Annotated in this window: 61 protein-coding genes and 2 tRNA genes (1 of these 63 running past the window's edge); 34 read left to right on the top strand and 29 right to left on the bottom strand. The window is 53.7% G+C overall.

Features of this window, described 5'->3' with window-relative positions:
* The 3 genes from IM282_RS04260 to fliB form a co-directional block, all read left to right on the top strand.
* On the top strand, positions 1-35 hold the end of the coding sequence (locus IM282_RS04260) for a fimbrial protein (protein ID WP_192970173.1). Its footprint begins 478 nt before the window's first position; 35 of the gene's 513 nt are visible here — the last part of the coding sequence; its start codon lies off the left edge, out of view; the stop codon is at positions 33-35.
* Positions 36-76: 41 nt separating this feature from the next.
* Positions 77-718 carry a LuxR C-terminal-related transcriptional regulator gene (locus IM282_RS04255; protein ID WP_058647194.1) on the top strand — a complete coding sequence of 214 codons (642 nt, stop codon included), beginning with the start codon at positions 77-79 and terminating at the stop codon, positions 716-718.
* A 104-nt stretch (positions 719-822) separates the two neighbouring features.
* Complete coding sequence (gene fliB / locus IM282_RS04250) at positions 823-2,040, top strand: flagellin lysine-N-methylase (protein ID WP_192970172.1); 1,218 nt, start codon at positions 823-825, stop codon at positions 2,038-2,040.
* A 67-nt stretch (positions 2,041-2,107) separates the two neighbouring features.
* Here the strand turns inward: fliB and IM282_RS04245 are convergent, their stop codons facing one another.
* The 3 genes from IM282_RS04245 to ycgZ are packed head-to-tail and all read right to left on the bottom strand — an operon-like array spanning position 2,108 to position 2,980.
* A complete protein-coding gene (locus tag IM282_RS04245) occupies positions 2,108-2,386 on the bottom strand; it encodes a biofilm/acid-resistance regulator YmgB/AriR (RefSeq protein ID WP_022647868.1) in 279 nt (92 codons plus the stop codon).
* Between the two features lie 29 nt (positions 2,387-2,415).
* The gene (locus IM282_RS04240; protein ID WP_045309075.1) at positions 2,416-2,736 is read right to left on the bottom strand and encodes a hypothetical protein; all 321 of its coding nucleotides are present in this window, start codon (positions 2,734-2,736) and stop codon (positions 2,416-2,418) included.
* A gap of 4 nt (positions 2,737-2,740) precedes the next feature.
* Positions 2,741-2,980, bottom strand: coding sequence for a regulatory protein YcgZ (gene ycgZ / locus IM282_RS04235; RefSeq protein ID WP_022647869.1), 240 nt, complete (start codon positions 2,978-2,980; stop codon positions 2,741-2,743).
* Between the two features lie 339 nt (positions 2,981-3,319).
* Here ycgZ and IM282_RS04230 point away from each other — a divergent pair, with 339 nt between their 5' ends.
* Positions 3,320-4,540, top strand: coding sequence for a diguanylate phosphodiesterase (locus tag IM282_RS04230; protein ID WP_180256699.1), 1,221 nt, complete (start codon positions 3,320-3,322; stop codon positions 4,538-4,540).
* Positions 4,541-4,729: 189 nt separating this feature from the next.
* On the top strand, positions 4,730-5,458 hold the full coding sequence (locus IM282_RS04225) for a MerR family transcriptional regulator (protein WP_023299929.1): 729 nt from the start codon (positions 4,730-4,732) through the stop codon (positions 5,456-5,458).
* A gap of 110 nt (positions 5,459-5,568) precedes the next feature.
* On the opposite strand, the gene IM282_RS04220 is transcribed toward IM282_RS04225, so the two are convergent.
* Positions 5,569-6,021 (bottom strand): DUF3828 domain-containing protein, encoded by a 453-nt coding sequence (locus tag IM282_RS04220; RefSeq protein WP_192970171.1) that lies wholly within the window; start codon positions 6,019-6,021, stop codon positions 5,569-5,571.
* Position 6,022: 1 nt separating this feature from the next.
* Entirely contained in the window at positions 6,023-6,382 is a 360-nt protein-coding gene (locus IM282_RS04215) for a hypothetical protein (protein ID WP_023305987.1), read from the bottom strand.
* Between the two features lie 496 nt (positions 6,383-6,878).
* Here IM282_RS04215 and sufA point away from each other — a divergent pair, with 496 nt between their 5' ends.
* From sufA to IM282_RS04180, 7 genes are all read left to right on the top strand, one after another.
* Positions 6,879-7,247, top strand: a complete 369-nt coding sequence (gene sufA / locus IM282_RS04210) for a Fe-S cluster assembly scaffold SufA (RefSeq protein ID WP_161177336.1) — start codon at positions 6,879-6,881, stop codon at positions 7,245-7,247.
* Positions 7,248-7,255: 8 nt separating this feature from the next.
* The gene (gene sufB, locus IM282_RS04205; protein ID WP_003857739.1) at positions 7,256-8,746 is read left to right on the top strand and encodes a Fe-S cluster assembly protein SufB; all 1,491 of its coding nucleotides are present in this window, start codon (positions 7,256-7,258) and stop codon (positions 8,744-8,746) included.
* Positions 8,747-8,755: 9 nt separating this feature from the next.
* Complete coding sequence (gene sufC, locus IM282_RS04200) at positions 8,756-9,502, top strand: Fe-S cluster assembly ATPase SufC (protein ID WP_022647874.1); 747 nt, start codon at positions 8,756-8,758, stop codon at positions 9,500-9,502.
* Positions 9,477-10,748: a Fe-S cluster assembly protein SufD gene (gene sufD, locus IM282_RS04195; RefSeq protein ID WP_058647191.1), complete on the top strand. Its 1,272-nt coding sequence runs from the start codon at positions 9,477-9,479 to the stop codon at positions 10,746-10,748. The genes sufC and sufD overlap by 26 nt, the downstream gene beginning before the upstream one ends.
* Positions 10,745-11,965 carry a cysteine desulfurase SufS gene (gene sufS, locus IM282_RS04190; protein WP_192970170.1) on the top strand — a complete coding sequence of 407 codons (1,221 nt, stop codon included), beginning with the start codon at positions 10,745-10,747 and terminating at the stop codon, positions 11,963-11,965. Before sufD ends, sufS begins: the two co-directional genes overlap by 4 nt.
* Before the next feature lie 14 nt (positions 11,966-11,979).
* Entirely contained in the window at positions 11,980-12,396 is a 417-nt protein-coding gene (gene sufE, locus IM282_RS04185; RefSeq protein WP_046620258.1) for a cysteine desulfuration protein SufE, read from the top strand.
* 97 nt (positions 12,397-12,493) lie between these two features.
* On the top strand, positions 12,494-13,507 hold the full coding sequence (locus IM282_RS04180; protein ID WP_038415919.1) for a L,D-transpeptidase family protein: 1,014 nt from the start codon (positions 12,494-12,496) through the stop codon (positions 13,505-13,507).
* A gap of 60 nt (positions 13,508-13,567) precedes the next feature.
* Here IM282_RS04180 and lpp read toward each other — a convergent pair whose 3' ends face one another.
* From lpp to IM282_RS04160, 4 genes are all read right to left on the bottom strand, one after another.
* A complete protein-coding gene (gene lpp, locus IM282_RS04175; protein WP_001082307.1) occupies positions 13,568-13,804 on the bottom strand; it encodes a murein lipoprotein Lpp in 237 nt (78 codons plus the stop codon).
* 312 nt (positions 13,805-14,116) lie between these two features.
* Entirely contained in the window at positions 14,117-15,538 is a 1,422-nt protein-coding gene (pykF, locus tag IM282_RS04170) for a pyruvate kinase PykF (RefSeq protein WP_015570703.1), read from the bottom strand.
* A 377-nt stretch (positions 15,539-15,915) separates the two neighbouring features.
* Complete coding sequence (locus tag IM282_RS04165; RefSeq protein WP_192970169.1) at positions 15,916-17,061, bottom strand: PLP-dependent aspartate aminotransferase family protein; 1,146 nt, start codon at positions 17,059-17,061, stop codon at positions 15,916-15,918.
* A gap of 12 nt (positions 17,062-17,073) precedes the next feature.
* Positions 17,074-18,444: a cystathionine beta-synthase gene (locus tag IM282_RS04160; RefSeq protein WP_063163273.1), complete on the bottom strand. Its 1,371-nt coding sequence runs from the start codon at positions 18,442-18,444 to the stop codon at positions 17,074-17,076.
* Positions 18,445-18,843: 399 nt separating this feature from the next.
* Between IM282_RS04160 and IM282_RS04155 the strand changes: the two genes are divergently transcribed.
* From IM282_RS04155 to IM282_RS04130, 6 genes are all read left to right on the top strand, one after another.
* The gene (locus tag IM282_RS04155; RefSeq protein WP_023299939.1) at positions 18,844-19,866 is read left to right on the top strand and encodes a methionine ABC transporter ATP-binding protein; all 1,023 of its coding nucleotides are present in this window, start codon (positions 18,844-18,846) and stop codon (positions 19,864-19,866) included.
* Positions 19,859-20,527 (top strand): methionine ABC transporter permease, encoded by a 669-nt coding sequence (locus IM282_RS04150; protein ID WP_017384621.1) that lies wholly within the window; start codon positions 19,859-19,861, stop codon positions 20,525-20,527. Before IM282_RS04155 ends, IM282_RS04150 begins: the two co-directional genes overlap by 8 nt.
* Positions 20,528-20,550: 23 nt before the next feature.
* On the top strand, positions 20,551-21,363 hold the full coding sequence (locus IM282_RS04145; RefSeq protein ID WP_003857677.1) for a MetQ/NlpA family ABC transporter substrate-binding protein: 813 nt from the start codon (positions 20,551-20,553) through the stop codon (positions 21,361-21,363).
* Positions 21,364-21,471: 108 nt separating this feature from the next.
* The gene (fumD, locus tag IM282_RS04140; RefSeq protein WP_003857676.1) at positions 21,472-21,681 is read left to right on the top strand and encodes a fumarate hydratase FumD; all 210 of its coding nucleotides are present in this window, start codon (positions 21,472-21,474) and stop codon (positions 21,679-21,681) included.
* Positions 21,682-21,798: 117 nt separating this feature from the next.
* The gene (locus tag IM282_RS04135) at positions 21,799-21,966 is read left to right on the top strand and encodes a hypothetical protein (protein WP_022647883.1); all 168 of its coding nucleotides are present in this window, start codon (positions 21,799-21,801) and stop codon (positions 21,964-21,966) included.
* A gap of 144 nt (positions 21,967-22,110) precedes the next feature.
* Entirely contained in the window at positions 22,111-23,517 is a 1,407-nt protein-coding gene (locus IM282_RS04130; protein WP_045309086.1) for a DUF1996 domain-containing protein, read from the top strand.
* 56 nt (positions 23,518-23,573) lie between these two features.
* On the opposite strand, the gene IM282_RS04125 is transcribed toward IM282_RS04130, so the two are convergent.
* On the bottom strand, positions 23,574-23,714 hold the full coding sequence (locus IM282_RS04125) for a hypothetical protein (RefSeq protein WP_003857665.1): 141 nt from the start codon (positions 23,712-23,714) through the stop codon (positions 23,574-23,576).
* A 125-nt stretch (positions 23,715-23,839) separates the two neighbouring features.
* Here IM282_RS04125 and IM282_RS04120 point away from each other — a divergent pair, with 125 nt between their 5' ends.
* Both IM282_RS04120 and IM282_RS04115 read left to right on the top strand, forming a co-directional pair.
* Positions 23,840-24,622, top strand: a complete 783-nt coding sequence (locus tag IM282_RS04120) for an MBL fold metallo-hydrolase (RefSeq protein ID WP_192970168.1) — start codon at positions 23,840-23,842, stop codon at positions 24,620-24,622.
* A gap of 72 nt (positions 24,623-24,694) precedes the next feature.
* Entirely contained in the window at positions 24,695-25,330 is a 636-nt protein-coding gene (locus IM282_RS04115; RefSeq protein WP_022647889.1) for a carbonic anhydrase, read from the top strand.
* A gap of 28 nt (positions 25,331-25,358) precedes the next feature.
* Here IM282_RS04115 and IM282_RS04110 read toward each other — a convergent pair whose 3' ends face one another.
* From IM282_RS04110 to mdtK, 4 genes are all read right to left on the bottom strand, one after another.
* A complete protein-coding gene (locus IM282_RS04110; protein WP_192970167.1) occupies positions 25,359-26,954 on the bottom strand; it encodes an FAD-NAD(P)-binding protein in 1,596 nt (531 codons plus the stop codon).
* 122 nt (positions 26,955-27,076) lie between these two features.
* Positions 27,077-27,153: transfer RNA gene (locus IM282_RS04105), tRNA-Val, on the bottom strand.
* A 4-nt stretch (positions 27,154-27,157) separates the two neighbouring features.
* Positions 27,158-27,234 (bottom strand) — tRNA-Val (locus IM282_RS04100).
* A gap of 153 nt (positions 27,235-27,387) precedes the next feature.
* Positions 27,388-28,761: an MdtK family multidrug efflux MATE transporter gene (gene mdtK, locus IM282_RS04095; RefSeq protein ID WP_032622176.1), complete on the bottom strand. Its 1,374-nt coding sequence runs from the start codon at positions 28,759-28,761 to the stop codon at positions 27,388-27,390.
* Between the two features lie 225 nt (positions 28,762-28,986).
* On the opposite strand from mdtK, the gene IM282_RS04090 reads away from it, so the two are divergent.
* Entirely contained in the window at positions 28,987-29,628 is a 642-nt protein-coding gene (locus tag IM282_RS04090) for a riboflavin synthase (protein ID WP_038415940.1), read from the top strand.
* 30 nt (positions 29,629-29,658) lie between these two features.
* On the opposite strand, the gene cfa is transcribed toward IM282_RS04090, so the two are convergent.
* Together cfa and punC are read right to left on the bottom strand one after the other, a co-directional pair.
* The gene (gene cfa, locus IM282_RS04085; protein ID WP_038415941.1) at positions 29,659-30,807 is read right to left on the bottom strand and encodes a cyclopropane fatty acyl phospholipid synthase; all 1,149 of its coding nucleotides are present in this window, start codon (positions 30,805-30,807) and stop codon (positions 29,659-29,661) included.
* Between the two features lie 298 nt (positions 30,808-31,105).
* Complete coding sequence (gene punC, locus IM282_RS04080) at positions 31,106-32,305, bottom strand: purine nucleoside transporter PunC (RefSeq protein WP_038415942.1); 1,200 nt, start codon at positions 32,303-32,305, stop codon at positions 31,106-31,108.
* A 112-nt stretch (positions 32,306-32,417) separates the two neighbouring features.
* Here punC and punR point away from each other — a divergent pair, with 112 nt between their 5' ends.
* On the top strand, positions 32,418-33,329 hold the full coding sequence (punR, locus tag IM282_RS04075; RefSeq protein WP_022647895.1) for a DNA-binding transcriptional activator PunR: 912 nt from the start codon (positions 32,418-32,420) through the stop codon (positions 33,327-33,329).
* A gap of 17 nt (positions 33,330-33,346) precedes the next feature.
* On the opposite strand, the gene purR is transcribed toward punR, so the two are convergent.
* A complete protein-coding gene (purR, locus tag IM282_RS04070; protein ID WP_006809011.1) occupies positions 33,347-34,372 on the bottom strand; it encodes an HTH-type transcriptional repressor PurR in 1,026 nt (341 codons plus the stop codon).
* A 297-nt stretch (positions 34,373-34,669) separates the two neighbouring features.
* On the opposite strand from purR, the gene IM282_RS04065 reads away from it, so the two are divergent.
* Positions 34,670-34,759: a YnhF family membrane protein gene (locus IM282_RS04065; RefSeq protein ID WP_003857632.1), complete on the top strand. Its 90-nt coding sequence runs from the start codon at positions 34,670-34,672 to the stop codon at positions 34,757-34,759.
* 161 nt (positions 34,760-34,920) lie between these two features.
* The gene (locus IM282_RS04060) at positions 34,921-36,087 is read left to right on the top strand and encodes an MFS transporter (protein ID WP_155018837.1); all 1,167 of its coding nucleotides are present in this window, start codon (positions 34,921-34,923) and stop codon (positions 36,085-36,087) included.
* A gap of 37 nt (positions 36,088-36,124) precedes the next feature.
* Here the strand turns inward: IM282_RS04060 and sodB are convergent, their stop codons facing one another.
* Positions 36,125-36,706: a superoxide dismutase [Fe] gene (gene sodB, locus IM282_RS04055; protein ID WP_017693553.1), complete on the bottom strand. Its 582-nt coding sequence runs from the start codon at positions 36,704-36,706 to the stop codon at positions 36,125-36,127.
* 122 nt (positions 36,707-36,828) lie between these two features.
* Positions 36,829-37,587, bottom strand: a complete 759-nt coding sequence (locus IM282_RS04050; RefSeq protein WP_192970166.1) for a C40 family peptidase — start codon at positions 37,585-37,587, stop codon at positions 36,829-36,831.
* 338 nt (positions 37,588-37,925) lie between these two features.
* On the opposite strand from IM282_RS04050, the gene grxD reads away from it, so the two are divergent.
* Complete coding sequence (grxD, locus tag IM282_RS04045; RefSeq protein ID WP_003832760.1) at positions 37,926-38,273, top strand: monothiol glutaredoxin 4; 348 nt, start codon at positions 37,926-37,928, stop codon at positions 38,271-38,273.
* A 78-nt stretch (positions 38,274-38,351) separates the two neighbouring features.
* On the opposite strand, the gene rnt is transcribed toward grxD, so the two are convergent.
* From rnt to eptA, 5 genes are all read right to left on the bottom strand, one after another.
* Positions 38,352-39,011: a ribonuclease T gene (rnt, locus tag IM282_RS04040; RefSeq protein ID WP_003857625.1), complete on the bottom strand. Its 660-nt coding sequence runs from the start codon at positions 39,009-39,011 to the stop codon at positions 38,352-38,354.
* 96 nt (positions 39,012-39,107) lie between these two features.
* Entirely contained in the window at positions 39,108-39,515 is a 408-nt protein-coding gene (gene gloA, locus IM282_RS04035) for a lactoylglutathione lyase (protein WP_022647898.1), read from the bottom strand.
* Positions 39,516-39,614: 99 nt separating this feature from the next.
* On the bottom strand, positions 39,615-40,712 hold the full coding sequence (locus tag IM282_RS04030) for an alkene reductase (RefSeq protein ID WP_023299948.1): 1,098 nt from the start codon (positions 40,710-40,712) through the stop codon (positions 39,615-39,617).
* Positions 40,713-40,765: 53 nt separating this feature from the next.
* Entirely contained in the window at positions 40,766-41,365 is a 600-nt protein-coding gene (locus tag IM282_RS04025; protein WP_022647900.1) for a TetR/AcrR family transcriptional regulator, read from the bottom strand.
* 41 nt (positions 41,366-41,406) lie between these two features.
* Positions 41,407-43,032, bottom strand: a complete 1,626-nt coding sequence (gene eptA, locus IM282_RS04020) for a phosphoethanolamine transferase EptA (RefSeq protein WP_192970165.1) — start codon at positions 43,030-43,032, stop codon at positions 41,407-41,409.
* A gap of 148 nt (positions 43,033-43,180) precedes the next feature.
* Between eptA and IM282_RS04015 the strand changes: the two genes are divergently transcribed.
* The 3 genes from IM282_RS04015 to sodC all read left to right on the top strand — a co-directional run bounded on the left by IM282_RS04015 (position 43,181) and on the right by sodC (position 44,965).
* Complete coding sequence (locus tag IM282_RS04015; protein WP_023299951.1) at positions 43,181-43,420, top strand: DUF1289 domain-containing protein; 240 nt, start codon at positions 43,181-43,183, stop codon at positions 43,418-43,420.
* Between the two features lie 48 nt (positions 43,421-43,468).
* The gene (locus tag IM282_RS04010; protein ID WP_192970164.1) at positions 43,469-44,365 is read left to right on the top strand and encodes an aldo/keto reductase family oxidoreductase; all 897 of its coding nucleotides are present in this window, start codon (positions 43,469-43,471) and stop codon (positions 44,363-44,365) included.
* Positions 44,366-44,446: 81 nt separating this feature from the next.
* Positions 44,447-44,965 (top strand): superoxide dismutase [Cu-Zn] SodC, encoded by a 519-nt coding sequence (gene sodC, locus IM282_RS04005; protein ID WP_022647904.1) that lies wholly within the window; start codon positions 44,447-44,449, stop codon positions 44,963-44,965.
* On the opposite strand, the gene IM282_RS04000 is transcribed toward sodC, so the two are convergent.
* Genes IM282_RS04000 through IM282_RS03990 form a run of 3 tightly spaced genes read right to left on the bottom strand, consistent with a single transcriptional unit; the run spans position 44,944 to position 48,076 of the window.
* Positions 44,944-46,977, bottom strand: a complete 2,034-nt coding sequence (locus IM282_RS04000) for an FUSC family protein (RefSeq protein ID WP_032622268.1) — start codon at positions 46,975-46,977, stop codon at positions 44,944-44,946. The two genes, sodC and IM282_RS04000, sit on opposite strands and share 22 nt — an antisense overlap.
* Entirely contained in the window at positions 46,977-47,837 is an 861-nt protein-coding gene (locus IM282_RS03995; RefSeq protein ID WP_038417029.1) for an HlyD family secretion protein, read from the bottom strand. The genes IM282_RS04000 and IM282_RS03995 overlap by 1 nt, the downstream gene beginning before the upstream one ends.
* A 2-nt stretch (positions 47,838-47,839) precedes the next feature.
* Positions 47,840-48,076, bottom strand: a complete 237-nt coding sequence (locus IM282_RS03990; RefSeq protein WP_022647907.1) for a DUF1656 domain-containing protein — start codon at positions 48,074-48,076, stop codon at positions 47,840-47,842.
* A gap of 187 nt (positions 48,077-48,263) precedes the next feature.
* Between IM282_RS03990 and slyA the strand changes: the two genes are divergently transcribed.
* Positions 48,264-48,704 carry a transcriptional regulator SlyA gene (gene slyA, locus IM282_RS03985; RefSeq protein WP_032623345.1) on the top strand — a complete coding sequence of 147 codons (441 nt, stop codon included), beginning with the start codon at positions 48,264-48,266 and terminating at the stop codon, positions 48,702-48,704.
* A gap of 38 nt (positions 48,705-48,742) precedes the next feature.
* On the opposite strand, the gene IM282_RS03980 is transcribed toward slyA, so the two are convergent.
* Positions 48,743-50,104 carry a GGDEF domain-containing protein gene (locus tag IM282_RS03980; protein ID WP_063929030.1) on the bottom strand — a complete coding sequence of 454 codons (1,362 nt, stop codon included), beginning with the start codon at positions 50,102-50,104 and terminating at the stop codon, positions 48,743-48,745.
* Between the two features lie 196 nt (positions 50,105-50,300).
* Positions 50,301-50,768, bottom strand: a complete 468-nt coding sequence (slyB, locus tag IM282_RS03975; RefSeq protein ID WP_022647910.1) for an outer membrane lipoprotein SlyB — start codon at positions 50,766-50,768, stop codon at positions 50,301-50,303.
* Between the two features lie 255 nt (positions 50,769-51,023).
* Between slyB and anmK the strand changes: the two genes are divergently transcribed.
* The 5 genes from anmK (at position 51,024) to pdxY (ending at position 55,606) form a co-directional block, all read left to right on the top strand.
* Positions 51,024-52,148, top strand: a complete 1,125-nt coding sequence (gene anmK / locus IM282_RS03970; RefSeq protein ID WP_192970163.1) for an anhydro-N-acetylmuramic acid kinase — start codon at positions 51,024-51,026, stop codon at positions 52,146-52,148.
* 93 nt (positions 52,149-52,241) lie between these two features.
* Positions 52,242-52,565, top strand: a complete 324-nt coding sequence (gene mliC / locus IM282_RS03965; protein WP_022647912.1) for a C-type lysozyme inhibitor — start codon at positions 52,242-52,244, stop codon at positions 52,563-52,565.
* Between the two features lie 57 nt (positions 52,566-52,622).
* Positions 52,623-53,279 (top strand): pyridoxamine 5'-phosphate oxidase, encoded by a 657-nt coding sequence (pdxH, locus tag IM282_RS03960; protein WP_003857601.1) that lies wholly within the window; start codon positions 52,623-52,625, stop codon positions 53,277-53,279.
* 125 nt (positions 53,280-53,404) lie between these two features.
* On the top strand, positions 53,405-54,679 hold the full coding sequence (tyrS, locus tag IM282_RS03955) for a tyrosine--tRNA ligase (RefSeq protein WP_022647913.1): 1,275 nt from the start codon (positions 53,405-53,407) through the stop codon (positions 54,677-54,679).
* A 66-nt stretch (positions 54,680-54,745) separates the two neighbouring features.
* Positions 54,746-55,606 carry a pyridoxal kinase PdxY gene (gene pdxY / locus IM282_RS03950; protein ID WP_192970162.1) on the top strand — a complete coding sequence of 287 codons (861 nt, stop codon included), beginning with the start codon at positions 54,746-54,748 and terminating at the stop codon, positions 55,604-55,606.
* The last annotated feature ends 109 nt before the right edge of the window (positions 55,607-55,715 follow it).

The following is a 55,715-nucleotide window of genomic DNA, read 5'->3' as shown; positions in this document are numbered from 1 at the left end:
GTGCAGTTGTGGTGATGACGATGCAGTACAACTGAGCGCCGGTGATATGCCTTTTTTAAAGACGTTGGTATGAGCTATGTTAAATATTCTGATTCAGGAAACCGATCTATTTTTTCAGGCTGGGCTACATGAATTTTTCGAGGATTTTTTTAAACATAACTTTCATCGTGCCATCACATTTAACCTGGCGCTGACCCATGAAAACGTCAGTCAGGCCGATATTATTGTCCTGTCATTATGCCAGGGTGAAACACTGACCTGTTTTCCCGAGTTACTCGCCCGGCAAAAAGGGATTGTGCTAGGGTTTGTCGACGATGAACTGCGCTTTTCGGCGTTGCCCTCCTGCTTTCAGGACATTATTTTTCTCCCTCGCCGTGCATCGCTTGATCGTATCAGTGGCGTACTGTTTATCGCGTGGTTCAGGACGCAATTACCGGGTTACACATGGACTAAACATAACTGCTTCGACTGCCAGCATAAAGGGTTATCCCGGCAACAAATTCGTATTCTGGTCAATTTTTACCGAGGGCTGTCGGTAGTACAGACCGCTCAGGCGCTGGAGATGAGCCAGAAAACGGTCTTTACCCATAAATATATGCTGATGCAAAAATTTAATCTGCGAAGCGATTACGAGCTGATCGTACTGTTGAGAAGGCTGATGGAGAAAAAGAGCCGTCCGAACCTGCTTCGCGATTACCTTGAAAATAACCAGGCCTGATGGGGTAATTTCCGAATAGCCTACGCTTTTGCTGAGTTATGTGGCTATCGAATGTGGGCAGAACAATGGTATTTTCATTTGCTTTAGATGAAGATTAATTCGCTATGCAAGTTCATAAAACCATCAAGCCGATTTTCGTGAGAAATTTTCAGTGTGTTGGGCCGGAGTGCTTAATGTCCTGTTGTCGTGGATGGACTATTTCCATCGATAAGAAAACACATGGGAAGTATATTTCCTCAACGAATACGGAAATCTCTCGTCTTGCAAAAGAGAACCTTATTCCACTGCAGAAGGGGAAAAACAGTTACTCAAGAGTGAAGTTAAATGAGGAAGGCAATTGTCCATTTATCGACGAAGATAAACTTTGCCTGATACATCGCGAGTTAGGTGAAAGCGCGCTGTCCCATATCTGTAGCACCTATCCGCGCGGTTCAACGCGTTACGAAGAAGAAACCCGGCATACAATGACGCTTTCATGCCTGGAGGTGGCCAGGTTAGTGCTTTTCGACCCTGATGCCATGCTCCTCCAGGAGGAGGAATCGTTACGGGCAGTATACAAAACCAACCTTATAGGTCGTCGTCAGTCTATGTCTGAAGTCGATCGGGTTATCCACCTGTTTGCCTGGAATATCATTCGGTCTCCGTCACGTAACGTTGAAGAAAACTTGATGGCGTTGGCTCATTTTATTGTATGCCTGCAACATGTTGATTTTGATCTGCATAATAAGCTTAACCAGGTAGAAAACTATTATGAAATGCTGATGGCCGATCTGAGAAATGGTCATTCTCTGTTAAAGACAACTAATATAGGTCGTTCAAACGCCATGAAGTATCTGGCGTTATCTGTCATGGGGTCTACTGTTGCTCGCTTTTCTGCGAGGGAAGAAATCATTCTAAGTGGACATAGAGCTATTGCGGACTATCTGGATTTCAATCAGCATCATGACCCTTTGGAACTGGATAAAAAATTTGACGCCCTCACTCAGCAATGGCATTCGCTTTGTGAAGATAGCTGTTTATCCGAACCGCATGTTTTACGGAACTACCTTTTATACAAATTATATAGCAGTTACTTCCCTGGCAATACGCGTGCCACCATCCTGCGTCAGTTTTATCGCATTGTTCTGGATTTTTTCTATCTGAAAATATTCCTGAGCGTGAAGGCGAGTCAGGAAGAGATTCATCCGCATACCCTAATGAAAACTATCGCAGGTTTCTCAGAAAAGACGATGCATAACTCAAGCATTGATGCGCGACTGGATAACGCGATTGATAAAATCAACGGCGGCGACGATTTGTCTTGTCTGCTGCTTATTGGCTAGAGCATTACGGATAAGAGGCTCGCTCTGCGAGCCTTCAGGATATGGAATCAGGGACAAAGAGAGAAAATTAAAGATCGTCCATAGTATAACCGACAACAATTTCCAGCGTCTTGCGGATCACATCCGCCTTAACGACATCGTCGGTGGTTTCCAGCGTCTGGATCAGCCAGAGAATGATCGCTTTGTTGGTCAGATGACCTTCAGAAGCGAGAACACAACGAACCGCAGTCGAAAAAATAGCAGACTCTTCAGCAAAGCGATCGCCTGCGTGACGGAAATACTCCGACAACGCGCTATCTAAAAAGGCGGAGTGGTATTCGGGTTGAAGCTGAATATTTTGTCTCATTTGTTCTCACCGTTGCTGTAAAGTTGTAGTCAATGCATCTTTTTGGGATCGGACGGTTTTCCATTTCCAAATAACGGCACTACATTGTCTCGATTATTTTTGAGAGATCCCTCTCTCTGTATTCGTCCTTGTGCGGTTCTGCGACCTTTAAAAGCGACCGTGCCTGAGCTGATTTCAGCTATCACCCTCGCTAATGTCTCCCGCCGCTGGGGATCCGTCTCACAGGCTTGCATGTTACGCAGACGCTGAACCAATCCCTCGGTCGTCACGGGACCGCGCTCCTTCAAAAGTGAAAGAGCGGCTTCTCCAATGAGCTGGTCGATCAGTCTGTCCGCATCACTGCTGTTCATAACATTAACGTTCGAAGAGCAGACCAAGAAGCAGGTGATAATGATGTTCCTCTTCCGGACCATTGGCCCTTTCAAGGCGACTCAACAGTTTTGTGCAGAGCGATTTGCGATTCAGATTCCGCCCATCGCTAAGGATTTCAACAACAACCTGACCCAGGGTTTCCTGTTGGGTTGGAAGCGCGGCTTTTTCGAAGTACTGCGCAATCGCTGTTGCTGAGTCTGCGACGTATCCGTTCTGCTGCATGTTTCGCTCCTGTAAAATTCTGTAATCAGTAACGTTACATTTAAGGTATACATAATTTTCAAATCTGTACATTTAAAATGTACAATTTTTTAAATATTTTATAATATATTTTATAAAGTGTTTATTTATCATTGTGTTATGTGTACACACTTTACTGCGTGATTCACTAAATATATTGTACAATCCAAAGCGGCGTCGCAGAGTTGTACAAGCTTGGGAAAGGCGCAAAGAAGCCGTGTAAATTGTTGAGATGTAAATTATTTGTTGGGAAATTAATGTGCTATAACAGAGTTCTCCCCACGTGTTTTCGTGGTCACCCCCTCAATCTTCAGGATTAGCATGCTCACAACCATCATTTACCGCAGTCATATCTGCGAGGACGTTCCAGTGAAAGCGCTGGAAGACATGGTCGCTGCTGCAAATTGTAGAAATCGCCAGTTCGATGTGACGGGGATTTTGCTGTTTAACGGCACACACTTTTTTCAGTTACTTGAAGGGCCCGCTGATAACGTTAAGGAGATCTATGAGCTCATTTGCCGTGACCTACGGCATCACAACGTGGTCGAATTGTTGAGCGATCACGGGCCTTCAAGACGTTTTGGCAATGTGGGTATGGAGCTCTTCGACCTTCGTCAGTACGACACCAACGAAGTGCTGCAACAGGTTCTTGATAAAGGCACAAGCCGCTATCAGCTAACCTATAACGATCGCGCCCTGCAATTTTTCCGCACCTTCGTTGAGGCCACTGAAAAAGCCAACTACTTTGAGCTGCCTCCTGCTGACGCCTGGGAGTTTGTCATCGAAAACACGCCGTTATCCTCCCAGCCGACGGTAGTGGCAATGGGGGCGGACTGTAGTTTCGCGTTTCAACCTATCGTCGATCCGTTTATGCAGCAGGTTGTTTCCTGGGAAGCCCTGATCCGCACGCCGTCCGGTGAGTCCCCGGAAAGCTATTTTGCCAACCTGTCGCGTGAGGCGCTGTACGAATCGGATCTGAAGAGTAAACAGGTGGCTTTGTCGATGGCCAGCGCGCTGGGCCTACAGACTCAAACGTTGTCCATTAATCTGCTGCCGATGACGCTGGTCAATGTTCCTGGCGCCGTCGATTTTTTACTGACGGCAATTGAGGCGAACGGTTTTGTGCCGGAGCAAATTGTAGTCGAGTTCACCGAGAGCGAGGCCATCTCGCGCTTTGAAGAGTTCACCAGCGCGGTCAGACAGCTTAAAAGCGCCGGGATCAGCGTGGCCATCGATCACTTTGGCGCGGGATTCGCCGGTCTGCAACTGCTGGCTCAGTTCCAGCCGGACAGAATCAAGATCAACCGTGATTTGATTGCTAACGTGCACAAGAGCGGCCCGCGTCAGGCGATCATTCAGTCGATCATTAAATGCTGTGCGTCCCTGGAAATTCTGTTCTGTGCGGTTGGCGTAGAGCTGGCTGAAGAGTGGATGTGGCTGGAATCCGCCGGGATTTCTCAGTTCCAGGGCCACCTTTTTGCCAGCCCGCGTCTGGGGGGCATTCCGGCGATTGCCTGGCCCGAGAAAAAGTACGATTTATAAAAAACCTGTACGTAACTGTTAAAAGTGACCTGTACGTACGGCTAAATTTATACAACAATATATTAACGAGTGAGGGGTTCTTTGAGCCATTCACTTGTCTCATAACGAGGAGTTAGTTATACAAATGATTTGTACAATCTGATAAGGTTGGTTTGGTTAGGTATGGAAGTATTGTGCGTGAGGGAGTTAATGGCCTATTACAGTATCGGCGAAGTGGCCGAACGATGCGGTATCAACCCCGTTACGCTGCGTGCCTGGCAGCGCCGTTATGGATTGTTGAAGCCGCAGCGAAGTGAAGGGGGTCATCGTCAGTTTGACGATGAAGATATCCTGCGTATCGAAGAGATCAAACGCCTGATGAAAACGGGTGTTTCGGTCGGTAAAGTAAAAGCGCTTCTTGAAAATACAGAAGTGATGACGCATGGGAACTGGGCATCGTTTCAGGAAGAGATGTTAACCGTTCTGCGCTATGCCAATCCGGCAAAACTGCGCGCCAAAATCAGTGAGTTCCGCCGCGACCATGCGATGGATGTTCTTATAGATAACATCATCACCCCTGTGCGTCAGCGAATGAATCAGGATCAGAATACGGTGCGTCATATGGCGAGCCTGCTCGACGGTGTCCTGATTGAGTTTGCCGTTACTAGCCTGGTTGAATCACGAAAAAAAGCAGGTAAAGATGCGCTACTGGTTGGATGGGAGTGCGACGACCGTACGCATTTGTGGCTGGAAGCGGCCCGTCTTGCCTACAAGGGCTGGCATATCGACGTGCTGGCTGAACCGATTGATTCTCCACGTCCGGAACTTTTCCCTGGACAAAAAATTTTCGTCTGGACCGGTAAAGCACCTACGCCTCGTCAACAGGAGCAGCTCGACCACTGGCGTGAACAGGGTTTCGCCGTCTCGTTCCATCACTGATGTTAAGGGGGCCAACGGTAAACCGCCAGCGCGGGATTTTTGCTTTCTGGCGATACGACAGGGGTATCCGCGAAGATGCATAGCATCAGTACCCCTGTCATATCGTCGGTTTATTCCATCATCAGGTTGTCTGAAATATTCATACTGGCCACGGATTCAACTTTCCACACGCCATCTTCCTTGAGCATGCAGTCAATCACGGTGTGATCCCGCTTTTTGCCGAATGAGATATAAACCTGCATACAGGCGGCATCGTAATCCAGCGCCCGCGCACTGACGATGTCCCAGTCATCTTCATATCCCTGAGCCTTGATGAACATATCGACGTCAGGCACGTCATATTCATCTGGATCCAGCTTATCCATGGCTTTGAGTTTGCTGATGGTTTCGCGGGTCACATATGGCCTCAGCGCTTCATAGTTTTTCAGGGGCTCTTTCCCGGAAATAATTTGCGAGATGTACCACTTATTAAACTGAAGGGCAGCGGATACCTCAGGGGGTAACTTCGGTGCAGCTGATGCGAGAGTGGGCAGAAGCAGGATCGCCAGAATTATTTTTTTCATGTCAGTCATGCCTGTAAATTGCATATGCTGGCTTTACTTCCCGGTATTCTTTTCCCGGATACATTGTTCGCTGAACAAAATCAGAGTACCAGACGCCGTTCCCACCATAGATGCAAGCGTGGCCATAGGGGTGGTGCGCTGTGGGCTGGATCACCGCCACATCGCCCTCAACAGGCTCACCGTAAACCTGGTGGAAGCCCGCCAGAATTAAATTGCTTTTCATATCCTTAGCATAATGTGTGTTCTGTAGATTAGCACCGCCGGCGCGAATGGATTTTGAAACAAATTCTGCACATCTTTTCTGGCTATACTGACCTGCATGCTGGCGAGCATGAACTGCGGCTTTATGGGCACTCCACATAATTTAATCCCTTACTGAATAAATGGTTAACAAGGGAAACATTACGCCGAAAAGGGACGAGTTTATGTAATTAATCATGATCGGAATTTAACCACTATCAGACTGATAAATAATGGTTAACTTATCCATCAAACGTCTTTATGCGCGCCCAGGTAAAGCAAAAAAGAATTAAAAAGAACCTGGCTTAAGGGGGAGGCATACGTAAAAAATGTATATGATGCCTGGGCGTACTTTAGCTATCTCAAAAATAGGTATTTTCAATACAATTTTTATTATTGCCCGCCACCTTACCGCCTTTCTTATGAAATGCATTATTTATCAATGCATTGAACAAAACTAACCCACCCATCCGCATCCCGTCACAGGGTCTATGCTTAATGAAAGTAGCCAAAAAGGGCGGTTTAGCCCAAAGCCCCTGCTCGCAGGGGGTTGAAGTGATAATCGTTATCACTAACATGGTGTTATGCCCTGGTGGCTTATCAGATGAGGTGGACCTATGGAACTGCATTCAGAAACCTTCAATCCGGCCGATTTTGCCTGGCGTGGCTTAACGCTGACGCCCGCGGCGGCGGAGCATATTCATGAGCTGGTGGCAAAAAATCCCGACATCCTCGGCGTACGCTTAGGCGTTAAGCAGACGGGCTGCGCAGGATTCGGCTACGTGCTGGATACCGTAACCGAACCCAAAAAGGACGATCTGGTCTTTGAAACCGACGGTGCAAAGTTATACGTCGCGCTACAGGCTATGCCGTTTATCGATGGAACCGAAGTCGACTACGTTCGGGAAGGTTTAAACCAGTTATTCAAATTTCATAACCCGAAAGCCCAGAACGAATGCGGCTGCGGCGAAAGCTTTGGGGTATAGGCGGTACTATGTCTCGTAATACTGAAGCAACGAGTGATGTAAACACCTGGAGCGGCGGACACCTCAACTATAAAGAGGGTTTCTTCACGCAGCTGCAAACCGATGAGCTGGCGAAAGGCATCAACGAAGAGGTCGTACGCGCCATTTCGGCCAAACGTAACGAGCCGGAGTGGATGCTGGAGTTTCGTCTGAGCGCATTCCGCGCGTGGCTGGAGATGGAAGAACCCCACTGGCTGAAAGCGCATTACGATAAGCTGAACTATCAGGATTACAGCTACTACTCCGCGCCCTCCTGCGGCAGCTGTGATGATACCTGTGCCTCGCAACCCGGCGCGGTACAGCAAACCGGTGCCGAGAACAGCTTCCTGAGTAAAGAGGTGGAAGAGGCGTTCAATCAGCTCGGCGTGCCCGTGCGCGAAGGCAAAGAGGTGGCGGTAGACGCCATTTTTGACTCCGTCTCGGTGGCAACCACCTACCGTGAAAAACTGGCGGAGCAGGGGATTATTTTCTGCTCCTTCGGGGAAGCCATTCACGATCACCCGGAGCTGGTGAAAAAGTACATTGGCACCGTGGTACCCAGTAACGATAACTTCTTCGCGGCACTGAATGCGGCGGTAGCGTCAGACGGCACCTTTATCTACGTGCCTAAAGGTGTGCGCTGCCCGATGGAGCTCTCAACCTATTTCCGCATCAACGCGGAAAAAACCGGCCAGTTTGAACGCACCATCCTGGTGGCCGATGAAGGCAGCTACGTCAGCTATATCGAAGGCTGTTCGGCGCCGGTGCGCGACAGCTACCAGCTGCACGCGGCGGTGGTAGAGGTGATCATCCATAAAGACGCGGAAGTGAAATACTCTACGGTACAGAACTGGTTCCCGGGCGATGGCAACACCGGTGGTATTCTGAACTTCGTCACCAAGCGTGCGCTGTGCGAAGGTGAAAACAGTAAGATGTCCTGGACGCAGTCAGAAACCGGCTCCGCCATTACCTGGAAATACCCGAGCTGTATTCTGCGCGGCGACAACTCCATCGGTGAGTTTTACTCCGTGGCACTGACCAGCGGTCATCAGCAGGCCGATACCGGCACCAAGATGATCCACATCGGTAAAAACACCAAATCGACCATCATCTCCAAAGGGATCTCTGCCGGTCACAGCCAGAACAGCTATCGCGGGCTGGTGAAAATCATGCCGACAGCCACCAACGCACGTAACTTTACCCAGTGCGACTCCATGCTGATTGGTGCGGACTGCGGGGCGCATACCTTCCCCTATGTCGAATGCCGCAATAACAGCGCCCAGCTCGAGCATGAGGCGACTACGTCACGTATCGGTGAAGATCAGCTGTTCTACTGCCTGCAACGCGGGATCAGTGAAGAAGATGCGATTTCAATGATTGTTAACGGCTTCTGTAAGGACGTGTTCTCTGAACTGCCGCTGGAATTTGCCGTTGAAGCCCAGAAACTCCTCGCCATTAGTCTTGAACACAGCGTCGGTTAAGGAAAGCACATGTTAAGCATTAAAGATTTACAGGTTAGCGTGGAAGAGAAAGAGATCCTGCGTGGGCTCAATTTTGACGTCAAACCGGGTGAAGTTCACGCCATCATGGGGCCAAACGGCTCCGGGAAAAGTACGCTTTCAGCGACGCTGGCAGGACGCGAAGATTATGAGGTCACCAGCGGCTCCGTTGAGTTTAACGGCAAGGATCTGCTGGAGATGTCGCCTGAAGAGCGTGCCGGTGAGGGCATCTTTATGGCCTTCCAGTATCCGGTGGAAATCCCGGGCGTCAGCAACCAGTTCTTCCTGCAAACCGCGCTGAACGCGGTGCGCAAGTATCGCGGGCTTGAGGCGCTGGATCGCTTTGACTTCCAGGATCTGATGGAAGAGAAAATCAAGCTGCTGAAAATGCCCGAAGATCTGCTCACCCGCTCGGTGAACGTGGGTTTCTCCGGCGGTGAGAAAAAACGTAACGATATTCTGCAAATGGCGGTTCTTGAGCCGGAGTTGTGCATTCTCGATGAAACCGATTCAGGGCTGGATATTGATGCCCTGAAGATCGTTGCCGACGGCGTAAACTCTCTGCGTGACGGTAACCGCTCATTTATTATCGTGACTCACTACCAGCGTATTCTGGACTACATCAAACCGGACTATGTCCACGTGCTTTATCAGGGGCGCATTGTGAAATCCGGTGACTTTACGCTGGTTAAACAACTGGAGGAGCAGGGTTATGGCTGGCTTACCGAACAGCAGTAATGCACTCCAGCAGTGGCACCGGCTGTTTGAAGCGCAGGGTGGAGCGCGCTCTGAACAGGCTCAGCACCATCTCCAGCAGATGCTGCGTCTCGGTTTACCGACGCGTAAGCATGAGAACTGGAAATATACCCCGCTGGACGGCCTGCTGAACGGCGAGTTTGTCACCCGTCTGGCGCAGGTTAGCCCCGGTCAGCGCGATGTGCTGGCGCTGAGCGTGGATGCCGTGCGTCTGGTGTTTGTAGACGGGCAGTTTCGTGAGGAACTCAGCGACAGCGTACAGGAGAGCGGGTTCGATATCGCCATTAACGACGAGCGCCAGTCGTTGAGTGCTCCGGTCCAGCCTGACGTCTTTCTGCACCTCACAGAGAGCCTGTCTCAGTCTGTCACCCATATTCACGTTAAGCGTAACCAGCGCCCGGCGAAACCGCTGCTGCTGATGCATATCACCCAGGGTGTTGAGGGCGACGAGATCAACACCGCCCACTATCGCCACCATCTCGAGCTGGCAGAAGGGGCAGAAGCGACGGTAATTGAGCATTACGTTAGTCTGAACGACACCCGCCATTTTACCGGCTCGCGTCTGACGATGAACGTGGCGGCCAACGCCCAGCTGCACCATATCAAGCTGGCGTTTGAGAATCCGCTCAGTCACCACTTCGCCCACAACGATATTCTGCTGGGCCAGGATGCCGCGGCGTACAGCCACAGCTTCCTGCTTGGCGGCGCGGTGCTGCGCCACAATACTAGCACCCAGCTGAACGGTGAGAACACTACGCTGCGCATTAACAGCCTGGCGATGCCGGTGAAGTCAGAAGTATGCGACACGCGCACCTGGCTTGAGCATAACAAAGGCTACTGCAACAGCCGTCAGCTGCACAAAACCATCGTCAGCGACAAAGGACGTGCGGTGTTTAACGGCCTGATCAATGTGGCGCAGCACGCCATCAAAACTGACGGGCAGATGACCAACAACAACCTTTTGCTGGGACGTCTGGCAGAGGTGGACACCAAACCACAGCTGGAAATCTATGCGGACGACGTGAAATGCAGCCACGGCGCAACGGTCGGGCGTATTGACGATGAGCAGATGTTCTACCTGCGCTCTCGCGGGATAGACCAGCAGGCCGCGCAAAAGATGATTATTTACGCCTTTGCGGCTGAGCTGACGGAAGCGCTGCCCGATGGCGGACTTAAACAGCAGGTGCTGGCCCGTATCGGTCAGCGGCTGCCTGGAGGCGAAGCATGACATTTCCCATAGAGAAAGTCCGGGCAGATTTTCCGGTACTGACCCGTGAAGTGAACGGTCTGCCGCTGGCCTATCTCGACAGTGCGGCCAGCGCGCAAAAACCGAATCAGGTGGTGGATGCGGAAGCCGAGTTTTACCGCCACGGTTATGCGGCGGTCCATCGCGGGATCCACACCCTGAGCGCCGAGGCGACCCAGCGCATGGAAAACGTGCGCACGCAGGTTGCGGCGTTTCTCAACGCGCGTTCGCCGGAGGAGCTGGTGTTCGTGCGTGGCACCACCGAAGGGATCAACCTGGTGGCTAACAGCTGGGGCAATGCGCAGGTGCACGCGGGGGATAACATCATCATCACCCAGATGGAGCACCACGCTAACATCGTGCCCTGGCAGATGCTCTGTGAGCGTATGGGGGCGCAACTGCGGGTGATCCCGCTAAACGAAGACGGTACGCTTCAGCTTGAACAGCTGGACGCCCTGCTTGACGACAGAACGCGGCTGGTAGCGGTGACCCACGTTTCAAACGTGCTGGGGACGGAAAATCCGGTGGCGCTGATCGTCGACAAAGCCCATCAGGCCGGTGCGAAAGTGTTGATTGATGGCGCCCAGGCGGTGATGCACCATGCGGTTGACGTTCAGGCCCTGGACTGCGAATTCTACGTCTTCTCCGGGCACAAGCTGTATGGTCCGACGGGCATCGGCGTGTTGTATGTGAAGGAGGATATTCTCCAGGCCATGCCGCCGTGGGAAGGGGGCGGGTCAATGATTGCCACCGTCAGCCTGACGGAAGGCACAACCTACGCCCGGGCGCCCTGGCGCTTCGAGGCGGGCACGCCAAACACGGGCGGGATCATCGGGCTGGGCGCGGCCATTAGCTACGTCTCTGAAACGGGGCTGGCGGCGATTCAGGAGTACGAACAGCTGCTGATGCAATATGCCTTGCAGGAGCTTGCCGGCGTCCCGGATCTGACCTTATATGGCCCTGCTGACCGTCTGGGTGTGATAGCCTTCAACCTCGGCAAGCATCACGCTTATGATGTGGGCAGTTTCCTGGATAATTACGGCGTCGCCGTACGTACCGGGCATCACTGCGCGATGCCACTGATGGCGTATTATCAGGTACCGGCCATGTGCCGCGCATCGCTGGTGATGTACAACACAACGGAAGAGGTCGACAGACTGGTGGCGGGACTAAAACGTATTCACCAGCTGCTTGGCTAACGGAGAGGCGAGAGATGGCAGATTTGCCGGACAGAGATAAATTGCTGCGTAACTTTGGGCGTTGCGCAAACTGGGAAGAGAAATACCTTTATATTATCGAGCTAGGTCAGCGCCTGCCGCCGCTCAGCGAAGAGGCGCATAACCGGGACAACATCATTCAGGGCTGCCAGAGCCAGGTCTGGATCCAGATGCAGCAGACGGAGGATGGCGTAATCGATTTACAGGGTGACAGCGATGCCGCCATTGTGAAGGGGCTTATTGCCGTCGTATTTATTCTTTATCACCAGATGTCGGCGCAGGATATTGTCGCCTTTGACGTTCGCTCGTGGTTTGAAAAAATGGCCTTAACCCAACACCTCACCCCGTCCCGCTCCCAGGGACTGGAAGCGATGATCCGCGCCATACGCGCCAAAGCCACAATCCTTAGCTAAACTGACAGAACAGCATTCATTCTGTTTCGCGGGGTGGTTTCCACCTCGCTGGTTTTTCAGCTTTCTGACGTTTGGTCAGTGAATAAGGAATCTCAGCATGAAGCGCGCGTCTCTAATAACTCTATTACTCCTTGGTTCGCTCAGTGCTGTTAATTCAGCCAGGGCGGTTGATTATCCTTTACCGCCCGCAGGCAGCCGCCTGATTGGGCAAAATCAGACATACACCATTCAGGAAGGCGACAATAAGCTCCAGGCTATCGCTCGTCGGTTTAATACCGCCGCACAGCTTATCCTTGAAACCAATAATACCATTGCACCGGTTAACCCTGCGCCAGGAACGGTTATTACCATTCCTTCCCAGATGCTGCTCCCGGACACCGAGCGTGAGGGCATTGTGGTGAATCTGGCGGAGCTGCGTCTTTACTTCTATCCGCCTGGCGAAAATATCGTGCAGGTCTATCCGCTGGGTATTGGTCAGCTTGGGCTGGAAACACCGGTCAGCACCACCCGTGTGAGTCAGAAAATCCCTAACCCTACCTGGACCCCCACAGCGGGCATCAGAGCGCGCTCACTGGCGCAGGGCATTAAACTGCCGCCTGTGGTACCCGCAGGGCCAAATAACCCGCTGGGGCGCTTTGCGCTGCGTCTGGGCATCGGGAATGGGGAATATCTTATTCATGGCACCAGCGCGCCGGACAGCGTAGGGCTGCGGGTCAGCTCGGGCTGTATGCGAATGAACGCGCCGGATATCAAAGCGTTGTTTGAACAAGTGCGCGTCGGCACGCGGGTGCAGATTATCAATGAGCCGGTTAAGTTCTCCGTCGAGCCGGACGGCAAACGTTATATCGAGGTGCACAGGCCGCTGGCGCAGGCTGAGGGCGAAAACCCACAGACGGTGCCGTTCACGCACTCAGCGGCATTTACCGCCTTCGCAGCGGAATCTGGTAGCGATAAAACGCTAATCGACAAAGCTCTGGCGCGCAGAGCCGGGATCCCGGTTGCCGTTTCAGCAGGCAATGGTTCGTCAGCCAGCAATTCTGTCCTGTCGGTTCAGAACAGTCGTGTCTCAGCGGCGGTGACGGAAGGCGAGGGAGAGAAAGCGCTTCAGTAGAGGTTTGACGAAGGCAAAAAAAATGGCGCACAATGTGCGCCATTTTATTAACAGGTACTATTACTTACGGTATTTAGTAGCCTGGTTGTCCAGACGCTGGTTAGCGCGAGCTGCGTCGTCTTTAGCAGCCTGAACGTCGGAACGCATTGCGTTCACGTCGTTGCTCAGCTGGTCAACTTTAGCGTTCAGAGTCTGAACGTCAGAAGACAGCTGATCGATTTTAGCGTTGCTGGAGCAACCTGCCAGCAGAGTAGAACCCAGGATTACCGCGCCCAGTACCAGTTTAGTACGATTCATTATTAATACCCTCTAGATTGAGTTAATCTCCATGTAGCGTTACAAGTATTACACAAAGTTTTTTGGGTTGAGAATATTTTTTTGATGGGATTACGCCTATTTTTGATCGTTCGCTCAAAGAAGCAACGAAATCGGCAATTTTGACGAAAAAGCTATGTTAAAAAAGGCATTTTTCATCGGATTCATCTTAGATAAATCGCGATTAAATAGAAAAACCCGATTTGCTTTTTGAATAGTTCTGGTTAATGGCGGGAATAAAAAAAGCGCCCCGAAGGACGCTTTTTAACAAAACAATAATTTGTTCGTGAAATATTACAGTACGTGGACAGATGCAGTGTTGGTTGTACCGCTTGGTACCAGTGCACCAGAAACCATAACCACCACGTCGCCTTTCTGAGCCAGGCCACAATCAACCAGTTCCAGAGCCACTTCTTTACCCAGACGATAGAAATCATCGGTAGAGGCAATCTCTTTCACCAGGTGTGGGATCACGCCTTTGCTCAGCACCAGCTGACGCGCGGTGGTTTCGTTGGTGGTCAGCGCCAGAATGGTCGCATCCGGGAAGTATTTACGCACGGCACGCGCAGATTTACCGCCCTGGGTCGCCACGACAATCAGTGGGGCTTCCAGTTTCTCGGCGGTTTCTACCGCACCACGGCACACGGCTTCGGTGATGCGCAGTTTACGGCTGTCGTTGTTGTAATCCAGACGGCTTTTCATCACGCGGTCGGTACGCTCACAGATGGTCGCCATGATGCCGACCGCTTCCAGAGGGTATTTCCCTTTTGCAGATTCGCCAGACAGCATAACGGCATCGGTACCGTCGAGGATGGCGTTCGCCACGTCGCCGGCTTCAGCGCGGGTAGGGCGTGGGTTTTTGATCATGGAGTCCAGCATCTGCGTTGCGGTGATAACCACTTTACGCGCGCGAACGCATTTCTCGATCATCATCTTCTGCGCGAAGATCACTTCTTCAACCGGGATTTCAACGCCCAGGTCACCACGCGCAACCATGATACCGTCAGACGCTTCAAGGATTTCGTCGAAGTTGTTCAGGCCTTCCTGGTTTTCGATCTTGGAGATGATCTGAATGTTCTCACCGCCGTGCGCTTTCAGGTGCTCACGGATCTCAACCACGTCAGAACGTTTACGGATGAAGGACGCCGCAACGAAGTCCACACCTTGTTCGCAGCCGAAGATCAGGTCTTGTTTGTCTTTTTCAGCCAGCGCTGGCAGAGCAATGGACACACCCGGCAGGTTAACGCCTTTGTTTTCGCCCAGATCGCCGTTGTTCAGCACTTTACAGATAACCTTGTTACCTTCAATCGCGGTCACTTCCATGCCGATCAGGCCGTCATCTACCAGCACGGTGTTGCCAACGGACAGATCGCTGGTGAAGCCTTCGTAGGTCACGGCAACGATTTCGTTATTACCTACAACGGATTTGTCGGTGGTGAAGGTGAAGGTCTGGCCCGCTTTCAGGGAAACGTCGTTACCGCCTTCCAGTTTGATGGTGCGAATTTCAGGACCTTTGGTGTCGAGCAGGATTGCCGCTTTTTTCCCGGTCTTGCTCATCACGTTGCGCAAGTTCTGAATACGCTGACCGTGTTCAGCATAGTCGCCGTGGGAGAAGTTCAAACGCATCACGTTCATGCCGGCATCCAGCATTTTGCTCAGCATCTCTTCGGATTCGGTTTTCGGGCCGATAGTACAAACAATTTTCGTCTTTTTCATGACAGTCTTAGTCTTTAAGTTGGGAAGGATATGGAAATCTCGCTCCGGGGGCGCACCGCCGCGGAGTCAAACCTGTGTTGCGAAAGAGTATATGACACGCACTAAGAATAGGTGACATCAAATGAGCGTGCAGAAGAAAGTGTGCCTGAGTGCCAGCCCAACGAAGGAGAGGAGAAGTTGTACGTTGTTTTTTGTATTCCAAGCGCTGAAACCATTCACCAGGGATTTGGCGCGCATTATACGCTGATTCACAGTAAAAAGGAAAATGGAAACAGCGTTTCAAAAACAATCTGTGCGGATTCACATAAGTTTGTTATCAAGGCGTTAAGGCCTAATGTCATCTTATGACGGCAGGCGCAACGCCCGCCGTTTTTTGCTCACTTTTCCAGCGCCTGTTGAAGGTCGGCGATCAGATCCTTCGCATCCTCAATCCCCACCGACAGGCGTATCAGCTGCGGCACAATGCCGTTTGCAAGACGCTGCGCCAGTGGAATGGAGGTGTGGGTCATGCTGTAGGGCTGGCTCACCAGACTCTCCACCCCGCCCAGGCTTTCCGCCAGGGTAAAGAGCGTAAGATGACGAATCACCTCTGTCGCGCGTTGCGCATCGCCTTTAATCACAACGGAGATTATGCCGCCCGGCAGCGCCATTTGTCTGCGGGCAAGCGCATACTGGGGGTGTGACTCCAGCCCGGGATAGAGCACGCTCTCTACCTGCGGATGCTGCTCCAGCCATTGCGCAATCGCCAGCGCGTTGGCGCTGTGCTTCTCAACGCGCAGGGCGAGGGTGCGAATCCCCCGTAGCGTCAGGAAGCTGCTGAACGGATCCAGAACGCCGCCAACCGCGTTTTGCAGATAGCCCAGACGCTCCGCGAGATCCTTATTTGCCCCGACAACAGCCAGCCCGGCAACCACGTCTGAATGACCGTTGAGATATTTGGTGGCGGAGTGAACCACAATGTCGAACCCCGCCTCCAGCGGCCGGTGAATGACCGGGGAGGCGAAGGTATTATCCGCCACGCTGATCGCATTATGGCGCCGGGCAATGTCTGCGATCGCCTCCAGGTCGGCCAGTTTCAGCAGCGGGTTCGTCGGCGTTTCCACCCAGATCATGCGGGTGTTCGGGCGAATGGCGGCCTCAAGTCCGGCTATATCGTCCGGCTTAACCCAGCTCACCTGTAACCCGGTGCTGCGCTTGCGCACGTTTTCGATCAGGCGATACGTACCGCCATACACGTCGTCAATGGCAACGATATGGCTGTCTTTATCCAGCAGTTCGAGCACGGTGGAAATGGCCGCCAGCCCTGACGCGAAGGCGTACCCGCGCGTGCCGCCTTCCAGTTCGGCGATGGCGGTCTCCAGCGCATGGCGGGTTGGGTTGCCGCTCCGGGAGTATTCGTAGCCGGTATGTTCACCCGGTGCCGGTTGCGCAAACGTCGACGTGGCGTAAATTGGCGGCATCACGGCGCCGTGCGTGTCGTGATACTCACCGCTGTGAACGCTGAGGGTGGCCAGGTTTTTCATCTTTTGCTCCTTTTATTTCGTCAGGCGGTTACGCCAGGTGGTGAGTACGTCACTGCGTGTGATCAGACCCAGAAAGCGGTCTTCGTCATAAATAATCGCCACCAGGCCACGGTCAAAGATGGTGTACAGGGCGCTCTCCGGGGCCAGCTTATCCAGATATTCGACCTGACGCGTCATGGCCGCCGTCACGGGGAGAGAGAAGCGATCGGCATTTCCCTCAATGTGTCGCAGCAGGTCCCACTCGTCGATGATGCCGACGACCTTGTTGTTATCGAGCACCGGCAGCTGGGAGATGTCGTATAGGCGCATGCGGGCCAGCACGGTGGAAAGCGTGTCGTCCGGGGCGGCAGTCACCGTCGCGCCTTCATCGTGGCGCAGGGCAATATAGTCCGAGAGATCGCCTGCCTGCGGACGCGAAATCAACCCCTGCTGGCGCATCCAGTCGTCGTTGAACATCTTCGAGAGGTATTTATTTCCGCTGTCGCAGGCGAAGGTGACCACACGTTTTGGCGTAGTCTGCGCCTGGCAATATTTCAGCGCCGCCGCCAGCAGCGTGCCGGTGGAGGAGCCTGCCAGGATCCCTTCCGTTTTTAGCAGATCGCGGGCGGTGGTGAACGCCTCACGATCGGTAATGCGCCAGGCGCGGTTAACCCCTTCGATGTGCGCCAGCGGAGGGATAAAGTCTTCGCCAATCCCTTCAACCAGCCACGATCCGGCATCGTGATGGCGTCCGGTCTCAACCTGGTCCGCCAGCACCGACCCGGCCGGATCGGCAAGCACAAATTCCGTCTGCGGCGAATGTTCTTCAAACCACGCCTGTAAGCCACCCAGCGTACCGCCGGACCCCACGCCGACGACGATGGCATCGATCTGGCCGTCAAGCTGTTCAAACAGTTCCGGTGCGGTAGTGGTGCGGTGCGCCAGCGGATTGGCCGCGTTATTGAATTGGTCGATATAAAACGCGCCTGGCAGTTCGTTCGCCAGCCGCCGGGCATAATCCTGGTAGTAGGCCGGATGCCCTTTATTCACATCTGAACGGGTCAGCACGACCTGCGCTCCTAACGCGCGCAGGTGGAAAATCTTCTCGCGGCTCATTTTGTCCGGCACCACCAGGATCAGCGAGTATCCCTTTTGCGCCGCAATCAACGCCAGCCCCAGGCCGGTGTTCCCCGCCGTGGCTTCAATAATGGTGCCGCCGGGCCGTAGCTGCCCCATACGCTCGGCTTCGTTAATCATCGACAGCGCGACGCGGTCTTTAATCGAGCCGCCTGGATTCTGATTTTCCAGCTTCAGAAACAGCGAGCAGGGGCCGGTATCCAGCTTGTGCAGCTGGATGAGTGGCGTATGGCCAATTAGTTCGGTGACGGAGTGGTAAAGCGTCATGGTCATGTCCTGTGAAGAGGTGATGACCGGATGATAGGACCATGAAATTTTCTCAATAAAGAACGTTTCACTGGGTTTTAGAACAGAAAGGAATAATCCTTATGTTTTTGGATTGAAAGACAGCAAGACGTAAAGGTGCCCGGATGTGAGGATGGCTATATCAGTACATAGTGCTGAAAAATTAACCAATTTCGTCGGATGAATGAGACCTGATATGCAAAAGGCAGATAATTATTGCAGATATTCATCTAAATGCTTTTCACCCGCCAGTTCGCTGCTTATTCCTCCGCATTATAAGAAATTCTTTTTTGGTCATTTAAAAGCTGATAACGGCTGTTTACTATCTTTTGGACATCCATACTGCTAAACCGCTATATGCGTAACGGATAACGAATAAGAATGATCGTACTCAGTAATATTTCGAAGGTTTTTGACAACGGGAAGCTGGCGCTGACAGCCGTTGATAACGTCAATTTGACGATAGAGCAGGGACAGATTTACGGGATCATTGGTTACAGCGGGGCCGGGAAAAGTACGCTTATCCGTCTGCTGAACGGTCTGGAAAAGCCCAGCGCCGGCAGCGTCACCATTAACGGTCAGGATATATCCGCCGCGAAGGGAGAAGCGCTGCGTCAGGCACGCCTGAAAATCAGCATGGTGTTCCAGCACTTTAATCTGCTCTGGTCGCGCACGGTGAAGGAAAACATCGCCTTTTCAATGCAAATTGCCGGTGTGCCAAAAGCGCAAATTCAGGCTCGCGTTGCCGAGCTGGTGGAGCTGGTCGGCCTGAAGGGGCGCGAGAATGCCTACCCGTCCCAGCTGAGCGGCGGGCAAAAACAGCGTGTGGGCATTGCCCGCGCGCTGGCCAATCATCCGGACGTACTGCTGTGTGACGAAGCCACCTCGGCGCTGGATCCGCAAACCACCGATCAGATCCTCGATCTGCTCCTGGACATTAACCGTCGTTTTAACCTGACCATCGTACTCATTACGCATGAGATGCATGTGGTGCGCAAAATCTGCGACCGCGTGGCGGTAATGGAGAACGGCAAGGTGGTGGAAGAGGGGGAGGTGCTGAGCGTGTTTACGCATCCTCAGCAGCCGATCACCCGGCAGTTTGTCCGCCAGGTGAGCCAGTACGCGGAGGAAGAGACCTTCAATACCGAACTGGCAAATGAGCTGGAGGGCGCGGTCATCAAGCTCACCTTCACCGGGCACAGCACGCACAGGCCGATCGTCGGTGAACTGACCCTGCGCTACGGCCTGCCGTTTAACATCCTGCACGGCAAAATGACGCAAACCGCCCACGGTGTTTTCGGGCAGCTCTGGGTGCACGTGGTGGCATCGGATGAACAACTGAACAATATCCTCGCCGACCTGAAGCAAAGCGATATTGAAGGCGAGGTAATCAAGCATGGCTGAAGAACTCTTTCCGCACCTGAAGTGGGATCAGCTTTGGGCTGCAACCCAGGAGACGCTCTACATGACCGCGCTTTCCGGCGTGGCGACGTTTGTTCTGGGGATCGCGCTCGGTCTGGCGCTGTTTTTAACCGCCCGCGGCGGGTTATTCCACAACCGCACGGTCTACAGCGTGATGTCGATTGTGGTGAACGTGTTCCGCTCGATTCCGTTCATCATTCTCATTGTTCTGCTGATCCCGTTCACCAAGACCGTTGTGGGGACCATTCTCGGCGCTAACGCTGCGCTGCCCGCCCTGATTGTGGGCGCCGCGCCGTTCTACGCCCGTCTGGTCGAGATTGCCCTGCGGGAAGTGGATAAAGGGGTAATTGAAGCCACGCGTTCGATGGGCGCGCGGCTGAGCACGTTAGTGTTTCGGGTTTTACTGCCGGAATCTTCACCCGCACTGGTTTCAGGTATGACGGTGACGCTGATTGCGCTGGTGAGCTACAGCGCAATGGCGGGGGTGATAGGTGCCGGCGGTTTGGGAAATCTGGCTTATCTGGAGGGTTTCCAGCGCAACCATGGTGACGTCACGCTGGTGGCAACGGTGACCATTCTGATCATCGTGTTCATTATCCAGTTCTGCGGCGATGCCATTACTTCACTGTTAGATAAACGCTAATAAATACACACAGGAACCACATCATGAAAAAGACACTGACACTGATCGCCGCAGCCACCCTGAGCGCCCTGAGCTTTGCCTCCTGGGCGGACACGCTCACCGTGGGGGCGTCCAACACCCCGCACGCGGAAATTCTGGAGCAGGCTAAGCCGATTCTGGCAAAGCAGGGGATCGATCTGGAGATTAAACCGTTCCAGGACTACATTCTGCCAAACACGGCGCTGGCAGGGCATGACATTGATGCCAACTATTTCCAGCACATCCCTTACCTGAACAGCGTGCTTAAAGACCATGCGGGCGATAAGGATTATGATTTTGTCAGTGCAGGCGCAATCCACATTGAGCCGATCGGTATCTATTCAAAAAAATACAAATCGCTGAAGGATCTGCCGGAAGGCGGCAAAATCATCATGCGTGATGCGGTTTCCGAGGAAGGGCGTATTCTCTCCATCTTCGAAAAAGAGGGCGTGATCAAACTGAAGCCAGGCATCGATAAAGTGACCGCGCGCATCAGCGATATTGTGGAGAACCCGAAAAAGCTGCAATTCACCCCTAACGTCGAGGCATCTCTGCTGCCGCAGATGTACAACAACGACGAAGGTGCTGCGGTGGTGATCAACGCCAACTACGCAATTGATGCTGGTCTGGATCCGGTCCACGATCCAATTGCGGTTGAAAGCGGTGAGAATAACCCGTACGCCAACATCATTACCGTTCATCGCGGTGATGAGAAGAAGAAGGATATCGTCGCGCTGGTGAACGTGCTGCACTCCAAAGAGATTCAGGACTGGATCCGCACCAAATACAAAGGCGCGGTCATCCCGGTAAACAACTAATCGCCTGATTTTCCAGACGAAGCCCGGCGAACAACACGCCGGGCTTCTTTTTTGTATCCAGCCGACGAATGATTTAAGCTGACGGTTTAGGGCAACGGAGTGATGGCAATGGGCAATGTGACCAAAGACGAAGCGCTGTACCAGGAGATGTGTCGGGTGGTAGGCAAGGTCGTTCTGGAGATGCGTGACTTAGGGCAGGAGCCCAAGCATATCGTGATTGCCGGGGTACTACGTACCGCGCTGGCGAACCAGCGCGTTAAGCGCAGTGAGTTGACCACCAAAGCGATGGAAACGGTGGTTAAAGCGCTGGCCGGTTAGGACGAAGCGTCTCGCGAGTTTTTCAGATCCCGCATATCAACAGTCATTATTGTTATTTCCTCTTCATGATGAAGGCGTGTTTAACTGAGTCCAGGTTAAGCGAGAAGGGTAATGACGATGAAAAAATGGATAAGCACGTTACGGCGGTTTTTTGCGCCCCGACCAGCGAATGCGGAGAACAGCGCGCAACGTGTTCTTGAGTCAATACTGCCTGTCGCCAGCCTCTATGGTGTGGACGTAGCCAACATCGACCCGGAGTGGTTCTATGTTAAAACGTCACGCTGAACTTCGCCGGACGCGCGAAATGTACTGGAATGAGCTGTGCGTGATGCGTGTAAAGTGAGAATGAAGGGAAAAATGCCCTGGCTAATCCTCGGTAAACGATAGCCGTTTTGTTACCACTATCTCCTTTCTCAGATGGAGATGATAATGAAACGGACAGTATTAACCCCCGCGCTTTCTGCCACCGTGCTATTGCTTGCCATGCAGGCGGCACACGCTGGTCCACAGGCGCATGTTGTATGCAGTTATTCCCATACCCTCGGCGATGATGCCATTATGATGTACGGCATGCCCAACGAGGCCATGCTGCACGATTTTTTTGGTAACGTGCAAACGGATGCTTACTCCAGCCGTGAATCGCTGCGTACCCAGGAAAAGACCACCTGCGATAACAAAGCAGACAGCTCGGCCTACTGGGCTCCGTCGCTAAAATTACCGGACGGAACGGTGGTCAAACCCGCCTATCAAAAAACCTATTATCAGGCATCGAACGTTGACGCCTGGCCGCTGCACCCGTTCCCGGCGGGGCTGTCGCTGCTGGCAGGCGATCATCACGGCACTGCGCCAAATCCACATATCACCTTTTTATGCGCCAACGGCAAGGGCTACACCACCAGAACGGGTGAAGTCTGCGGCTTACGCAAGGCGAAGGATGCCGTGCAGTTTAATATCGGCGTTCAGTTCCCGAACTGCTGGGACGGGGTCAACCTGAAGCCCGCCCACGGCCTGGCTAACGCCATCTACGATACGAAAGGACAGTGTCCGTCCGCCTTCCCGGTGAAGATCCCGACGGTGAACATGAATATTGCGTACGTGCTTCCGACAATTAGCTCTCTGGATACCAGCAAAGTCCAGCTTTCCCTCGACCCCACCATGCATGGCAGTGAACGTGAAGAGCGATGGGGGAGCCTGTATACGGCGCATGCTGACTTCATGAACGGCTGGACGGAAGATGCCGCGCGCTTTATGACCGATCTGTGCATGAACCGCGGAATGGATTGCGGCACCACCGTGCCGTATGGTTATTCAAAAGCGAAGGCCAACGTCTGGCTCAGCAGCATGGAACCCGCACTTTCACAACCCGATCCCCAGGTCTTACTGGTGCAGGATAACTGGAAGAACGGTGGACGCACGAAAAACAGCGAAACATTGTCGCTGGTGAAGTTCAACATCCCTCCGCTGCCTGCCGGACAGGATCCTGCCCAGTTTAAATACCGCGTGAGAATTTATGGCGGGAAAGTGGAAACCAACGGCGCTGATCAAATCTTCTTCTATCCGGCGAGCAACGACTGGGATCCGGCCACCGTGAGCTGGCATTCACGGCCGCGCTGCAACTATCGCTCGGATGCGGTGCTTTACCTGAACCACTCCCGCGAATACCGGATGGTGGACGTGGATAAAGCGGTGCGCAAGGCGCTGGCAGAAGGGAAAACCGAAATTTCGTGGTATATCGGTGGCGATCGTCAGGGAAATCACTATCAGTTTGAGACGGGGTCATCTCAACAAAGCCTGATCCTGATGCTGACCGGGTTTAGCAAAACGCCGGAGATCTGATAGCGGGTAGCAAATGTATTCATAAAAAAAGCACCGGCATGGCCGGTGCTCTGTATTCAGATCTTGCAGGCATCGCCGCAGTCGTCATCGGCGACAATCGCCTGGGCTTTTTTATCCGCATCGTCGAGACGTTCCGCGTTGCGCTCTTCTGCTTCATCCAGCCCGTTAAAGACTAAGTTATCGAGATCAATTTCCATGTGCCACCTGCGTTATTCAGTTTTTGATACTGGCACAGTATAAGTCAAAAAAAGCGGGCCAGGCACCCCTCAGCACATATGGATAATCCCTGCCATACTCAGTGCTTTATTGCTGAGGAAAGCCGATGATTACACTCTGTAAAACCTGCGGTACCGCTTACGATGAACAGCCCAAAAACTGCCCGATTTGCGACGATGAGCGCCAGTATGTCCCGGTGACGGGCCAGGCATGGACGGACTTCGACAGCCTTACGACCACGCACACCAACAAATGGCAACAGCTGGAGCCGCAGCTGTTCAGCATCAAAACCGTTCCCGCTTTTGCCATCAACCAGCGGGCGCTTCTGCTGAGTACGCCGCAGGGCAATGTTCTGTGGGACTGCATCGCCAACCTCGATCCGGCGACCAGAGCGTTAGTTGACGCGCTCGGGGGCATCAGCGCGATCGCGATTTCGCACCCACATTACTACACCACCATGCAGGAGTGGGCCGCCGCGTTTAACGCGCCGATCTATCTGCACGCCAGCGATCGGCAGTGGGTGATGCGTGACAGTCCGGCGATACGCTTCTGGGAGGAGGACGCCCTGGAGATTATGCCGTCGGTGACGCTGCTGCGTCTGGGCGGGCATTTTGCAGGCGGCACGGTGCTGCACTGGCAGGCAGGCGACGGCGTGCTGCTGGCCGGTGATATTTTGCAGGTTACGCCTGGTAAGGACGCCGTGTCGTTTATGTGGAGTTATCCGAATATGCTGCCGCTGCCTGCCCGCACCGTTGAATCGGTGATCGGTCGACTGACCGGGAAAACGTACCAGCGACTGTACGGGGCCTTTGAAGGGCAAAACATCCCGGCGAACGCAGATGAGATTGTGCAGCGGTCGGGCCAGAAATATATTGCTTGTCTCCGCTAAGGCACGGTGGTTAAATTTTACGAGTGTGATCGCGATCATACCTAAACTAAAACAGATAAAAGAGAAATGGCTATGCAACATATCATTGAAGGTTTTCTCAGCTTTCAAAAAGAGATTTTCCCGCAACGTAAAGAGCTTTTTCGTAGTTTAGCGTCCAGTCAGAATCCCAAAGCGCTGTTTATCTCCTGCTCCGACAGCCGTCTGGTTCCGGAACTGGTCACGCAGCAGGAGCCAGGACAGCTCTTTGTCATTCGAAACGCGGGCAACATTGTGCCACCGTTCGGGCCGGAGCCTGGCGGTGTCTCTGCAACCATCGAATACGCGGTAGTGGCCCTTGGCGTGACCGATATTGTTATTTGCGGCCACTCCAACTGCGGCGCGATGAAGGCGATTGCTGACAACGCCGATCTGGAGCCGATGCCAGCCGTTTCCCACTGGCTGCGCTATTCTGATGCGGCAAAAGCGGTGGTTGAGAAGAAAACCTGGGATCAGCCAATCGATAAAGTGAATGCGATGGTGCAGGAGAACGTCTTTGCTCAGCTGAGCAACATCAAGACCCATCCGTCGGTGGCGGTAGGCCTGCGCAACAACGCCATTCGCCTGCACGGCTGGGTATATGACATCGAAAGCGGCAAAATCCTTGCCCTGGACAAGAACACTAAATCCTTCGTGTCGTTGTCGGAAAACCCGGAAGTCTTCTTCGAGTAATCCGACACCGCAGGGCAGGGAAGCCCTGTTAAAACTCCATGTAAGGTAACTTCCGTCGCACGCCAGATGCAGGATTCCCCGCCGCTTTCGCCATCGCTTTACCAATTTCAGCGCACTCAGACAAACCCTGAACAAACGGATGATCGTGCATCAGCCAGGGGATCGCCCCAAAAGCGATACGTCCGCGCAGAGACGCAGGTGACAGCAACGTGTAGTCTTCCCCCACGTCCGGTATTTCATCCCCCGTTTCCTCAAGCTGTTTGCGCAGCGTCGGGAAGGGAATATCCTTATTTCTGAGCGGTTTCTGCCCGCGGGCATCGATAAAGACGTCGAAGCGATAACGCTTTTCTTTCGTGGTGATGACGGTCTGATCGCTGCCGATATCCAGGTCGTAATCATCACCGAGTGCGACTACGCTAATGATCCCTGCCTCGCGCAGTGCCAGTAACCGGCGGATAGACTGCGGTGGAATGGCGGCATAGTTATCAATAAACACACGCTCCAGCCCGGATTTAAACCGTTCTCTGTCACGTTCATTGAGTGAAGGGACAATGGCCTGAACTACTTCATGCAGACGAAGCACGGTATAGCGCCAGGCAACGGTGCGTTTCTCGCACTTGTTGCGCTCCACTTCTTTCAGATTCGCTTCGGCCCAGGTGAAAGGACCATGCTTTTTACGATCCTCAAACCAGACATCACGAAGCGTGTCAGCATTCAGTGTGCCGATCGTTATCGCCTGGCACCAGCGCGGATCGGCCAGCTCAAGCTCTTTCACCATCAGCGCAAAGATGCGGTCAAGCAGCCCGTCAGGGCCTTTGGCAATTTCGCTTTCTGCCACAGACTCCGTTAACACCGACAGCGGTTCATAAGGGATAGGGCAGTAAAAGTCGGCCTCCGGAAGAACGCCCGAGCGGGACATCAGCGTGATGTTTAGCCCCTCACTGCCTTTATTGACAACGAACTGCTCCCCGCTAAACCGACCATGCTGCATTACTACCGCCATAGCAGCGTCCAGTCCGCTGAGGGAGGTACCCATAATCCCCACCTCACAGGCTCGGATATCCGCGTCCATCAGCCCCGACCATGGGCTTGGGAAATAGTCGCGGGTGGATTCATCTTCATCAGGCCAGACGTGACCGGTGGCGACCACTGCAAGATCAAACCGCCTTGAGAAAGGGGCATCGTTCACTGACAGGGCCACGCCGTCTGCATCTGCTTTGATATCCGTTACTTCTGCGTTGGGATGAACCTCGACCTGAAATCCTGCCTTTTTCGCCTCGGCAACGACGGCGAGAAAACGGTCGTGGAAATATTCACCCAGCAGAATACGGGGCAAAAACTGCCGGTCGTGCAGTTTGTCTTTGTCGACGCTATAGCGGGCAAGGTGGGCTGCATTTTGCTGTTTAAGCCAGTCGAGGTAGGTGATAAAAATGGGCGGGATTTCGATACTGGCGATATTCGCCAGCATCAGCCGGGAGTTATCCTCGTCGCTGTAGGGCATCCCTACGCCGGGTTGGTCTGCTTTTTCGAACACGGTGATCGACAGCGGTGCTGCGTTGTTAAGAAGTGAGTAAAAGGTGTAAATCCCTGTTGGGCCTGAGCCGATAATGGCAATTTTTTTCATCGAAAGCGTTCCTGCGTTTCTGAACCATAGAATAAGCGTAGCAGGAGAAAGGTTAAGTCATTCAATGAAGGGAAAAATTAAGACGTTCAGAAGAGGATTTTTGCACCATTTCAGGACTGAAATGGTGCGTCCGAGTGGACTCGAACCACCGACCCCCACCATGTCAAGGTGGTGCTCTAACCAACTGAGCTACGGACGCAGAATGGTGCGTTCAATTGGACTCGAACCAACGACCCCCACCATGTCAAGGTGGTGCTCTAACCAACTGAGCTATGAACGCATTGTGTTGTCGGTGACAACGGGGACGAATATTAGCGGCACAGCCCCAAGGTGGCAAGAGGGAAAATGCATTTTTCTCTCTGATTTCACGCGATTGCTTCATTACCGCGCAAAGTGAAGAGAAAGTAGCCGCCAGCCGGCGGCTACTGTGTCATTAACGCGCAGCGCGTTGCAAAATTACCGCAGACGACTGACGTTGCAGGAAGCGCATGCGCAGCATCATCATAATGGCTGCAGACGTTAAGCCGATGATAAAGCCCATCCAGAATCCGGCTGGCCCCATGCGATCCACCACCAGATCCGTGAGCGCCAGAATATACCCACTCGGCAGGCCCAGAACCCAGTAAGCGATAAAGGTGATAAAGAAGATGGAACGCGTATCTTTATACCCACGCAGCACGCCGCTGCCAATTACCTGGATGGAGTCAGAGATCTGGTAAATGGCCGCAAGCAGCATCAAATGCGAGGCCAGGGTCACTACTTCCGGGTTGTCGTTATAGAGCAGGGCAATTTGCTCACGCAACAGCACGGTAAAGAGCGCGGTACAGACTGCCATGCAGACGCCGACGCCCAGCCCGGTGCGGGCTGCCGTTTGCGCATCCAGCGTCGAACCTTGCCCCAGACGGAAGCCCACGCGAATCGTCACCGCAGCAGCCAGGGACATCGGCAGGACGAACATCAAAGAGCTGAAGTTCAGGGCGATCTGGTGGCCTGCCACGTCAATAATCCCTAACGGCGAGACCAGCAGGGCGACAACGGCAAACAGCGTCACTTCAAAGAACAGCGCCAGCGCAATGGGCAGACCCAGTTGGGTAAGGCGGCTCATCATCGACCAGTCAGGCGTGCTAAAGGCGGTGTCGTTACGAATGTCGCGCATGGATCGCGCATGTTTAACGTAGGTGAGCATACAGCCGAACATCACCCAGTACACCGCAGCCGTCGCCACGCCACAGCCCACGCCGCCGAGTTCCGGCATGCCAAAATGACCGTAGATGAAGATGTAGTTCACGGGAATGTTCACCAGCAAGCCGATAAAGCCCATCACCATGCCCGGCTTGGTTTTTGCCAGCCCTTCACACTGGTTACGAGCCACCTGGAAGAAGAGATAACCGGGCGCGCCCCAGAGCAAGGCGCGCAGATAACCGACTGCTTTATCTGCCAGCGCCGGGTCGATATTATGCATGGCGCGAATAATATACCCGGCGTTCCACAGGACGATCATAATCAGGACGGAGACACCCCCGGCCAGCCAGAAGCCCTGGCGCACCTGATGGGCTACGCGGTCGCGTCGACCGGAGCCGTTAAGCTGCGCGATAACGGGCGTCAGCGCCAGCAGCAGGCCGTGACCAAACAGAATGGCCGGGAGCCAGATTGAGGTTCCGATCGCCACGGCGGCCATATCGGTGGCGCTGTAACCACCGGCCATTACCGTATCCACAAATCCCATTGCGGTTTGGGCTACCTGCGCGACGATCACCGGTATGGCCAGTGCCAATAACTGACGCGCTTCGATCATATACTTCTGCACGTGAACACCTTTGTATTGTAGTTATTTGAGAGACTAAAAAGGCCGCCGTTACTGGCAGCAAGAAGAAAAAACAGAGGGATGCCAGCTATTGTAGCGGGGTTTAACTAATTATCTAGTGAAAAAATCGCCAGAAATTGCGCATCACTGGCAACCTGTTTTTTCAACTGTTATTGTGGTGGGATTATACGGTGTCATCGCCGTTCGGAATGAACAGGAGCTGTAAGCATGTTTACTGGTATTGTGCAGGGCACTGCCAAAGTGGTGTCCATTGATGAAAAACCGAATTTCCGCACTCACGTAGTTGAGCTGCCTGAATATATGCTCGACGGCATTGAAACCGGGGCGTCGATAGCGCATAACGGCTGCTGCCTGACGGTGACCGAAATTAACGGTAACCAGATAAGCTTTGATTTAATGAAAGAGACGCTGCGCATCACTAACCTGGGTGAGCTGGTGGTGGGGGATACCGTCAACGTTGAACGTGCGGCGAAATTCTGCGATGAGATTGGCGGGCATCTGATGTCGGGCCATATTATGACCACCGCAGAAGTGGCGAAAATCGTGACCTCGGAAAATAACCGTCAAATCTGGTTTAAGGTGCAGGATCCGTCATTAATGAAATACATCCTTTATAAAGGATTTATTGGCATCGATGGGATTAGTCTGACCGTCGGTGAAGTGACGCCAACGCGTTTTTGCGTGCATTTAATTCCTGAAACGCTGCAACGTACTACGCTTGGCGCAAAAAAACTGGGGCAGCGCGTAAATATCGAAATTGATCCGCAGACCCAGGCGGTCGTGGATACCGTTGAGCGCGTGCTGGCGGCGAAAGAGGCGGCGATAATAAAGGCCGTGGAAGAAGAATAAAAAATAACCCCGGGTAACCGGGGTTATTTTTCAGCGGGCCACGCGCAGGCCGTGCTCAATCCCACGACTAAACACCACCTGCCACAGCTGTATATCCCGCGCGCGGAACGCACCCGCGCAGGCATTCAGATAATAGCTAAACATCCGTTTGAATCGTTCCGAATAGTTGTCGGCGATTTCAGGCCATGCAGCCTGGAAACGTTCATGCCAGGCCATCAGCGTGGTGTCGTAATCTGCGCCGAAGTTATGCCAGTCTTCCACAATAAAATGCGGTTCGCTGGCGTTCGCAATCTGGCGAACAGAGGGTAAACAACCATTCGGGAAGATATATTTGTTGATCCAGGGATCCACATTGTTATCGGTGCGTTTAGAGCCGATGGTGTGTAGCAGGAAAATTCCATCAGGCTTCAGGTTATGGTCGGCGACGTCGAAATAAGTCTTGTAGTTCTTTGGCCCCACGTGCTCGAACATACCCACGGAAACAATCCGATCAAACTGCTCATTCAGGTCGCGGTAATCCTGAAGCCGAATATCGACATCCAGACCCAGACACCGTTCCTGTGCCATCTTCTGCTGTTCAGATGAAATCGTGACGCCGACTACGCTGACACCGTAATGTTTCGCCATAAACCAGGCAAGGCCGCCCCAACCACAGCCGATGTCCAGCACGCGCATGCCGGGCTGCAACTGCAACTTATCGCAAATCAGCTGTAGCTTATCCTGCTGCGCCTCTTCCAGGGTTGTCGCTTTTTTCCAGTATCCGCAGGAGTACTGCATTAACGGGTCAAGCATACGGCTGAAAAGATCGTTGCCCAGGTCATAATGCTCTTTACCGACGATCCACGCGCGCTTTTTACTTTGCAGATTGAACAGGCGGGCGGAGGCGATACGTAACGTATCTTTGAAATGACGAGGGAGCTGATTTTCAAGACCGGCGCGTAAAACGCTGGAGAAGAACATATCCAGCCGCTCACACTCCCACCAGCCGTCCATATAGCTTTCACCCAGCCCTAACGATCCCTCCTGTAACACGCGTTTGAAAAAATCGGGATGTTTAATCTGGGGGTCGGAGGGGGATGAGCCATTAATCGTAATGCCCGCACGTCCCAACAGTTCACTGACGATCCGGGACCAGTTATCGTCCGGAACGCTGACTTCTTCTATACACGATGAACTCATAGCTTCTCCATCACCTTGCTGTGATCAGAACCTTAAAACAGCGTAGACGCTTTTTTGGTTTGTGAGAAATCTCACGGTAAATGCCCGCGAGGCTAATATCCGACGTAGAACAGAGGAAGGGAGATAACCCTTGCCGAAATGCCTTCCATGGTAAAACGGGAGCGCTCCGGCTCCCGTTAACACTTAATATTTATCGTATTTAATCGAACCAAATTCAGTATAGGCCGCAAAATTTGGTGATTCAACAGAAAATTGTTAGCAACCTAATCACTGGTTTTTAACATAGTTTCCCGCGTAATCAGGCGTGCGACGTTTCTGTGTGCGCGTTTTCACTCTGCTCGCGATGGGCGGAGGACTGCATGCGATAACCCAATCCTGCCAGCACAACGGTGACCAGCATCACGCTGGTGGTGGTGAGCAGCGGGGTTGCAATCAGCGCAGAGACCACGAGACTTGCCAGGAAGCACAGGCCAAGTTGCAGGGTATTTTGCAGCGCGGCAGCGCGGCCTGTCGCCTGCGGGAATGGACGCAGCGCCTGGGCTACAACGATAGGGTAGATGGCCCCGTTAGCGATCGCCATGACGCAGAACGGAATCAAAATTTCTGCAAGCCCGGCGCCGGGAATAAAGCCGACAGCCCAGGTCGCAATCACGCTTAGCGCATACAGCACCAGCAGCCAGGGCAGCATCTGCTGGCCTTCCCATTTTTGCAGCGCGGCGCGACAGCCATAGCCACCCACCAGGAAGGCGATGGTCTGTGGTACATAGCTCAGGCCGATAGCCGCCGGGCTGTAGCCCATGTCATGCAAAATGAACGGCGAACCGGTCAGCCAGGCAAAGAAGCTGGCAGAGCAGGCGGCATAAATCAGCACGTTACCGCGATAGGCTTTCGACCGCAGTAAAGAGGTAAAGGTGATGGGCTTCGCGTCCGGATGCGTCTCTTTTTTATGCGCAGGTTTAAGCCCGAACGCGGGCAGCATCAGGACCAGCGTGATCGCAAAGAGCGTGGCGAAAATGGCCTGCCAGTCGAAATGCGCCAGGATCCAGCTGCCCAGCAGCGGAGCGAGCGCCGGAGACAGGCCGACCAGCGGCATGATGGTGGCGAAAATGCGGTTAGTGCGTGAGGCGGGGTAGTAATCGGTCACCAGCGCCTGCCAGGTGACCGCTGCGGCACAGACGCCGACCGCCTGAATAAAGCGCAACACCAATAACCAGGCGGCATCGCGGACCCACAGCATGCCCAGACAGCCTACGGCAAAAATCGCCAGTCCCAGCAACAGAACGGGCTTACGGCCAAAACGATCAGAGAGCGGTCCCCAGAGTAGTTGCGCAAAAGCAAAACCTGCAAGGAATAAACTCAAACTGGCGCTGATGGCGGCGGCAGGAGTTTGCAAATCTTCCTGCATCGCGGCGAAGGCGGGCAGATACATGTCGGTCGCCAAAAAGCCCAGCACGCTTAAGCCGCCGAGCCAGACTAAAAATCCTTTCCTGGGTTGCACTTTTTTTCTCCTGAGGAGGCAGGTGTACGTTGGCGCAGAGTGTAGGGAGTGCAAAGCGGCTTGTGAAACGCTAATATTTGGTGGGTGCATTCAAAAAATTTGCAGGCTAAAGATGTGGTCAGATTATTCCCTTGAAGTGGTTGATGCCGTGGCGCGTAACGGCAGCTTTACTGGTGCCGCCCAGGAGTTGCACCGCGTTCCCTCGGCTATCAGCTATACGGTGCGCCAGCTGGAAGCGTGGCTGGCAGTCCCGCTGTTCGAGCGGCGTCATCGCGACGTGGAGCTCACGCCTGCCGGCGCGTGGTTTTTGAAGGAAGGTCGGTCTGTTATCAAAAAAATGCAGATCACCCGTGAGCAGTGCCAGCAGATCGCCAACGGCTGGCGCGGGCATCTCGCTATCGCGGTGGATAACATCGTTAAGCCGGAACGGACCCGGCAAATGATCGTCGATTTCTATCGTCATTTTTCCGACGTCGAACTGCGTGTGTCGCAGGAAGTGTTCAACGGCGTATGGGATGCGCTGGCGGACGGCAGGGCGGAGATGGCGATTGGTGCAACCCAGGCGATCCCGGTTGGCGGGCGCTACGCGTTTCGCGACATGGGCATGCTGAGCTGGACCTGCGTGGTCGCGCGCGATCACCCGCTGGCGGCGCTGGACGGGCCGCTGAGTGATGACACCTTACGCAACTGGCCCTCGCTGGTGCTGGAAGATACCTCCCGCTCGCTGCCCAAGCGCATTACCTGGCTGCTGGATAATCAGCGCCGCGTGGTTGCGCCGGACTGGGAGTCGTCAGCCACCTGTCTGAGCGCGGGGCTGTGCGTTGGCATGGTGCCGGTGCATTTTGCGCGCCCGCGCATCGACGCGGGAGAGTGGGTGGCTCTGACGCTGGAAAACCCTTTCCCGGATGCTGCATGCTGTCTGACGTGGCAGCAAAACGACGTCTCGCCCGCCATGGCCTGGCTGCTGGATTATCTGGGAGACAGCGAAACGCTGAACCGGGAGTGGTTGCGGGGACCAGCGTAGCTGGCCCCGTAAAGAGATTAACGTCGGTAGTCGCGGAACGGACCGTCGGCAACGGAACGGCGTTCAATCAGGCGCGGGTGGACTTCAATGGACTGGGACTGTTCTCGCTTGTTGACGATCCTGTCCATCAGCATATTGAAGGCCGTTTCACCCAGCGAATCTTTCGGCTGGTGAATGGTGGTCAGCGCCGGGGTAAAGAAACGGGCGTTGCGAACGTTATCATAGCCGATCACCGAGATGTCCTGCGGAACGCGCAGGCCGAGTTCATCCGCCGCGCAGAGCGCGCCCATTGCCATGATATCGCCGCCGCAGAACACAGCGGTAGGGCGATGCGGCTGGGAGACGATCTGCTGCATGGCGCGATAGCCCGACTCCGGCTCGAAATCGCCCTGGACAATCCAGTTTTCTGGCACGGTAATCAGCGCCTCTTCCATCGCTTTCATGAAACCGGCCAGACGGCCAGCACCGGTGTTACGCTCCAGCGGGCCCGGGATCACGCCAATTTCACGATGCCCGCGTTCTACCAGATAACGCCCGGCCATGTAGCCGCCTTCAAAGGCGTTATCAATAACAGAGTCGGTGAAGTCTGCGCGCGCCTCGCCCCAGTCCATCACTACCATCGGAATGTGGCGATACTCTTCCAGCATGGAAAGCACCGACTCAGGGTATTCAGAACACATGACCAGCAGGCCGTCGACGCGCTTTTGCGCCATCATCGACAGGTAAGCGCGCTGTTTTTCAATGTTGTTCCACGCGTTGCCCAGAATCAGGGTATAGCCTTTCTGAAAGCAGTTTTTTTCAACGGCTTCGATGATTTCAGCAAAGTAAGCCGCTTCACTGCTGGTGGCCAGCAGGCCAATCGATTTGGTGTGATTAACCTTCAGGCTACGGGCGACCGCACTTGGCGAGTAGTGCAGTTCTTTGATTGCCGCCCAAACGGCATTACGCGTCTCTTCTGCGACGAAACGCGTTTTGTTAATAACATGTGATACGGTTGTAGTGGAAACGTTTGCGCGTTTTGCTACGTCTTTAATTGTTGCCATTAAATGTCACTCCAGACCATATCCTAAGCTCCTGAAAAAAATGAAGGTAAACGTTTGCCTTCTCTCACCCTTATTACGCAAACATGAGTTGCGACACGCCGGGAAAACGACACAGGACGTCAGGAGGGGGTCAGTGGCCGGTACGCTAATAAATTTAGCGTGGAATTTTGTCCTATCTTGATGAAAAGGGGAAGAGGTAAAGTGGATATCCGTTTAAATCCTGGAAGATTTTTGACCTGAACTGTGTAAAAATGAGCAAGCTCACTTTTCGTAGGGTGAATAAAAGGAGAAAAATTGATGAGTACCGATCTGAAGTTTTCGCTGTTTACCACCATTGTTGTTCTTGCCCTGATTGTTGCGGGTGGTTTAACCGCTGCGCTGCACTGATTCAGGAGGGGGGAGAGTCTTCTCCCTCTCTTGCCGCTATTGTTACCTCTCCGGCAAAAATCTTTTGCCAAAATGTTAACTTCTCATTTTTTGTGATTGATGTCATGCTTTTGCCTTCTTTGTTCTGTGCCGGGTAACGGCACGGTATCCGGAGTCTTTTCATGAAAATCAATTTTCCCCTGCTGGCCCTGGCGATTGGCGCCTTTGGGATTGGCACCACTGAATTCTCCCCGATGGGGTTATTGCCTGTTATCGCCCGGGGTGTGGACGTCTCTATCCCTGCGGCCGGTATGTTGATTAGCGCCTATGCGATCGGCGTGATGGTGGGCGCACCGCTGATGACGCTGCTGCTTTCGCACCGCGCGCGACGCAATGCGCTGATTTTCCTGATGGCAATTTTTACTCTCGGAAATGTGCTTTCCGCGATTTCGCCGGATTACACCACGCTGATGCTTTCCCGTATTCTGACCAGCCTGAACCACGGCGCTTTCTTCGGGCTGGGCTCGGTTGTTGCCGCAAGCGTAGTGCCAAAACATAAGCAGGCCAGCGCGGTAGCCACTATGTTTATGGGCCTCACTATCGCTAATATCGGCGGCGTTCCCGCTGCCACCTGGCTCGGAGAAGCCATCGGCTGGCGTATGTCTTTCCTCGCAACCGCCGGACTGGGCGTGGTCGCGATGGTCGCGCTGTTCTTCTCGCTGCCGAAAGGAAGTGCGGGAGAACGTCCGGAAGTACGTAAAGAGCTGGCGGTGCTGATGCGTCCTCAGGTGTTGTCCGCGCTGCTCACCACGGTGCTGGGGGCAGGGGCGATGTTTACGCTCTACACCTATATCTCCCCGGTGCTGCACGACATAACCCACGCAACGCCACTCTTTGTTACCGCGATGCTGGTGCTGATTGGTGTCGGGTTCTCGATTGGCAACTATCTCGGCGGGAAATTTGCCGACCGCTCCGTCAGCGGGACGCTGAAAGGTTTTTTAACTCTGCTCATTGTCATCATGGTGGCGATCCCGTGGCTGGCGCGTAACGAAGTGGGCGCCGCGGTTGCCATGGTGGTGTGGGGCGCCGCAACCTTTGCCGTGGTGCCGCCGTTGCAGATGCGCGTGATGCGCGTTGCGCATGAGGCGCCGGGGCTCTCATCATCCGTGAATATCGGTGCGTTTAACCTGGGAAATGCGCTGGGAGCCGCAGCGGGTGGGGGGGTGATTTCGGGTGGTTTGGGTTACAGCTTTGTGCCGGTGATGGGGGCGATCATTGCCGCACTCGGCTTGCTGCTGGTGTTGATGTCCGGGCGTAAACAGCCAGAAGCGGTGTGTACGGCGGAATAAATAAAAACGCAGAAGGGTTGCCCCTTCTGCGTGTCCCTTATGCGGCGAAGTTCTTCGCAACAAATTCCCAGTTAACCAGTGCCCAGAAATGTTCCAGGTAGTTCGGGCGCGCATTACGGTAATCAATGTAATAGGCGTGTTCCCATACGTCCACGGTCATCAGCGGCGTTGCGCTGGTGGTCAGAGGGGTACCCGCATTAGAAGTGGAAACGATAGCCAGTTTGCCATCAGCCTCTTTTACCAGCCAGGTCCAGCCGGAGCCAAAGTTTTTAACGGCTGCGTCAGTAAATTTCGCTTTGAAATCCGCGAAACTGCCGAACGCGGCGTTAATCGCTGCGGCCAGCTCACCGGTAGGTTCTCCGCCTGCATTTGGAGCCAGGCAGTGCCAGTAGAAGGTGTGGTTCCACACCTGGGCGGCGTTGTTGAATACGCCACCGTCTGAACTGCGCACAATCTCTTCCAGCGTTTTGCCTTCAAAATCGGTGCCCTTGATCAGGTTATTCAGGTTGGTGACATAGGTCTGGTGATGCTTGCCGTAATGGTACTCCAGGGTTTCCGCAGAAATGTGCGGAGCCAGGGCGTCTTTTGCATACGGTAGTGCAGGTAATTCGAACGACATTGCTACTCTCCTTATAGTTTTATACGTTGCCAATAACCCTACAGACAACAAGGACAGAATAGCAAATTGAAAGGGTATGCAAAAGAGGAACTTACCCCGCCACGGAGGCGGCAGGGCAGGGTCTAGCGAATGGTTTTTGGCGTCATCACTCGGCGCGCACCCACATAGTGGCGCACCCAGTAATCTTCACTGAGGGAGGTGATCTGAATGTCCTGACCGCTGCGCGGTGACTGGATAAATTTACCGTTACCCACATACACCCCAACGTGATCGGCCGTGCCGCGTCCCTGGGTGCGGAAGAACACCAGGTCGCCATTTTGCAGTTCGCCACGGTTTACAGGCGCGGCGTCGCGCAGATGGTACATCTCATTGGCGGTGCGCGGAATGCGAAACTTCACCAGATCTTTATAGGCATAATAAACCAGCCCACTACAGTCAAAACCGGTGCGCGGAGAGGTGCCACCCCAGCGATATGGTTTACCTATTTGCCCCATCAATTTATTCATCGCCGTTTTTTGCGCTTTTTGCATACGCGCTTTATGCACGTCAGCCAGCTTCGTCACTTTTGCGCATTTCGTTTTATGGCCTTTGCGCAAGGTGCATTTATCATTCACCAGGCTGGCGGTCGTGCGGGTGGTTTTGTGCGTGCCGGAACGGAGAGTTTTGGTTTTACTGGAGGCGGTCTTTTTGGTGTGAGCGGTGGTTTTCTTCTTTACTGTTTTGCTGGTGGTTTTTTTCTTACGTTCTGTGGTTTTTGCCAGATGCGTTTTTTGTACAGCAGAATGCCGCGCCTGTTCGGAGGCGTTCGCCGCTGGCGTAAATGAGAGTGTGGTAAACAGTAAAGCACAGAGCGTCATCGAGATTTTAGTTATCCGCGCCACTGGGCAGTCCCCTGATAAGTGCGAGCCAAAATACATACCCGCATGAGATTTACAAAACCAGTCGATTCTAATCCATAAAATCGGAATAAGTTAATAGCATTTTTCATTCAAAAAATGTGTTTCGTTAGCAAGTGCAAAAAAATTCACCATTCTGTCGCACTCTTGTTCGCTCCTTAAGCAAAACCGCACGGCGCGCAGCCTTAAACGTCATTATCAATGCAACTTTACGCGATAGCGGATAAAATAATGAGACGTGACAAAAATGTTATTTTCCGATGTCGGCCTGACCCGCTACAATGTCAGACTGATGCCGTAACAGAAGTTAAAGGAAGCAAGACATGAGCACCACTATTGAAAAAATTCAGCGCCAGATCGCTGAAAACCCGATTCTCCTGTACATGAAAGGTTCTCCGAAGCTGCCAAGCTGCGGCTTCTCCGCGCAAGCGGTTCAGGCGCTGTCCGCCTGTGGTGAGCGTTTTGCTTACGTTGATATCCTGCAAAACCCGGACATCCGCGCTGAGCTGCCAAAATACGCAAACTGGCCGACCTTCCCACAGCTGTGGGTTGACGGTGAACTGGTTGGCGGCTGTGATATTCTGATTGAAATGTATCAGCGCGGCGAACTGCAACAGCTGATCAAAGAGACTGCGGCGAAGTATAAAACCGAAGAGCCGGACGCAGAATAAGTTTTCTGCGGATATAAAAAAGCGACCACATTATGTTGGTCGCTTTTTTTTGTCCTGTGGGGCTGTTGATTACCCAGTCTACGATTGAAGATCGGCCTCGTCGCCCATCGGCAGCGGCCAGCCACCCAGACGTTTCCAGCGGTTGACGATCTCACAGAACAGCTCCGCCGTACGCTCGGTATCGTATAACGCGGAATGCGCCTGAGTGCCGTCAAACGCAATACCCGCCGTGATGCAGGCTTTAGAGAGCACGGTTTGCCCCAGCGCCAGGCCGCTCAGCGCGGCGGTGTCGAAGGTCACAAACGGATGGAATGGATTACGCTTTAGCGAGGCGCGCTCGGCGGCAGCCATGGTGAAGCTGTGATCGAACGTAGCGTTGTGGGCCACCATGATGGCGCGGCTACAGTCATTCTCTTTCATGCCCTTGCGCACCATTTTGAAAATGGCGTGCAGCGCCTCGTATTCGCTTACCGCCCCGCGCAGCGGGTTTGTCGGATCGATACCGTTAAAGGCCAGCGCCTCTGGCTGTAAGTTTGCCCCTTCAAAGGGTTCAACGTGGAAATGCAGCGTGGTGTCCGGTACAAGCCAGCCCTGTTCATCCATCTTCAGCGTGATGGCGGCAATTTCAAGCAGCGCATCGGTTTTAGCGTTAAATCCGGCTGTTTCTACATCAATGACAACGGGATAAAAACCACGAAAACGGTCGCACAGACCGGTAAATTGAGCGTTATCGGACATCAGGGTCTCTTACAAGGGGGAAAAAGCAGTGCGCATTATGGCAAATTTTGAGAGGGGATGCAGCAAAACAACGGGCGCATAGTGCGCCCTGCGGGATCAATTGCCCAGACCGCGACCAGCGTCTTTAGCTTCGATCAGTTCGATTTTATACCCGTCCGGATCTTCAACAAACGCAATCACGGTGGTGCCGCCTTTAACCGGACCGGCTTCACGGGTGACGTTACCGCCATTGCTGCGGATACGTTCGCAGGCTTCAGCCGCATTATCCACTTCCAGCGCGATGTGGCCGTAAGCCGTACCCAGCTCGTAGCTGTCCACGCCCCAGTTGTAGGTCAGCTCGATGACCGCTTCTTCAGATTCCGGGCCGTAACCGACAAACGCCAGAGAGTATTTATATTCCGGATTTTCGCTGGTGCGCAGCAGCTTCATGCCCAGAACGTTAGTGTAGAAATCGATGGAACGTTGCAGGTCGCCAACGCGCAGCATGGTGTGAAGTAGGCGCATAATTTCCTCATTAACCAGTGGAATGGATTATCTTTTTGAACAGAAACGATGTTTTAGTATAGCGGCGAAAGGTCGCCGCTATCAATGTACAAAGCGGGATTACAGTGAAGGGTAGTCGGTATAACCTTCCGCGCCGCCGCCATAGAAGCTTTCAGGGCGCTGCGGGTTCAGTTCGGCTTTCTTCTGCAAACGGGCAACCAGATCCGGGTTAGCAATGTAATCACGGCCAAAGGCCACGGCGTCGATCAGACCTTTACCGATCAGATCCTCGGCTTTCTCTGCCGTATAAGCGCCCGCCCCGATAATCACGCCGTGGAAGCGCTCGCGAACTTTCTGGCGGAAGGCTTCGCTGTAGGGCTTGCCGCCTGCCCAGTCCGGCTCGGACATGTGCAGATACGCGATACCGCGTTTAGCCAGCTCTTCAATCAGATACAGCGCATCCGCTTCTTCGTTCGGACCGTTGTCGACGTTCTGGAAGGTACCAATTGGGGAAACTCGAATACCAATGCGATCTGCGCTCCACTCATTACACACGGCATCTACCACTTCAAGCACCAGACGCGCGCGGTTTTCAACGCTGCCGCCGTACTGGTCGGTACGCTGATTGGAAGACGGTGACAGGAACTGGTGCAGCAGGTAGCCGTGCGCAGAGTGCAGCTCAACCAGGTCGAAGCCCGCTTCACGGGCGTTGGCGACGGCCTGACGGAAATCATTCACGATACCCGGGATCTCGTCCAGCTCAAGCGCGCGTGGCGTGGTGGTGTCGACGCGAATAGCATTACCGTTTTCATCGCGCAGGGAAGTGCGGGTATTCGCATTCAGGGCAGAGGCAGAAACGGGCGCCTGACCGCCAGGCTGGATGCTGCTGTGCGAGATACGACCGGTGTGCCACAGCTGAACCGCAATACGGCCATCTTCAGCATGAACGCCTGCGGTGATTTTTTTCCACGCGGCGATCTGTTCCGGGCTGTGCAGACCCGGCGCACCGGCGTAGCCTTTGGCCTGGGCAGAAATCTGCGTGGCTTCGGAAATAATCAGGCCCGAGCTGGCGCGCTGACGGTAATACTCACCCATCAATGGCGTTGGGATATCTCCCGGCTCGATGCTGCGCAGACGGGTAAGTGGGGCCATAAACACGCGGTTTGGGGCAGTAACGGCACCCACTTTCAGTGGGGTAAATAGCTTTTCAGCGGACATAATGGCTCCTGAGTAGACCAGTCGACTAGTAAAAGGGTAAATAAAAACGCCGGCTACACGCCAGGCGCGGTAATACAGTTTTTCACATGCGCCAGCGCGCTTTCGAGCGGCACGGCGCTGCGAGACATTTTTGCCTGCAGGTTGGCGCCTAACCAGAGGGAATAGAGCACCTGTGCCTGCGTGAGCGGATCGCCGGAGAAGGAGAGCGTTGTTTCATCGCGGCCTTTTTCCAGCGCCTGAGCCAGCAGAGCGATTACGCCGCTGGCCCCTTTATCCATGGCGGTGCGCATATCTTCGGAGAGATCGCACACTTCGGCAGACAGTTTTACCGTCAGGCAGCCGCTGATGATGCCCTGCTGACAGAACTGCGTCAGCGTTTCCTGATAGTAGTTCAGAACACGATCCCGGTAGTCACCTTCGCCGCTGGCGAAGTGGGCTGCCAGGCGCTGATGGTAGCTGGCGTAGTGCCGCTCCAGCATGGCTACGCCAAACGCCTCTTTGGATCGAAAATAGTGATAAAACGATCCCTTAGGCACTTCAGCGGTTTTTAATAACTCACTCAGCCCCATACCGGTAAACCCGCGATGCATGCAAAGGCGCTCGCCGGTAGCCAGCAAATGTTCTCGTGTATCGTGTTCTGTATGTCTGCTCATGCTCTTACTCTAATAGACCGTTCGGTCTAATGCAAGCCCGCTTAGCGACGACATTGCGACAAAATATCCAGCTGCGGCTGATAAACCACTGATTTCACGTCCATCATGCCCAGAACCGTGGCAAACAAATTGTCCTGTGAAACTGCCTCTTTTGCAGCATGGTTACGCAGGCAATCCGTGTTTACGCCGAAGTTTTTCGCATAGTCCGGGGAGAGCCAGAACATAAACGGAATATGCGTTTGCTGCTCCGGGGCCAGCATATACGGCGTACCGTGCAGGTAAATTCCGCTTTCGCCCACCGATTCGCCGTGATCGGAGAGGTAAATGAGCGCTGTGTTCATACTGGCCTGCCGGGCTTTTAGCGCGTCGATGGTTCGGCTGAGCACGCTATCGGTATACAGAATCGAGTTGTCATAGGTATTGATCAGCGACTGATGATCGCAATCCTGAATTTCATTGGTATCGCAGGTTGGGGTGAATTTCCGGAAGCGGTCCGGGTAACGGTTGTAATAAGCCGGACCGTGGCTGCCCATCAGGTGTATCACCAGTACGGTATCCTGCTTTATTCCGTCCAGCACGTTGTCCAGGCGGTACAGGTTGACGTCGTCGATACAGGATTTGTCCTTACAGAACTGATCCAGTTTCCACTGGGTCATATCCGTGTGCGGCACGCGGTCGCAGGCACCTTTACACCCGCCGTCATTGTCGCGCCACAGCAGGTTGAACCCGGCGTGGTTAAGCACATCGAGCAGTCCTTCCTGATGATGGGCGAGGTCCGCGTCATATTTTTTTCGCGTCATGCCGGAGAACATACAGGGGACGGAAACGGCGGTTTCCGTGCCACAGGAGGAGGCCTGTGGGAAGTTGATGACATCCCGCTTTTTCAGCTCGGGGTTGGTTTCACGTGGGTAACCATTTAACGAATAGTTTGCAGCGCGGGAGGCTTCACCCACCACCAGAACCAGCACGGTTTTCTTACGTTGGCCGGAAATCAGCGCCCCTTTATGGGCATCCTCGCCAATGCGGACCAGCGTCTGGTCGCCAGCAAACCAGCGCATTTTGCTGTACTTCACAACGGCGCTCACGTAGTTCGCCGGAGTGACCATTTTGACGATGCTTTTGTTATTGCGGAACAGCGAAGCATAATCTTTATAGAACACTGCCGCGACGAGAATGATCACCAGCAGCGCACCCAGTATAGCGGCGAAACGTGTTAGCAGGGCATACCACCATTTTCCGGTTCGAATGCGCGTCAGGGCTAAGATGACGGAAGGGACCAGACCCGCGACGGCCAGCCACAGGATCAGCTGCGGCGTTACCAGGGCTGTCGCTTCTTGGGAGTTAGTCTCAAACACGTTCACAATCATGTTTTGATCGATAACCGCGCCATAGGTGTACATAAACCAGGTCGCGGCGGCGCATCCTATGGTCAGGGCAATCATGAGCGGCTTGCGAATAAAGGGAATATTCAGCAGGCTAAAAACAATGACCCAGCCGCAGAACAGAACCAGCGGCACACTGGCGGCAAAAAGCACGTCGTGCAGACGGGCAGGTGCGATAATTGACCAGCTGCGCTGGATAAACAGCGCATTGAACACGGTGAAGAAAAGCGCACAGGCGAGGGTAAATTTCGTATCATTACAGTGTAACTTTTTAGTGAGCCACATGATGACCAGACCATTCGTTATATCAATGCGGCGAGTATAAGAAGGGAAGATTAGCGAAACCTTAATGCCCTGTTTGTGACGGACACTCCTTGCATGCAGGCCATTTAGGGTCTTCACTGTAGGGAATAATGACGTTCTGGAGGTAGGTGTGGCAGAGCAACTGGAATTTTTCCCTGTCCAGAGCCCGTGCCGGGGTATTTGCCAGGTTGATGAACGAGGATACTGCCGTGGCTGCATGCGCACACGCGATGAACGTTTTAACTGGCAAAATTTCAGCGACGCGCAAAAGCAGGAGGTCTTACGGCTCTGCCGACAACGTCTGCTGCGCAAAATTCGTGCAAACAAAGCGGTTGAAACCGAAGAACCTCAGCAACCTTCACTGTTTTAGCAGGGTAATTGCGTATACTGGTGACATGACTTCCTTGAGGAAAATGTTATGGTTCAGCGTATTACCCTTGCCCCGCAGGGCCCGGAATTCTCCCGATTCGTTATGGGCTACTGGCGCCTTATGGACTGGAATATGTCTCCGGTCCAGCTGGTGGACTTTATAGAAGAGCATCTCGATCTCGGGATCACCACCGTCGATCACGCTGATATTTATGGCGGCTATCAGTGCGAGGCCGCTTTTGGCGAAGCGCTGAAGCGTGCGCCAGCGCTGCGTGAACGTATGGAGATTGTGACCAAATGCGGTATTGCCACCACAGCAAAACCGGAGCATGCACTTGGGCATTACATCACTGACAGCGCGCATATCGTTAAAAGCGCCGAGCAGTCACTGGTCAACCTGGCCACCGATCGTATCGACCTGCTGCTGATCCACCGTCCCGATCCATTGATGGATGCGGATGAGGTTGCGGAAGCGTTCCTGACGCTACACCAGAGCGGCAAAGTGCGTCATTTTGGCGTGTCTAACTTCACCCCGGCACAGTTTGCGCTATTGCAGTCTCGCCTGCCGTTTACGCTGGCGACGAATCAGGTGGAGATTTCGCCTGTTCACCAGCCGCTGCTGCTGGACGGAACGCTCGATCAGCTGCAACAGTTACGCATTCGTCCGATGGCCTGGTCTTGTCTCGGCGGCGGTCGCCTGTTTAACGATGAGGCCTTCCAGCCGCTGCGTAACGAGCTTGAAACCGTGGCCCGCGAACTGAATGCGGAAAGCATCGAGCAGGTGGTTTACGCCTGGATCCTGCGCCTGCCGTCTAAACCGCTGCCAATTATCGGCTCCGGCAAAATTGAGCGCGTACGCGCTGCGCTGGTGGCTGAAGAGCTGGATATGACGCGTCAGCAGTGGTTCCGCATCCGCAAGGCGGCGCTGGGCTACGACGTACCCTGAGCACGCCTGAACCTGACTTTCCGGTGAAATCTGCGCCGCTGGTATAAACTTAAGGTGCAAAAAATAACCCGTGGAGGTCTTATGAAGCGTTTTGCTCTGGCAGTGGTCACGCTGGTTGTTTGCGCAGGAGCGCAGGCAGCCAGCGAAGAAGTTGAAATGAATCTCGTCACTTCTCAGGGAGTAGGCCAGTCCATCGGGACGGTGAAAATCACCGAAACCGATAAAGGGCTGGAATTTGCTCCCGATCTCAAGGCCCTTCCACCCGGTGAACATGGTTTTCACGTTCATGCCAAAGGCAGCTGTCAACCTGCAATGAAAGAGGGGAAACCTTCAGCCGCTGAGGCCGCTGGGGGGCATCTGGATCCGCACAACTCTGGTAAGCATGAAGGCCCGGAAGGTATGGGGCACCTCGGCGATCTGCCGGTGCTGGTGGTGAATAACGACGGTAAAGCCACCGATCCGGTTGTTGCGCCCCGGCTGAAAAAGATTGACGAGGTCAAAGGCAAGGCGCTGATGGTCCATGTGGGCGGCGATAACATGTCCGATCAACCTAAACCGCTTGGCGGCGGCGGGGCGCGCTATGCCTGCGGGGTGATCTGATCGCCAATTGTTCCGGGTGGCGGCGCCTGTTCAAGCTGTGACAGGGAGCAGTGCAGCCGCCAGATAATGGACGCCAGATCGCGGGCCGCAGGCTGATGGTGGTGCGCCAGAGCGTCGCAAATACGCTGAAGCTCGGCGAGCGTGACGCTCAGGGGGCGTTGCTGAACTCCGCGCTCGCTCATCACATCGCGAAGCATGGAAATACAATTATCGCGGACCTGCGAAAGCGGGTCGGAACGCGTCTCCCAGGCACGCAGCTGCCACACCACGTGCGAACAGTTCAGCAGCACCACGCCCCAGCGCAGTAGCCAGCGACGGGAGAGGGAATCCTGGCTGTTGTTCAGCTGGCTGACATGATGGTAAACCAGCGATTCATACTCGCTTTCACGCAGATGCGGCCTACGGCTCAGTTGATCGACAAAACCCCTGCGCAGCTCACGAATATGCCTGCGGCTTTTACGCGCATCCGAGCCCGGGCGTAGCACGGCGAAAGCCAGCCACGCCAGCCCCACGCCGAGGATCTTCGCCAGGTTATCGTTGAGAAAATCAGCGTAATCGTAAACCGGAGGATTCGTTACAGAGATAAATGAGCCCATAAAAACAATCAACTGCCCCCACAGACCGGCCAGTTTTGGCATTTGCAGTTTGAGCAACTGCATGGTGGTTAATAGCGGGAAGAGAAACAGCAGAAATTGCCAGAGGTCGGTTATCTGCACCATCAAACCAAATTTCACCACGAAGCTGAACAGCGACAGCAGTACCAGCGTACGCAGCAGAAGCGTCAGGGAATTAAACGGGGAAGCTGCGACGGAATAGAGCACGCAGCTGATTGCCGCAAGCGTCAGGGCTGCACTGCCCGCATCCCATTGGGTGGTGATGGCCCATGCGCCCACGGCCGTCAACGCGCAAAACGTACGAAAACCGCTCCACAGCGCCTCCATTGCGTCGGTATGGCGTGCCAGAGCTGGGCTACCGGGAACGGAAAATTCGGTGACGGGCGTGGCATTTTCGACGGCTTTTAACCAGCGGCTGCTGCGCAGATACAGGCGGCAGAAATAGTTCAGACGCTGCCAGAATGCGCGGTGCCGGTAATCATATTCATCCGTTGGGGCGAGCGGCGCGATAATGCGGGCCACGGTATAGATATCGGCATCCGGACGCGCAAGGGCGGCGAGCAGCGCCTCGATAACTTCCCGGGTATGGGCTGGCGGCGCAGGCCAGTTCAGCAACATCCGGCGAAGGCTTGAGATCGCACTCGTCATCCGCAATTGCTGGTGCAGTAAATAGTTCAGGAGCGTGTTCTGGCGACGAAAACGGTAGTGGCTCCAGAATGCCTGGATGCGTAACAGGTTCATGGTCAGGATCTGGCCGATGACCTTTTCGTGTGCTAGACGGATGTTATCGCTGCTATCAGGCTGCCAGAGCAGGCTGGCATGTTCCAGCAAACGCGCGTGCATCGTTTTAAGGGCGGTGATAAGCGTAGTGCCATCCGAGGTGCTGGGCAGGATCATCATCATGACGCCGCCGCACAGAATGCCGACCATCACTTCACATACGCGTGCCTGGGCGATGTCCCATAGCTCGGTGGTATCCAGCACGTTGACGACCGGAAAGGCGATAATGGCTGCGGTGTAACCTGCCAGTTGAAACGCGTACGCAACGTTGTTGGTAAAATGGGCGCAGGCCCAGGTGCACAGCCCCAGCCATGCCGACATGCTTAACAGAAAGAGCCAGGGATCGTTCAGGGTATGGCCGGCAAGAAGCAGTGCAGCGGTCGCACCCAGCAGGCTACCCGCCACGCGCCCGAGGCTTTTACTGATAACGCCCCCGACGGTAGGGAAGCTGACGACCGCCGCAGAGGTCATCGCCCAGTAAGGCTCATCCAGATTCAGATAATAGGCAACCGTAAGCGCAAGGCACATGGCGATGCCGTTACGCAGCGCGTAACGCCACTGCGGCCGTGTCGCTTTTATCCACGGCGTATTGCGCCAGGAGAAAGCTCCCAGGTTCATCATCGCGATCCGATGGCGACGGTGCAGGTTGTGCCAGAGACCAGAGTAATGTCTTTCGGCAGTTGCTCTAACTCGACGCGAACAGGCACCCGCTGAGCCAGACGCACCCACGGTACGTTGGGTTTGATGTCAGGCACCAGACCAGAATCGGTTTCCACGCTCTGATCGTAAATTGCCCGACCTATGCTACTAACGTGACCCTGTAACTTTTCTGCACCGCTGTAAAGCGTGATCCGGGCAGGCGCACCCTCGCGGATATGCCGCAGCTTGGTCTCTTCAAAATAACCTACAACATAGAAAGAGTGGCTATCTACCAGGGCAAAGACCGGCTGGCCTGTGGTGGCGTAATCCCCCACACGGGTCGACAGGCTCGTGATCCATCCATCCACCGGAGCTTTGACAACGGTCTGGGTCAGTTGCCACTCGGCCTGTTTCAGCGTTGCCTCTGCAACCTTCAGGCTGGCCTGCATGGCTTTTACATTGATATTGGCGGTATCGAGATCTTCCGCAGAGATGTAATTCCTCGACAGATGTCGGCGACGTTCGGCTTCGTTATTGGCTTTTGCCAGATCTGATTGAGCTTTTGCGAGCTGCGCCTGGGCATTGAGCACCGCAATGTGGAAAGGGGTCTCATCGATGCGGAATAACACATCGCCCGCATGAACGAACTGGTTGTCCTTCACCAGCAGCGCGCTGATACTGCCGGACACCTGTGGCGTGATGCTGACCTGTTCTGCGCGGATCTTGCCGTCACGCGTCCAGGGCGACTGCATGTAATAATTCCAGAGCCACCAGCCGGCCATAAGCGCCAGCGCTAAAACGAAAAGAGTGGAAAAATATTTTAACGTTTTCAATGCTATTCTCACCACACGGTTAACACGGCAAGGCCAAGACAGACGGAAAGGGTAAACAGGGAGAGATCCATTAACATCGGGTGCCAGATTTCACCGGAATACATCCAGTCGCGCAGCAGACGATGCGCAATGAGCCAGATCACAAAACCGACCATCACGGCTTTAAACAGTGGCGGAAAGTAGACCGATGCGCCGACAATCAGATCCTGGAGGGGCAACCCTGCGGAGAGGGAAAAGAACGTCACAAGCAGTGATCCTTTGCAGTGGGGTGAGGGCCACAATGGCATATTTCAATGCGATGGCGCATTACCGTTCAGTGTAAATCATCCTTTCAGGAATGATGAATACCGTGATTGCATTTGTTTTGGCAATACAAATACTGCAAACTATTCTAAAATCACTATAATCACTTAGCAAGCTAATTATAAGGAGATGAAATTGGAATCGCCATTAGGTTCTGATCTGGCAAGGTTGGTACGCATCTGGCGTGCTCTGATTGACCATCGCCTGAAACCTCTGGAACTCACGCAGACGCACTGGGTTACGCTGCATAACATTCATCAGCTCCCGCCCGACCAGTCACAGATCCAACTGGCAAAAGCGATTGGCATTGAGCAGCCGTCACTGGTGCGCACTCTTGACCAACTGGAAGAGAAGGGACTTATCTCCCGACAAACCTGCGCCAGCGACCGTCGCGCCAAGCGGATCAAATTGACGGAAAAAGCGGCCCCGATTATTACTGAGATGGAAGCTGTCATCAGTAAAACGCGTGGGGAGATCCTTGAAGGTATTTCCCCCGCTGAGCTGGAGATGCTGATAGGACTCATCGCCCGTCTTGAGCAGAACATCCACGATCTGCAGTCTCGCGACTGACCGAACGTAAAGGCCTTGCGAAATCAAGGCCTTTCTTATTATCTGAACACCACCACCCGGTTGCGCCCCGTCTCTTTTGCCTCATACATGGCTTTATCCGCGCTCTCCACGCAGGTTTCCGCACTGGTTTCCGGCGAGGTTGCGGTGAATACGCCCATGCTGATGGTAATGGGTTCCGGCAGATGACCGCCGCTGCTGGCTTTATCAAACCCGCTCAGCTTGAGGCGAATGCGCTCGGCCACCTGCCGCGCGGCGTCTGAAGGGGTATTTGTCAGCATCAACACAAACTCTTCACCACCGATTCGGGCCGCGATATCCTGGGGGCGCACGGAATCCGTCAGCAGATTAGAGACGAACTGTAATACCTTATCGCCCTGCAAATGCCCGTAACAGTCGTTGATACGCTTGAAACGGTCAAGGTCGCTTACTACCACCGATACCGGGTGTGCCTCCGTTACAGTGCTGAGGGCGTAGTTTAATGAATCATAAAAATAGCTGCGATTATAAAGACGGGTAAGCGGGTCGCGGATTGAATTTTGATACGACTGCTGGTATTTGACGTGCGAGTCACGATACAAATTAAAGACGTCGGAAAGCAAAATGAAAATAATCATTAATGTCGCGACAGTTTCGAATAACCGGGCGCGGTACCATGAAACATCTTCTACGTATCCGCCTAACAACAGCATTAACAGCGTGACGACATAACAGACGCATAAAAAATTGCCGCCCGCCCAGAACAAATTTCTTATCCGGGTCACGACCATCAGGGTGATTAATGTGACAACCCAAAGAATGACCAAAATGATGTTGATGGTCTGGCTCCAGAGAATCATGAACTGCCGGGTTTCATTATCCACAAGATCCAGGGTTAACGTCGTGGAATGGCTGGAATAGAACCACGCCAGCCAAAGCATGCAGCCCGTAAAGAGAGCCGATCCGACAACAATACCGATGTGGGTGCTTCGTGAAAGGGGGGAAACGCGAAGCGTATAAAGTAAGGCTGAGGCCATCATGAGCACCGCCATTAAGAGGTGTCGGAACATATAAAAGATCATCGCGTCATTATAGTTCGCCTCGTTGAACTGATAGAGATCCAGCCAACCTGGAAAACTGGATAGCGTACCCACCATCAGCAGTGCTGAACCGGCAAAGGCTGACGCAATCGGAACGAGATATAGCCGTTTTTTATCACACCAGTATTTCATTGCCATAAAACAGGCGATAAACAGATGGAATACCAGAAGAAAAATAGTGAGCGTAGGGAAAAATAGCGGAGAGAATGAAGGAACCCATTCAACAAGTTTTATAAAACAACCTTGTAACACGGCAATGATAAAAATGCACCCAAGTGCAAAGGCCACAAAGCGGTTCATTACAAATCGACAGTTCGCAAGCATAGAATGTTAAAAAATTAAAAAGAGGAAAAAGAGAATCAGACGAGTCTAAAGGAGGGAAATAAAAAATACTTTGCGCAGGAACAATATCAGAGGGAATTAATTATACGCCGTGTGAATGTATTTTTATAAATACATTTTTTAAAATGATAGTTTTTGTAAATGGATGCGGCCCGAAAGGACCGCATCCGTCGGGATATTAACGCGGGGAGACGGTGACCTGGCTACCGTTGCTTGCCAGTACAACACGCTGGCCTGCAGAGAAGCGAGTATTACCCTGTTTCTGCACAACCATAATGGTGCTGCCATCGTCTTTACGGATTTCCAGCTCAACGCCCTGAGTTTTGTTCATCGCACCCTGAACGCCCTGACCCGCTACGCCGCCTGCAACTGCGCCTGCTGCGGTAGCCAGAGAGCGACCGGTGCCGCCACCAATGGTGTTACCCAGGAAACCACCCAGCACAGCACCACCGATTGCGCCCACGACGTTCGTGTCATCACCACCCTGAATCTGAACAGGACGGGCATTAACGATAGTACCGTAGGTCACGTTCTGTACCTGTTTAGCTTCAGAAGCACTATATACGTCGCCGGAGAGTGAATTGTCGTTCACACAACCCGCCAGTGTTAAACCAATCAGCGAAACGCCCAGTACACGTAAAATCATTTGACTCTCCTGTTCACCAAAAAACGCCCGGTTGGGGCATCCGTTATGGCTAAATTATATGGCATTCCTGACCACAGTTCATATCTTTGCATGCCGAATAGATAAATTTTACCTGAACAGGGCTTAACGGGACATAAACAAAAATCGTCTGTGCTACAGGTCTGAGATTGTTAAAAAATATTATCACCGGATAGCAAAGCAGCGTTATTTATGATGGAGTGGTTGCACTTAGCCCATGTAACGTAAGGAAAGCGCATGAAATCGGGTCGCTATATCGGTGTGATGTCTGGTACCAGTCTTGACGGTGTGGATGTCGTTCTGGCCGCCATTGATGAAAACATGGTGGCGCAGCAGGCAAGCCTGACCTGGCCTATTCCGGTCTCGTTAAAAGAAGAGATCCTGAGCATCTGCCAGGGGCAACAGCTGACGCTTTCCCAACTGGGCCAACTGGATGTGCGTCTGGGGGCGCTGTTTGCTGATGCGGTATTGGCCCTGATGCAGCAAGAAAGACTTCATCCGCAGGATGTCGTGGCAATAGGTTGCCATGGGCAGACCGTCTGGCATGAACCTGTCGGCGAGGCGCCGCACACGATGCAAATTGGCGATAATAACCAGATTGTGGCAAAAACCGGCGTGACGGTGGTGGGGGATTTCCGTCGTCGCGATATGGCCCTCGGCGGGCAGGGGGCGCCGCTGGTTCCGGCATTTCATCAGGCGCTGCTGGCGCACTCGGTGGAGCGCAGAATGGTTCTGAACATTGGCGGGATTGCCAACCTGTCAATGCTCATTCCCGGGCAGCCCGTGCGTGGATACGATACCGGGCCCGGTAATATGCTGATGGATGCCTGGATCTGGCGTCAGAACGGTAAACCCTACGACAAAGACGCGCAGTGGGCCAGCCAGGGGAAAGTGATCCTTCCCTTGCTGCAAGCCCTGTTAAGCGATCCATTCTTTGCCCTGCCCGCGCCGAAAAGCACGGGGCGAGAGTATTTCAACTACGGCTGGCTTGAACGTCATCTGGCACGCTTCCCCGGCCTTGCGCCTCAGGATGTGCAGGCTACGCTGACTGAGCTTACCGCCGTGTCGATTTCTGAACAGGTGTTGCTCAGCGGCGGGTGCGAGCGTCTGCTGGTATGCGGAGGCGGAAGCCGCAACCCGCTCCTGATGGCACGCCTCGCCGCCCTGCTGCCGGGCACCGAAGTCACGACCACTGACGAAGCCGGGATCAGCGGAGACGACATGGAAGCGCTGGCCTTCGCCTGGCTTGCCTGGCGTACGGTTGCCGGTCTGCCCGGGAATTTACCCTCCGTAACCGGTGCGCGGGAGGCGAGCGTCCTCGGTGCTATTTTCCCGGCAAATCCGCGCCATAATCAGAGTTAACTGAAATTCAGCGGGAGGCATAACCCGTAAAATAGGGAAAAACAGGAGGGCGGTTAGGCCCTCCAGGACCAGGATAGTCTTCGGAATCTGCCCATGAAAAAACTTCTTCTCATTGCTGTACCTTTTCTTATGACCGGATGCAGCGTCTATAACCAGTTCGTTGAGCGTATGCAAACCGATACGCTGGAATATCGTTGTGATGAAAAACCGCTGACGGTGAAGCTGAACAACACTCGCCAGGAAGCAAGCTTTGTTTATGACAATAAGTTGTTGACGCTGAAGCAGGGGATGTCCGCCTCCGGGGCGCGTTACACGGATGGGATCTACGTCTTCTGGTCAAAAGGTGACAGCGCCACCGTCTATAAGCGAGACCGCATTGTGCTGAACAATTGTCAGCTGGAAAATCCGAAGCGTTGAGATTTTTGAAGGGGGCGCGCACAATAGCGCCACCCAACCTCACTTTCAGCTAACGCCATGTCAGATAACGACGAACTACAGCAAATTGCGCATCTGCGCCGTGAATACACCAAAGGCGGTCTGCGCCGCCAGGATCTTCCCGCCGAACCGCTGGTGCTTTTTGAACGCTGGCTGAAACAGGCCTGCGAAGCGAAACTGGCCGACCCGACGGCGATGGTCGTTGCCACGGTTGATGAAAACGGTCAGCCGTATCAACGCATCGTTCTTCTTAAGCATTATGACGAGAAAGGGCTGGTGTTCTACACCAACCTTGGTAGTCGTAAAGCGCATCACCTGGAAAATAATCCGCGTATTAGCCTGCTCTTCCCGTGGCATATGCTTGAGCGCCAGGTGATGGTTACCGGCAAGGCAGAGCGCCTCTCTACGCTCGAAGTGGTGAAATATTTCCACAGCCGACCGCGCGACAGTCAGATTGGCGCCTGGGTTTCTAAACAGTCCAGCCGAATCTCGGCCCGCGGCGTACTTGAAAGTAAATTCCTCGAACTCAAACAGAAGTTTCAGCAGGGTGAAGTGCCGCTGCCGAGTTTCTGGGGCGGGTTCCGCATCCCCATTGAGCAGATGGAATTCTGGCAGGGCGGTGAGCACCGCCTGCACGACCGCTTTTTATACCAGCGCGACAACGGTGGCTGGAAAATAGACCGACTGGCACCGTAATCCCCAAAATTTGTTGATTTAAGCGCTAGCGCACACCGCGCTGGCGCTTTATTCTATGGTCCTTTCGCATCAGGCGAAAAGTCGTGTACCGGCAAAGGTGCAGTCGTTTATACATGGAGAATTTGATGGCAAGCAGTAACTTGATTAAACAATTGCAAGAGCGGGGCCTGGTGGCCCAGGTGACGGACGAGGAAGCGTTAGCAGAGCGACTGGCGCAAGGCCCGATCGCGCTCTATTGCGGCTTCGATCCCACCGCTGACAGCTTGCATTTGGGGCATCTTGTTCCATTGTTATGCCTGAAACGCTTCCAGATGGCGGGTCATAAGCCTGTTGCCCTGGTTGGCGGTGCGACTGGTCTGATTGGCGACCCAAGTTTCAAAGCCGCTGAGCGTAAGCTGAATACCGAAGACACCGTGCAGGAGTGGGTGGATAAGATCCGTAAACAGGTTGCACCGTTCCTGGATTTCAACTGTGGTGACAACGCTGCGATTGCGGCGAACAACTACGACTGGTTTGGTGGCATGAACGTGCTGACGTTCCTGCGTGACATCGGCAAACACTTCTCTGTTAACCAGATGATTAACAAAGAAGCGGTCAAGCAGCGTCTTAACCGTGACGATCAGGGTATCTCTTTCACCGAGTTCTCCTACAACCTGTTGCAGGGGTATGACTTCGCCTGCCTGAACAAGCTGCACGGCGTGTCGCTGCAAATTGGCGGTTCTGACCAGTGGGGTAACATCACCTCCGGTATCGATCTGACCCGTCGTCTTCACCAGAATCAGGTGTTTGGTCTGACCGTGCCGCTGATCACCAAAGCAGACGGTACCAAGTTTGGTAAAACCGAAGGCGGCGCAGTATGGCTGGATCCGAAGAAAACCAGCCCGTACAAATTCTACCAGTTCTGGATCAACACGGCGGATGCCGATGTTTATCGCTTCCTGAAATTCTTCACCTTTATGGATATCGAAGAAATCAATGCGCTGGAAGAAGAAGACAAGAACAGCGGTAAAGCACCGCGCGCCCAGTATGTGCTGGCCGACGAAGTGACTAAACTGGTTCACGGTGAAGAAGGTCTGGCAGCGGCGAAACGCATTACGGCGAGCCTGTTCAACGGGACCCTGAGCGATTTAAGCGAAGCGGACTTCGAACAGCTTGCTCAGGATGGCGTGCCGATGGTGGAGATGGAAAAAGGCGCCGATCTGATGCAGGCGCTGGTGGACTCCGAGCTCCAGCCGTCTCGCGGTCAGGCGCGTAAAACCATCGCCTCTAACGCGATCACCATTAATGGCGAAAAACAGGCCGATCCGGAATACACCTTTACCGAGAACGACCGTCTCTATGGTCGCTACACGCTGCTGCGTCGCGGTAAGAAAAATTACTGCCTGGTCTGCTGGAAGTAATTAAAAGTACGCAGGGGCGTGGGAAACCACGCCCCTTTTGTTTTGACAGGGTTTGGTAAGTACAACATGAAGAACATCCTCGCCATTCAGTCCCACGTTGTTTTTGGACATGCTGGCAACAGCGCTGCGGAATTCCCGATGCGCCGCCTCGGGGCCAACGTCTGGCCCCTCAATACCGTTCAGTTCTCGAATCACACCCAGTACGGTAAATGGACCGGCTGCGTGATGCCGCCGTCGCATCTGACGGAGATCGTTCAGGGGATTGCGGATATCGACCAGCTTAAACGCTGCGATGCCGTACTGAGCGGTTATCTGGGTTCGGCGGAGCAGGGGGAACATATCCTCGGCATTGTGCGCCAGGTGAAAGCGGCAAACCCCGCGGCGAAATATTTCTGCGATCCGGTGATGGGGCATCCGGAAAAAGGCTGCATCGTCGCGCCGGGCGTTGCGGAGTTTCATGTCCGTCATGCATTGCCCGCCAGCGATATTATTGCGCCAAATCTGATTGAACTTGAGATCCTGTGCGAGCATCCGGTCAACAGTGTAGAAGAGGCTGTACGCGCCTCTCGCGAGCTCCTCGCCCAGGGGCCAGAGATTGTGCTGGTTAAGCACCTGGCACGCGCAGGGTTGAGCCAGGACCGTTTTGAAATGCTGTTGGTGACGAAGGATGAAGCCTGGCACATCAGTCGACCGCTGGTGGATTTCGGTACTCGTCAGCCTGTCGGGGTTGGGGATGTGACCAGCGGTTTGCTGCTGGTGAAGCTATTGCAGGGCACGAGCCTGCGCGATGCGCTGGAGCACGTAACCGCAGCCGTTTATGAAATCATGATTGCGACGAAGACGATGCAGGAATATGAGCTCCAGGTGGTCGCGGCGCAGGATCGCATCGCGAAGCCCGAGCATTATTTCAGCGCAACCCAATTGTAAGAGCAGGGATAGTGTAGGCCGGGTAAGCGCAGGGTATGAACCGGAAACATGGGTAACACTTTAGACCGGATACATGGGTAACAGTTATAACTGGCATAGAAGAGGAGAC

The organism is Enterobacter cloacae complex sp. P29RS (assembly GCF_014893445.1).
GTDB classification, from domain to species: Bacteria; Pseudomonadota; Gammaproteobacteria; order Enterobacterales; family Enterobacteriaceae; genus Enterobacter; species Enterobacter intestinihominis.
The sequence above is the reverse complement of the archived record's forward strand: the minus strand, read 5'-3'. Positions and strand labels throughout refer to the sequence as shown.

Excerpts from the sequence above, each read along its gene's own strand:
- cfa (WP_038415941.1), bottom strand. The coding sequence starts at position 30,807 with ATGAGTTCATCGTGTATAGAAGAAGTCAGCGTTCCGGACGATAACTGG.
- IM282_RS04245 (WP_022647868.1), bottom strand. The coding sequence starts at position 2,386 with ATGAGACAAAATATTCAGCTTCAACCCGAATACCACTCCGCCTTTTTA.
- sodC (WP_022647904.1), top strand. The coding sequence starts at position 44,447 with ATGAAGCGTTTTGCTCTGGCAGTGGTCACGCTGGTTGTTTGCGCAGGA.
- punR (WP_022647895.1), top strand. The coding sequence starts at position 32,418 with ATGTGGTCAGATTATTCCCTTGAAGTGGTTGATGCCGTGGCGCGTAAC.
- IM282_RS04010 (WP_192970164.1), top strand. The coding sequence starts at position 43,469 with ATGGTTCAGCGTATTACCCTTGCCCCGCAGGGCCCGGAATTCTCCCGA.
- IM282_RS04065 (WP_003857632.1), top strand. The coding sequence starts at position 34,670 with ATGAGTACCGATCTGAAGTTTTCGCTGTTTACCACCATTGTTGTTCTT.
- lpp (WP_001082307.1), bottom strand. The coding sequence starts at position 13,804 with ATGAATCGTACTAAACTGGTACTGGGCGCGGTAATCCTGGGTTCTACT.
- IM282_RS04115 (WP_022647889.1), top strand. The coding sequence starts at position 24,695 with ATGCAACATATCATTGAAGGTTTTCTCAGCTTTCAAAAAGAGATTTTC.
- IM282_RS04155 (WP_023299939.1), top strand. The coding sequence starts at position 18,844 with ATGATCGTACTCAGTAATATTTCGAAGGTTTTTGACAACGGGAAGCTG.
- IM282_RS04125 (WP_003857665.1), bottom strand. The coding sequence starts at position 23,714 with ATGGAAATTGATCTCGATAACTTAGTCTTTAACGGGCTGGATGAAGCA.
- IM282_RS04145 (WP_003857677.1), top strand. The coding sequence starts at position 20,551 with ATGAAAAAGACACTGACACTGATCGCCGCAGCCACCCTGAGCGCCCTG.
- sufC (WP_022647874.1), top strand. The coding sequence starts at position 8,756 with ATGTTAAGCATTAAAGATTTACAGGTTAGCGTGGAAGAGAAAGAGATC.
- IM282_RS04130 (WP_045309086.1), top strand. The coding sequence starts at position 22,111 with ATGAAACGGACAGTATTAACCCCCGCGCTTTCTGCCACCGTGCTATTG.
- IM282_RS04230 (WP_180256699.1), top strand. The coding sequence starts at position 3,320 with ATGCTCACAACCATCATTTACCGCAGTCATATCTGCGAGGACGTTCCA.
- pdxY (WP_192970162.1), top strand. The coding sequence starts at position 54,746 with ATGAAGAACATCCTCGCCATTCAGTCCCACGTTGTTTTTGGACATGCT.
- IM282_RS04030 (WP_023299948.1), bottom strand. The coding sequence starts at position 40,712 with ATGTCCGCTGAAAAGCTATTTACCCCACTGAAAGTGGGTGCCGTTACT.
- IM282_RS04060 (WP_155018837.1), top strand. The coding sequence starts at position 34,921 with ATGAAAATCAATTTTCCCCTGCTGGCCCTGGCGATTGGCGCCTTTGGG.
- IM282_RS03980 (WP_063929030.1), bottom strand. The coding sequence starts at position 50,104 with ATGCTTGCGAACTGTCGATTTGTAATGAACCGCTTTGTGGCCTTTGCA.
- anmK (WP_192970163.1), top strand. The coding sequence starts at position 51,024 with ATGAAATCGGGTCGCTATATCGGTGTGATGTCTGGTACCAGTCTTGAC.
- sodB (WP_017693553.1), bottom strand. The coding sequence starts at position 36,706 with ATGTCGTTCGAATTACCTGCACTACCGTATGCAAAAGACGCCCTGGCT.
- eptA (WP_192970165.1), bottom strand. The coding sequence starts at position 43,032 with ATGTGGCTCACTAAAAAGTTACACTGTAATGATACGAAATTTACCCTC.
- IM282_RS04240 (WP_045309075.1), bottom strand. The coding sequence starts at position 2,736 with ATGAACAGCAGTGATGCGGACAGACTGATCGACCAGCTCATTGGAGAA.
- IM282_RS04180 (WP_038415919.1), top strand. The coding sequence starts at position 12,494 with ATGAAGCGCGCGTCTCTAATAACTCTATTACTCCTTGGTTCGCTCAGT.
- pykF (WP_015570703.1), bottom strand. The coding sequence starts at position 15,538 with ATGAAAAAGACGAAAATTGTTTGTACTATCGGCCCGAAAACCGAATCC.
- rnt (WP_003857625.1), bottom strand. The coding sequence starts at position 39,011 with ATGTCCGATAACGCTCAATTTACCGGTCTGTGCGACCGTTTTCGTGGT.
- mliC (WP_022647912.1), top strand. The coding sequence starts at position 52,242 with ATGAAAAAACTTCTTCTCATTGCTGTACCTTTTCTTATGACCGGATGC.
- sufD (WP_058647191.1), top strand. The coding sequence starts at position 9,477 with ATGGCTGGCTTACCGAACAGCAGTAATGCACTCCAGCAGTGGCACCGG.
- pdxH (WP_003857601.1), top strand. The coding sequence starts at position 52,623 with ATGTCAGATAACGACGAACTACAGCAAATTGCGCATCTGCGCCGTGAA.
- fumD (WP_003857676.1), top strand. The coding sequence starts at position 21,472 with ATGGGCAATGTGACCAAAGACGAAGCGCTGTACCAGGAGATGTGTCGG.
- slyB (WP_022647910.1), bottom strand. The coding sequence starts at position 50,768 with ATGATTTTACGTGTACTGGGCGTTTCGCTGATTGGTTTAACACTGGCG.
- IM282_RS04150 (WP_017384621.1), top strand. The coding sequence starts at position 19,859 with ATGGCTGAAGAACTCTTTCCGCACCTGAAGTGGGATCAGCTTTGGGCT.
- tyrS (WP_022647913.1), top strand. The coding sequence starts at position 53,405 with ATGGCAAGCAGTAACTTGATTAAACAATTGCAAGAGCGGGGCCTGGTG.
- IM282_RS04220 (WP_192970171.1), bottom strand. The coding sequence starts at position 6,021 with ATGAAAAAAATAATTCTGGCGATCCTGCTTCTGCCCACTCTCGCATCA.
- IM282_RS04255 (WP_058647194.1), top strand. The coding sequence starts at position 77 with ATGTTAAATATTCTGATTCAGGAAACCGATCTATTTTTTCAGGCTGGG.
- IM282_RS04135 (WP_022647883.1), top strand. The coding sequence starts at position 21,799 with ATGAAAAAATGGATAAGCACGTTACGGCGGTTTTTTGCGCCCCGACCA.
- IM282_RS04000 (WP_032622268.1), bottom strand. The coding sequence starts at position 46,977 with ATGAACCTGGGAGCTTTCTCCTGGCGCAATACGCCGTGGATAAAAGCG.
- sufS (WP_192970170.1), top strand. The coding sequence starts at position 10,745 with ATGACATTTCCCATAGAGAAAGTCCGGGCAGATTTTCCGGTACTGACC.
- sufB (WP_003857739.1), top strand. The coding sequence starts at position 7,256 with ATGTCTCGTAATACTGAAGCAACGAGTGATGTAAACACCTGGAGCGGC.
- sufA (WP_161177336.1), top strand. The coding sequence starts at position 6,879 with ATGGAACTGCATTCAGAAACCTTCAATCCGGCCGATTTTGCCTGGCGT.
- IM282_RS04165 (WP_192970169.1), bottom strand. The coding sequence starts at position 17,061 with ATGAAAAACCTGGCCACCCTCAGCGTTCACAGCGGTGAGTATCACGAC.
- IM282_RS04090 (WP_038415940.1), top strand. The coding sequence starts at position 28,987 with ATGTTTACTGGTATTGTGCAGGGCACTGCCAAAGTGGTGTCCATTGAT.
- sufE (WP_046620258.1), top strand. The coding sequence starts at position 11,980 with ATGGCAGATTTGCCGGACAGAGATAAATTGCTGCGTAACTTTGGGCGT.
- IM282_RS04025 (WP_022647900.1), bottom strand. The coding sequence starts at position 41,365 with ATGAGCAGACATACAGAACACGATACACGAGAACATTTGCTGGCTACC.
- grxD (WP_003832760.1), top strand. The coding sequence starts at position 37,926 with ATGAGCACCACTATTGAAAAAATTCAGCGCCAGATCGCTGAAAACCCG.
- slyA (WP_032623345.1), top strand. The coding sequence starts at position 48,264 with ATGAAATTGGAATCGCCATTAGGTTCTGATCTGGCAAGGTTGGTACGC.
- IM282_RS04215 (WP_023305987.1), bottom strand. The coding sequence starts at position 6,382 with ATGTGGAGTGCCCATAAAGCCGCAGTTCATGCTCGCCAGCATGCAGGT.
- purR (WP_006809011.1), bottom strand. The coding sequence starts at position 34,372 with ATGGCAACAATTAAAGACGTAGCAAAACGCGCAAACGTTTCCACTACA.
- gloA (WP_022647898.1), bottom strand. The coding sequence starts at position 39,515 with ATGCGCCTACTTCACACCATGCTGCGCGTTGGCGACCTGCAACGTTCC.
- ycgZ (WP_022647869.1), bottom strand. The coding sequence starts at position 2,980 with ATGCAGCAGAACGGATACGTCGCAGACTCAGCAACAGCGATTGCGCAG.
- IM282_RS04120 (WP_192970168.1), top strand. The coding sequence starts at position 23,840 with ATGATTACACTCTGTAAAACCTGCGGTACCGCTTACGATGAACAGCCC.
- fliB (WP_192970172.1), top strand. The coding sequence starts at position 823 with ATGCAAGTTCATAAAACCATCAAGCCGATTTTCGTGAGAAATTTTCAG.
- IM282_RS04160 (WP_063163273.1), bottom strand. The coding sequence starts at position 18,444 with ATGACGCTTTACCACTCCGTCACCGAACTAATTGGCCATACGCCACTC.
- IM282_RS04225 (WP_023299929.1), top strand. The coding sequence starts at position 4,730 with ATGGCCTATTACAGTATCGGCGAAGTGGCCGAACGATGCGGTATCAAC.
- IM282_RS04110 (WP_192970167.1), bottom strand. The coding sequence starts at position 26,954 with ATGAAAAAAATTGCCATTATCGGCTCAGGCCCAACAGGGATTTACACC.